The 57,671-nt window shown below is 40.1% G+C and carries 43 protein-coding genes (1 of these 43 cut by a window edge); 15 read left to right on the top strand and 28 right to left on the bottom strand.

Annotation, left to right across the window (positions count from 1 at the left end; all coding sequences use genetic code 11):
* Window positions 1-103: 103 nt before the first annotated feature.
* The 6 genes from AL038_RS01005 to AL038_RS00980 all read right to left on the bottom strand — a co-directional run bounded on the left by AL038_RS01005 (window position 104) and on the right by AL038_RS00980 (window position 5,617).
* Window positions 104-1,015 carry a DUF58 domain-containing protein gene (locus tag AL038_RS01005; protein ID WP_161575408.1) on the bottom strand — a complete coding sequence of 304 codons (912 nt, stop codon included), beginning with the start codon at window positions 1,013-1,015 and terminating at the stop codon, window positions 104-106.
* Between the two features lie 332 nt (window positions 1,016-1,347).
* Window positions 1,348-2,298, bottom strand: coding sequence for a methenyltetrahydromethanopterin cyclohydrolase (gene mch, locus AL038_RS01000; protein ID WP_062147707.1), 951 nt, complete (start codon window positions 2,296-2,298; stop codon window positions 1,348-1,350).
* Window positions 2,295-3,401, bottom strand: a complete 1,107-nt coding sequence (locus AL038_RS00995; RefSeq protein ID WP_062147703.1) for an ATP-grasp domain-containing protein — start codon at window positions 3,399-3,401, stop codon at window positions 2,295-2,297. Before AL038_RS00995 ends, mch begins: the two co-directional genes overlap by 4 nt.
* Entirely contained in the window at window positions 3,398-4,300 is a 903-nt protein-coding gene (locus tag AL038_RS00990; RefSeq protein WP_062147700.1) for an NAD(P)-dependent methylenetetrahydromethanopterin dehydrogenase, read from the bottom strand. Before AL038_RS00990 ends, AL038_RS00995 begins: the two co-directional genes overlap by 4 nt.
* A gap of 339 nt (window positions 4,301-4,639) precedes the next feature.
* Window positions 4,640-5,038, bottom strand: a complete 399-nt coding sequence (gene acpS / locus AL038_RS00985) for a holo-ACP synthase (RefSeq protein WP_062147697.1) — start codon at window positions 5,036-5,038, stop codon at window positions 4,640-4,642.
* Between the two features lie 33 nt (window positions 5,039-5,071).
* Complete coding sequence (locus AL038_RS00980) at window positions 5,072-5,617, bottom strand: hypothetical protein (RefSeq protein ID WP_062147694.1); 546 nt, start codon at window positions 5,615-5,617, stop codon at window positions 5,072-5,074.
* Between the two features lie 349 nt (window positions 5,618-5,966).
* On the opposite strand from AL038_RS00980, the gene AL038_RS00975 reads away from it, so the two are divergent.
* The 4 genes from AL038_RS00975 to moaB all read left to right on the top strand — a co-directional run bounded on the left by AL038_RS00975 (window position 5,967) and on the right by moaB (window position 12,915).
* Window positions 5,967-10,343, top strand: a complete 4,377-nt coding sequence (locus tag AL038_RS00975) for a hybrid sensor histidine kinase/response regulator (protein WP_062147692.1) — start codon at window positions 5,967-5,969, stop codon at window positions 10,341-10,343.
* Window positions 10,344-10,563: 220 nt separating this feature from the next.
* Window positions 10,564-11,103 carry a YfiR family protein gene (locus AL038_RS00970; RefSeq protein WP_062147689.1) on the top strand — a complete coding sequence of 180 codons (540 nt, stop codon included), beginning with the start codon at window positions 10,564-10,566 and terminating at the stop codon, window positions 11,101-11,103.
* Window positions 11,104-11,190: 87 nt separating this feature from the next.
* Window positions 11,191-12,270, top strand: coding sequence for a hypothetical protein (locus AL038_RS00965; protein WP_145917035.1), 1,080 nt, complete (start codon window positions 11,191-11,193; stop codon window positions 12,268-12,270).
* 123 nt (window positions 12,271-12,393) lie between these two features.
* On the top strand, window positions 12,394-12,915 hold the full coding sequence (gene moaB, locus AL038_RS00960; protein ID WP_062155285.1) for a molybdenum cofactor biosynthesis protein B: 522 nt from the start codon (window positions 12,394-12,396) through the stop codon (window positions 12,913-12,915).
* 14 nt (window positions 12,916-12,929) lie between these two features.
* Here the strand turns inward: moaB and AL038_RS00955 are convergent, their stop codons facing one another.
* Window positions 12,930-15,725, bottom strand: coding sequence for a HEAT repeat domain-containing protein (locus tag AL038_RS00955; RefSeq protein WP_062147683.1), 2,796 nt, complete (start codon window positions 15,723-15,725; stop codon window positions 12,930-12,932).
* Between the two features lie 147 nt (window positions 15,726-15,872).
* Here AL038_RS00955 and AL038_RS00950 point away from each other — a divergent pair, with 147 nt between their 5' ends.
* Window positions 15,873-16,862, top strand: a complete 990-nt coding sequence (locus tag AL038_RS00950; protein ID WP_062147680.1) for a DUF488 domain-containing protein — start codon at window positions 15,873-15,875, stop codon at window positions 16,860-16,862.
* Between the two features lie 265 nt (window positions 16,863-17,127).
* Here the strand turns inward: AL038_RS00950 and AL038_RS00945 are convergent, their stop codons facing one another.
* On the bottom strand, window positions 17,128-17,568 hold the full coding sequence (locus tag AL038_RS00945; protein WP_062147677.1) for an arsenate reductase ArsC: 441 nt from the start codon (window positions 17,566-17,568) through the stop codon (window positions 17,128-17,130).
* A complete protein-coding gene (gene arsB, locus AL038_RS00940) occupies window positions 17,565-18,641 on the bottom strand; it encodes an ACR3 family arsenite efflux transporter (protein WP_062147674.1) in 1,077 nt (358 codons plus the stop codon). The genes AL038_RS00945 and arsB overlap by 4 nt, the downstream gene beginning before the upstream one ends.
* Window positions 18,642-18,844: 203 nt before the next feature.
* Here arsB and hemH point away from each other — a divergent pair, with 203 nt between their 5' ends.
* Window positions 18,845-19,939, top strand: coding sequence for a ferrochelatase (gene hemH, locus AL038_RS00935; protein WP_062147671.1), 1,095 nt, complete (start codon window positions 18,845-18,847; stop codon window positions 19,937-19,939).
* An 85-nt stretch (window positions 19,940-20,024) separates the two neighbouring features.
* On the top strand, window positions 20,025-24,248 hold the full coding sequence (locus AL038_RS00930; RefSeq protein ID WP_161575406.1) for a glycosyltransferase: 4,224 nt from the start codon (window positions 20,025-20,027) through the stop codon (window positions 24,246-24,248).
* 72 nt (window positions 24,249-24,320) lie between these two features.
* Here the strand turns inward: AL038_RS00930 and rsfS are convergent, their stop codons facing one another.
* The 6 genes from rsfS to rpmH all read right to left on the bottom strand — a co-directional run bounded on the left by rsfS (window position 24,321) and on the right by rpmH (window position 28,775).
* Complete coding sequence (gene rsfS, locus AL038_RS00925) at window positions 24,321-24,701, bottom strand: ribosome silencing factor (protein ID WP_062147665.1); 381 nt, start codon at window positions 24,699-24,701, stop codon at window positions 24,321-24,323.
* 62 nt (window positions 24,702-24,763) lie between these two features.
* Entirely contained in the window at window positions 24,764-26,086 is a 1,323-nt protein-coding gene (locus AL038_RS00920) for a TolC family outer membrane protein (protein WP_062147662.1), read from the bottom strand.
* A 278-nt stretch (window positions 26,087-26,364) separates the two neighbouring features.
* Complete coding sequence (yidC, locus tag AL038_RS00915; protein WP_062147659.1) at window positions 26,365-28,059, bottom strand: membrane protein insertase YidC; 1,695 nt, start codon at window positions 28,057-28,059, stop codon at window positions 26,365-26,367.
* Window positions 28,052-28,288, bottom strand: coding sequence for a membrane protein insertion efficiency factor YidD (gene yidD / locus AL038_RS00910; RefSeq protein WP_062147657.1), 237 nt, complete (start codon window positions 28,286-28,288; stop codon window positions 28,052-28,054). Before yidD ends, yidC begins: the two co-directional genes overlap by 8 nt.
* A complete protein-coding gene (gene rnpA, locus AL038_RS00905) occupies window positions 28,273-28,641 on the bottom strand; it encodes a ribonuclease P protein component (RefSeq protein WP_062147655.1) in 369 nt (122 codons plus the stop codon). Before rnpA ends, yidD begins: the two co-directional genes overlap by 16 nt.
* A complete protein-coding gene (rpmH, locus tag AL038_RS00900; protein ID WP_062147653.1) occupies window positions 28,641-28,775 on the bottom strand; it encodes a 50S ribosomal protein L34 in 135 nt (44 codons plus the stop codon). Before rpmH ends, rnpA begins: the two co-directional genes overlap by 1 nt.
* Window positions 28,776-29,075: 300 nt before the next feature.
* Here rpmH and dnaA point away from each other — a divergent pair, with 300 nt between their 5' ends.
* The 8 genes from dnaA (at window position 29,076) to AL038_RS00860 (ending at window position 41,460) form a co-directional block, all read left to right on the top strand.
* Window positions 29,076-30,434, top strand: coding sequence for a chromosomal replication initiator protein DnaA (gene dnaA, locus AL038_RS00895; protein WP_062147651.1), 1,359 nt, complete (start codon window positions 29,076-29,078; stop codon window positions 30,432-30,434).
* Between the two features lie 130 nt (window positions 30,435-30,564).
* Window positions 30,565-31,698 carry a DNA polymerase III subunit beta gene (gene dnaN / locus AL038_RS00890; RefSeq protein ID WP_062147649.1) on the top strand — a complete coding sequence of 378 codons (1,134 nt, stop codon included), beginning with the start codon at window positions 30,565-30,567 and terminating at the stop codon, window positions 31,696-31,698.
* Window positions 31,699-32,309: 611 nt separating this feature from the next.
* Window positions 32,310-34,979 (top strand): pyruvate dehydrogenase (acetyl-transferring), homodimeric type, encoded by a 2,670-nt coding sequence (gene aceE / locus AL038_RS00885; protein WP_062147647.1) that lies wholly within the window; start codon window positions 32,310-32,312, stop codon window positions 34,977-34,979.
* Window positions 34,980-35,047: 68 nt separating this feature from the next.
* A complete protein-coding gene (aceF, locus tag AL038_RS00880; RefSeq protein ID WP_062147644.1) occupies window positions 35,048-36,421 on the top strand; it encodes a dihydrolipoyllysine-residue acetyltransferase in 1,374 nt (457 codons plus the stop codon).
* A complete protein-coding gene (locus AL038_RS00875; protein WP_083991377.1) occupies window positions 36,399-38,342 on the top strand; it encodes a P-loop NTPase fold protein in 1,944 nt (647 codons plus the stop codon). Before aceF ends, AL038_RS00875 begins: the two co-directional genes overlap by 23 nt.
* 265 nt (window positions 38,343-38,607) lie before the next feature.
* Complete coding sequence (locus AL038_RS00870) at window positions 38,608-39,240, top strand: TPM domain-containing protein (protein WP_062147639.1); 633 nt, start codon at window positions 38,608-38,610, stop codon at window positions 39,238-39,240.
* Window positions 39,237-40,841 (top strand): Tim44 domain-containing protein, encoded by a 1,605-nt coding sequence (locus tag AL038_RS00865; protein WP_062147635.1) that lies wholly within the window; start codon window positions 39,237-39,239, stop codon window positions 40,839-40,841. Before AL038_RS00870 ends, AL038_RS00865 begins: the two co-directional genes overlap by 4 nt.
* A 154-nt stretch (window positions 40,842-40,995) precedes the next feature.
* Window positions 40,996-41,460: a CopD family protein gene (locus tag AL038_RS00860; RefSeq protein WP_062147632.1), complete on the top strand. Its 465-nt coding sequence runs from the start codon at window positions 40,996-40,998 to the stop codon at window positions 41,458-41,460.
* Here the strand turns inward: AL038_RS00860 and AL038_RS00855 are convergent.
* From AL038_RS00855 to AL038_RS00795, 13 genes are all read right to left on the bottom strand, one after another.
* Window positions 41,453-42,244 (bottom strand): protein phosphatase 2C domain-containing protein, encoded by a 792-nt coding sequence (locus AL038_RS00855; protein WP_062147629.1) that lies wholly within the window; start codon window positions 42,242-42,244, stop codon window positions 41,453-41,455. The genes AL038_RS00860 and AL038_RS00855 overlap by 8 nt on opposite strands.
* A 195-nt stretch (window positions 42,245-42,439) precedes the next feature.
* Window positions 42,440-44,152, bottom strand: a complete 1,713-nt coding sequence (locus tag AL038_RS00850; RefSeq protein ID WP_062147626.1) for a M61 family metallopeptidase — start codon at window positions 44,150-44,152, stop codon at window positions 42,440-42,442.
* Window positions 44,153-44,237: 85 nt separating this feature from the next.
* Complete coding sequence (locus AL038_RS00845) at window positions 44,238-45,347, bottom strand: extracellular solute-binding protein (RefSeq protein ID WP_062147623.1); 1,110 nt, start codon at window positions 45,345-45,347, stop codon at window positions 44,238-44,240.
* Between the two features lie 83 nt (window positions 45,348-45,430).
* Complete coding sequence (gene hypB, locus AL038_RS00840) at window positions 45,431-46,309, bottom strand: hydrogenase nickel incorporation protein HypB (RefSeq protein WP_062147620.1); 879 nt, start codon at window positions 46,307-46,309, stop codon at window positions 45,431-45,433.
* 87 nt (window positions 46,310-46,396) lie between these two features.
* The gene (locus tag AL038_RS00835; RefSeq protein WP_062147617.1) at window positions 46,397-46,714 is read right to left on the bottom strand and encodes a hypothetical protein; all 318 of its coding nucleotides are present in this window, start codon (window positions 46,712-46,714) and stop codon (window positions 46,397-46,399) included.
* A 224-nt stretch (window positions 46,715-46,938) separates the two neighbouring features.
* Complete coding sequence (locus tag AL038_RS00830; protein WP_062147615.1) at window positions 46,939-48,126, bottom strand: WD40/YVTN/BNR-like repeat-containing protein; 1,188 nt, start codon at window positions 48,124-48,126, stop codon at window positions 46,939-46,941.
* Window positions 48,127-48,168: 42 nt separating this feature from the next.
* Entirely contained in the window at window positions 48,169-48,444 is a 276-nt protein-coding gene (locus AL038_RS00825; protein ID WP_145917034.1) for a hypothetical protein, read from the bottom strand.
* A 599-nt stretch (window positions 48,445-49,043) separates the two neighbouring features.
* Window positions 49,044-51,341 (bottom strand): nSTAND1 domain-containing NTPase, encoded by a 2,298-nt coding sequence (locus tag AL038_RS00820; RefSeq protein WP_062147612.1) that lies wholly within the window; start codon window positions 51,339-51,341, stop codon window positions 49,044-49,046.
* 57 nt (window positions 51,342-51,398) lie between these two features.
* The gene (locus AL038_RS00815) at window positions 51,399-53,084 is read right to left on the bottom strand and encodes a BatD family protein (protein ID WP_062147609.1); all 1,686 of its coding nucleotides are present in this window, start codon (window positions 53,082-53,084) and stop codon (window positions 51,399-51,401) included.
* A 195-nt stretch (window positions 53,085-53,279) separates the two neighbouring features.
* Window positions 53,280-54,398 (bottom strand): adenylate/guanylate cyclase domain-containing protein, encoded by a 1,119-nt coding sequence (locus tag AL038_RS00810; RefSeq protein WP_062147606.1) that lies wholly within the window; start codon window positions 54,396-54,398, stop codon window positions 53,280-53,282.
* 194 nt (window positions 54,399-54,592) lie between these two features.
* The gene (gene rsxG / locus AL038_RS00805) at window positions 54,593-55,219 is read right to left on the bottom strand and encodes an electron transport complex subunit RsxG (RefSeq protein ID WP_062147602.1); all 627 of its coding nucleotides are present in this window, start codon (window positions 55,217-55,219) and stop codon (window positions 54,593-54,595) included.
* 2 nt (window positions 55,220-55,221) lie between these two features.
* Entirely contained in the window at window positions 55,222-56,250 is a 1,029-nt protein-coding gene (rsxD, locus tag AL038_RS00800) for an electron transport complex subunit RsxD (RefSeq protein WP_062147599.1), read from the bottom strand.
* 388 nt (window positions 56,251-56,638) lie between these two features.
* A protein-coding gene (locus tag AL038_RS00795) for a tetratricopeptide repeat protein (protein WP_062147596.1) crosses the window boundary here: on the bottom strand, window positions 56,639-57,671 show its 3' end. The gene runs 1,379 nt beyond the window's last position; the window shows 1,033 of its 2,412 coding nt (coding positions 1,380-2,412); the start codon falls outside the window, past its right edge — the gene reads right to left on this strand; the stop codon is at window positions 56,639-56,641.

Here is a 57,671-nt window from a genome sequence, read left to right as displayed (position 1 = left end):
ATATATAAAGCATTTAATTTAGTTTTTTAAATTCGGATAATCCAATAATATCCATCTTATTTTATATAAACTGTTTGATAAAGTTTTTTTCAACTAAACCCTATTAAAAATGTGCTTGTTGTCGTCGTGCGCGTTGACGCAATCCGTTTAGAATCCCTGTGTAAACATCTTCATCTGTCCGTAAACTAAAAAAATCCATTTGTAATTGACGGGTTAATGTCTGTAATTCTGCCCGTTGTTGTTCCCAACTTTGACGATAAGCTAAACAGCCTATGGGATTATCTGTATCAATCAAGGCGTTTGTGCCATCGGCTGCTGTAAAATAAATCTTGCCAATAGCGGGCAGAGTATAATCGGCAACATCATCAATTGTAATTAATACAATCTCGTGTCGTTGATGTAGGGGACGTAATAATTGCGCGAGCATTGCTTTTTCTATTTGATGAAAATCACTGATAATGAATACTAAAGCCCCTGTCTGTGCATTGCGTTGTAACAAGTGTAATCCCTGTTGTAGGGCTGTATCCTTAGGTTTTACATCAGTCGTACTGTCACTTAACCCTTTTAACAAGTGCCAAAAAGCCCGTTGTGAATGATTAGGACGATATAAACGTGGTTCACCTTGTCCAATAATAAGCCCGCCCACTCTATCGCCATGCCCTTGCGCACTCCAGCCTAATAAAGCTGCCGCCCGCGCCGCTTGAATGTGTTTAAACGTGCCGCGTGTGCCAAACTGCATAACCGCACTCATATCTATACATAACAATACATTACGCTCGCGTTCTTCTCGATAGGTTTTTAAATACGGTTTACGTACCCGTGCGGTAACGCGCCAATCAATATGTCTGATTTCATCACCATAGTGATATTCACGTACTTCATCAAAATCCATTCCTTGCCCCCGAAAAACGGATGCATATAAACCACTTAAGGGAGTATGTGTTTTTTGTGCAGAGACTAAACCAACGCTATGTGCTTGATAGCGAAGTTGAACCAATTCATCAAAACGGGGCATGAGCATGGTTTTCTCCAGAGATTATCTGAATCAGGATTTTTAAGATAATTGGATAGAAAAATATTCATTTCTTGTCTCTATCATTCTGTCAATCCTGAAAATTCTGATTCAGACATTTTATCGACGCTAAATAAACAAGCAGCAAGGATATTTATTTAGCATGTTAGTGATAGGCAATGCCGACATTTGGCTTTCTTCTTTAAAAAAGAAGGAATCTTTGACACCTTTAAGTATTTTATCAATCGATGACTTTCAATTAATAAACTGTAAACAGAGGATATTTTATCTATTTCTGTTGATAAAAAGGCTTAGGATAAAGTTAAGTTATGCCTCTATTCCCCAAAAGAAACCGCTAAACCTTGGTTGTCTATTTGTCCCGCACGGAAGCTCCGACCACTATCTAAGGCGGTAACAATAACTTGAGCAGGGCTGAATAACATGGGGTCAATTTTAAAGAAATCATATTGATAGTCTTTAAAAATTTCTGCAAAGGGTTTGCCATAATCGCGGGATGCACTACTGGGCAATTGTTCGGCAAGTTGTTTTGCGTCGCTGTCGTCGCCTGTTACAAATAGTTGTACTTGTCCACCGAATAAAATGGCATCGTTAGTTCGTCCCATTGCTGTAACAAAATCTTTTGCGGGAGGAGGCAAGGGCGCGCTTCCCATGCCGTCTATAACACGTTCTAGGGGAAAGTGTAGGGTATGCACTTTGTGCATTGCGACTTCTAACACCCGTGCAACAATTTGCACGCATCCCGCTAAACTGCGGGTTGGTGTGAGAATCAGGGTTAAGGCTTCGGCGGAGGGTAAACGACAGTCTTGGACAATTTTGTCGATAATTGCTTGTGGGGGAATTTTATCAACTTCTAAAACAAGCGTTGTATTGGTGGCGTTATCTGTCAGTCCTAATTCAGCAAACAGCGGTTCTTTTTGGGCTAAAATGCGCCCTGCCCCTGAACCTAATGCGTAAAATTTTTCATGGCTTAAACTCCAGCCTGCGTATTGACTACCTAAACAAGCTAACACGGGATTACTGGTATTAACTTGTACTTGCCATGACCACGCACCTTGTCCTGTGTTGACGAGTTGCACATGCCCAAGTCCACCCATACAAATTTCAGCAATGCGTAGTCCTGCTTGAATACTGCCTGCGGTATTAATGCCTGCATCAATCACGGTGCAATGAGGTTTTTCCACTAATAGGCGCAATTTTTCTGCTTCTTTTAACAGTTGCGTTACCAGTGGTTGGGTTAGGGCATTAATACTTAATCTACTATTCATACTGCTATCTCCTGCCATCGTTTTAAGCATGTTTGTAATTGTTTTTCTCTTTTAATTACGGTGAGCTGACTTTGTTTACCTTGTGCGAACACCGTACAAATGGGTTCTCCCCGCTGAATGATACTATTGGGTCGTGGATGGTCAGCCGTCCACGCAGGCCATTCAGGATGGGCGGGAATTTTGAGGGTTCGTTGGGCATATAAAATAATTTTTGCCCGTAAATGATGAGGATGTAATAGTATTTCAGGTAAGACACCATCACAGGCTTGTAAGTGCCAATAGAATAAATCACCTTTTTGTTGATGTAATTCAAAGGTTGAGGGAGGACGGGGGTTAATTTCTAATACATGAAAACCCGTTGCATTAAGAAGAATATCCATCCCACATAATCCACGCAGCCCTGTTTCACGCACTAGTAAGGCAACAACCTCAGTCAATTCAGTTTGAAAAGGCATGTCATCAACACTCATCGCCCCTGCATATAAATAGGGCGCGCTGGCAAATTCTTCGTTAATCCATTGTTCGTTATAGCCAACGACGCGCGATTGTTTTCCATCGGCAAGAAATAAAACTGAGTGGGGTTTACCTTCCAAATAGCGTTGGTAATAACAGGGTTGCCCACCAATGCTAAAGGATTGTTTTAGTGGATGTACATGATATCCACCTGTTCCCCCAATGGTTTTAACTAACCAGCGGTTAGTTGTAATATCGGGCATTTCTAATTGGGTTTCTGGATGGGGAATATTTAAGCGTTTGAGTAATGAAAAAAAATAACGCGGGTCTTTTACTGCTTGAACAACATCGGGCGAATTACCGTATAAGTGCCGTCCCCTCGCTAGTTGAGCTAACAAATGCGGACAATGTTCAAATCCTGCACCATAGACTAATGGGGTATGCGGTGGACATAACTCTTGTGCTTGGGTTAATAAATCCACCGCATCAAAACCGTCTGATTCTGTTTTTACGCGCCGACTGGCAAGAGTGATGCGTTGTGTATCTACATCATCATATAAATCCAGTACGTAAACAGGCAATCCAGTTTTGTGTGCGGCTGTTGCTAAAGAGCGGGCAGAAACCGCTGCTATAAGCACAGGGGTGTTCATGATTTTTCTGCGAATTGACAGGCTAGCTCAAATGCACTGGGTAATTCCAGATAAACGGGTTTATCTGTTGCTAACATATTTTTTAAGAGATTATGTTGCACTTGATACTTGACGTTACCAATGGCTAACGCGCCGATAGCCTTCGCGTGGAGTGGTGTATTTAAGGCTTTACCATTGTCCATCACACCTACCCCTGCAATCCCTTCAGGGGGTACGGCGTTGACATCGGCAGCCACTAATAATTTGTCGGCGGTTAATAAATCTTCAGCCGTTAAAACTTGCACGCCTGCTTTTGCAGTGCTGAATGCAACAGTGGTTTGTTGTAATAACTCAAGGCGTTTTTTCGGGGTGCTACCGTCGGCAGGTAACAGTTTGATTGCATAACGTTCACTATAGGCATCTACTAATTTGCAGGCAGCTTCCATCCCCCGATGGCTTACGATACGAACGTCAGCACCACAGCGGGCGGCAATAACCCCCGCACATAAGCCCACAGGACCTGTGCCACCAAAAATTGCAACTTGTTCCCCTTGTAGGGTTTTTTGATAGCTTTTTAGGGCTTTAATCACTAAGGCGACTAAACCTGCGGCAGTGGTTGCTGAACCGCTAGGGTCTAGCATGACAGAGGCTTCAAAGGGGGGAACCATTGCTTGTTTGGCTTGTTTTAGCATGTCATCCGCAACGGCAATATCACGCCCTCCAATAAAAATACCTGTGCGTTTTACGCCTTTTGGGCCTCTGGAAAAAATTGCATCTTGTACCAAACCTGCAATTTCACTCACTTCTACTGATGTGTAGGGAATAATATGTTCAAATCCCGCATCGATTGCCATGTTGACATCAAAAGGGCTAACATTTTTTTCAGGGGTAAAGATGTGTAGGATAGTGGCTTTTTCCATGTTGTTATGCCTCCGTTATTCTCTTCTGTTCCAATGGTGATAAGGTGAAAGCCTATGTCATAGGTGGCTTTTCTATTTATGAGGTGTGTATCTACACATAATCATTATATCTATGACGTGAAGTACACCCGTATTCTAGTACACTTGCCCAAAAAGCGAAAACGCGATACTAGGCACAGTATTTGTCTAAGTGAGCGAGTCATTAATCTGTTTTTAAAACAAAAATAACCGCAAAATAAAAAGGCGAATAGGTCTTGTCTATTCGCCTGCACCAAATATAAATTTTTTTAATACTATTATCGTTGACTATTATTATTAACTATAATCTGCCATGTGTCCTTACGACAAGCGTTCCAAGATGACAACTGCGGCAGCAATTCCCACAGAATGTGAAAGACTGACATGTGTTTGCGTAACCCCCAATTGTTCAGCAATTTGTTTTGCTGTTCCATATAAGGTGATGTATGGCGCGCCACTATCATGATTTAATACTTCTATTTCTTGAAAGGTAACATGTTGTTTTAACCCCGCGCCAATCGCCTTCATCAAGGCTTCTTTAACTGCAAACTTGCCTGCGTAATGTTCAGTAGGGTCGCGGTATTTTTGACAACTTATGATTTCTTCCGCAGTAAAGAGCCGTTGTGTAAAACGGTCTTTAAAGTCATTAATCCCTTCACGGATACGCACTTGGTCGGCAATATCAATGCCTATACCTATAATCATGGTTAAATCATCCATGCCATACTACGCCAGTGTAGATAAATAAATGCGTTAAGATGCACCCATCTTTGTTGTATTCGTCAGCATATCCGCTTGGCGTGTACATCCTTGCGTTTGCATCCACTTTGCTTTATCTGTGTTACTTGCGGTTGCTAAGTTTGATGGTAAGCGATGTGTATTAACAATTCTTCCTATATCATTAACTTGAATCATATAGGAAAGGTTTTCACTTAGCGGTAATTTTTTTTGTGGCCATGTGAGCATGGTCTGGTTTGTAGGCCAACGGAGCATGACCTCCGATTGTGAGGCAGTATCGTATTGTTGAATAGTCACTTTTAAGGGTTCACTGGCATCAGAACGCCATAAACTGACGTTTTCTTGTGAAATGTAACAAAAATCACCTGATTCATAAACATTAATTGCCCATACGGTTGGTGGTAATTCTGAATTACTACGCGGACGTGGACGCAGTTGCAATTTAGGTGCGGTTTCATCTTGTGCGTTGTTAGGATGGAGTTTGCCCGTTTGTTCCTCAGCATATCCTACGGGTATCAAACTAACTAAAGTAAATAAAACAAGTATGTTAGAAAAGTACATAGTCAATTTCCATTTATGATTTAAATTGAAACGTAGCTATTATTATTTGGTATAAATTTATTATTTTCAACAAATGGGTGTTTATTTGATACTACTAAAATTTTATAATAATTATGTGTATATATGAAATATATTTTATGGTATTTCATACGATAATTACCTATCCTTGTCAGTTGAAACGCAAAAATCATTCAAGTCAGAATTTTCAAAATTATCCGTGTTCACAACCATAAAAATTAACTTATTGATAACTTAACCCAGCATGATAATAAATTTATTTTTACCAATTTAAATCAAGTTAGTATGGTTATTTATTTTCTTACCTTCTTAAAAACACAACCTAATATTTATGTATAAACAATGCTGCTGGTTAATTTGTTGGTGCTTATGGTCTTTTTCCGTCGTTGCGGAAGAACCAGCTATCAAATTTAGAAACCTATCCCTAAAAGAAGGATTATCACAAAATAAGGTTTCTACCATTTTGCAGGACAAGCGCGGCTTTTTATGGTTTGGTACACAAGATGGTTTGGATCGTTATGATGGGTATGGTTTTACCAGCTACCGTCATAATCCGCTTAATACAACATCACTCAGTCATAATGAAATTAATACACTGTATGAAGATAAAGCGGGAACTTTATGGATAGGAACTGCCAATGGGTTAAATCGATTTGACCGTCAGCAAGAACAATTCATACGTTATTTCCACGATGCAACCAATCCCGCTAGTTTGAGTGACAATAACGTGTGGTCTATCGTTGAAGACCATACAGGCTTACTGTGGGTAAGTACACAACAAGGCGGATTGAATTGTTTAGATAAAAAAACCAATCAATTTACGCATTACACCCATGATTCGACAAATCCATCTAGTTTAAGTAGCAATAATACCTGGCAAGTTTTTGAAGACAGTTACCAAACCTTATGGATAGGCACTGATGGAGATGGATTGAATCGGTTTGATAGAAAAACAAAGCAGTTTATTCATTATTTAACAAATAACAATCAAGCAACCAACAGTGTAACGTCTCTGTTTGAAGACAGCCAACGGCGTTTATGGGTAGGCACCGCAGGGGGATTATTACGTTATGAGCGTGAAAAAGACAGTTTTTATACTTACACGGCTGATGCAACCGATAAAACCCGTTTAAGTCACCCTGTTATTTGGGCAATTGGGGAAGATAGACAAAAAAACTTATGGGTAGGCACTGATGGCGGTGGATTAAATCGGCTAAACTGGGAAACGCAAACATTTACCCGTTATACCAATGAATTAGAAGATAAATATAGTTTAACTAATAATCGCATTCTCTCTATTTATCGGGATAATGCGGGGACTTTATGGGTAGGGACAGATGGGGGAGGGGTTAATTATTATGATGCCCGTAATGATGCCATCTTCTCACATTATTTTGTTGATACTAATAATGAGAAAAATAGTTTAAGTAACAATAATGTACTGGCGTTATATGTAGATAGTCATAATGAATTATGGGTAGGCACAGACGGCGGGGGGCTTAACCGTTATGATGCAACACGAAAAAAAGTAACTGTTTATAAATACGAACCTGAAAATAAAAATAGCTTAATAAATAATACAGTTAGAGCAATTTATGAAGACAAAACAGGGGTTTTATGGGTAGGAACTGATGCGGGTGGATTACATCAATTTATTCCTAAAACAGAACAGTTTATACGTATTCAAAAGCCTAATTTAGTTGAAAATGTGCCTAATGCAGAAATGATTCGCACCCTATATGAGGACAGCCAAGGCACGTTTTGGGTTGGAACACGACAAGGACTATTTACCTTTGACCGCAAAACACACATTTTTTCAGCACCTTATTTTAGTAATCCCTCTAATCCTGCAAATACGGTCTTAAGCCTTTTAGAAGATCACACGGGTGCATTATGGGTTGGAACGCAAGGCATGGGATTAAAAAAATATCAACTAGACACGAAAAAATGGACAATATACCAGTCAAACTATAATGATAAAAACAGCTTGAGCAATGACATTGTTTCTAACATCCTAGAAACAAACACAGGCACGTTATGGATAGCAACGTTAGGCGGTGGACTTAATCAATTTAATCCACAAACAGAAAAATTTACGCGTTATCAAGAAAGTGAAGGTTTAGCAAACGATACGATTCATTGCTTACTTGAGGATAAACAAAATAATCTTTGGTTAGCCAGCAACAAAGGATTAATGAAGTTTACACCTGAACCGCACTTGATTATGACCTACGATGTGATGGATGGTTTACAAAGCAATCAGTTTAATCCTGCTTGTTTTAAAAGTCGGCAAAATGACATGTTTTTTGGCGGTATCAATGGTTTTAACATTTTTTCACCTGACAACTTTACAGAAAACCTTGCACCTCCCGTTGTTATGATTACAGACTTTAAAATTTTTAATAAATCTATGTCCGATTTACCCAATCCCCCACTTACCCAATCCATTTTAGAAACCAATACAATTACACTGGATTACACACAAACTTTTTTCTCCTTTGAGTTTACAGCCCTCAATTTTATTCGTACAGAAAAAAATGTTTATAAATACCGTTTAGAAGGTTTTGACCATGAATGGAATTATATAGGCAATAAACGCAGTGCGCACTATACCAATGTACCTGTTGGAACTTATGTTTTCCATGTTTTAGCCTCTAACAATAAAAATACGTGGAATGAAAATGAAACAGGTGCAATCATTACCATTCACATTTTGCCCCCACCGTGGAAAACATGGTGGGCTTATTTGGTTTATGGTTTAACCTTATTTTTATTATGTATTTATTATCTACATCGCCAACGCCGTACTTTACAACAAAAACAATCAGAAATAGATAGAATTACCCGCTTTTTAGAAGTGATACCCGTTGGTGTCAGCATGGTGGATAAACAGGGTAAATTAATCTATCACAATCATTGTGCGAGAATTCTTTTAGCGCGTGAACCACTAAATGGCGTTACATTAGAAGGCTTGCAAGCGCATTACGGTCTCTATTTAGCGGGTACACAACAGCACTATCCTTATGAACAATTACCATTAGTCAAAGCCTTGCAGGGCGAAACCAGTAACATAGATGATATGGAGATTCGTTATAATGGCAAAACGGTTGCGTTAGAAGTATGGGGTAATCCCATTTTTGACGAACAAGGACAACTCCTTTATGCCCTCAACACTATCCAAGATATTACCAAGCGTAAGGATGCGGAATCGCTGTTAAAAAGTTACAATCAAACCCTAGAAAAAGAAGTTGAAGAACGCACAAAAGCCTTGCGCGATAGTGAAGCGCAATTACGCCACGCAAAAGAAGCCGCTGAAGCAGCAAACCAAGCAAAAAGTTTATTTTTAGCAACCATGAGCCATGAACTGCGCACCCCATTAAATGGCATTTTAGGGTTTGCCCAAATATTAGAACGCGATTCCAGTCTATTGTCAGAACAACAAGCCCATGCGCGGACTATTTATCGTAATGGTGAATATTTACTCACCCTTATTGAAGATATTCTCGACTTAGCCAAAATTGAAGCAGGCAAATTAGAAATTACCCCCATAGATTTTAACTTACCTGATTTACTCAGCGACATTGTCAATGTATCCGCGATGCGGGCAACTATGAAAGAAGTACAATTTAACTACACCGCACTTTCTACCCTACCGCACGTTGTGCATGGCGACCCGAAACGCATCCGACAAATACTACTTAATTTGCTAAACAACGCCATTAAATTTACTGAACAAGGGCAAGTAGATTTTTATGTCAACTATCAACACAAAAAAGCCCGTTTTACAGTGAGAGATACTGGTGTAGGTATTGACAATACCTATCTAAACATCATTTTTGACACGTTTGAACAAGTGGGCGACCGCTTAAAGAAAAAAGAAGGAACAGGGCTAGGTCTAGCCATTAGTAAACGGCTGGTTGAAATGATGGACGGCATTTTACACGTTGAAAGTCAACTGGGTAAGGGAAGCTCTTTCTGGTTTGAAATTGAAATACCCAGTATTATAAAGGCTGAAACAACTGACCAAAAAACCGCACAAATTAAATCGATAAAAGGACAAAATCCCATTATTTTAGTGGTGGATGATTTACGGGAGAATCGACAAGTCGTCAGCCACCTACTCAAAAATATTGGTTGCATCGTGCTAGAAGCAGAAAATGGCACACAAGCCCTAACATTGGCAAAAAATTATCACCCTGTCGCAATCATTACCGATTTACACATGCCAGAAATGGATGGCTTTACCCTAATACACCATATTAAACAAAATAGTAGCCTAGCCAATACCTGCATCATTGCCAGCTCTGCCAGTGTGTTTGAAATTCGTCAACAACAAAGTTTACTCAACGGTTGCCATGCTTTTCTCCCTAAGCCTGTACGTGCAGAACAACTGTTTTTCATCCTCCAGCAACATTTAAACCTAGAATGGGTTTATGGCACATCTTATGCCACTACGGTAATATCCACAGCAGATGTTAATCAACAACTCACCTCGCCACCCATCTCTGATTTAGAAGCCCTGATAGACCTTGTATTTTCAGGAGATGTTATAGGTATTATTGAATATATTCAACGTTTAAAAACATCTGAAACAGACTTAAGCCTGTTTATCAACCATGTTTATACCTTAGCAGATAAATTGGAAATTAATGAGTTGAAAACTTTTCTGAAAAAACAGATAGAAATGCAACAGACAGCAAAAAGATAAAGACCAAAATTTAATTTCTCCCTAAACCAGAGATAGATAAAATCAAATATTTACAACTGGTTGAGAAAAAACCCCATTTAGTACTATCACGTATTATTTAGTGACACACGCATTAGGTGATTTACAATATCTTCTCCAAAAATATTATTAATTTACCTATAAAGTGCTTTAAACTGTCAATACAAAACCATAAAACGACACCAGAATAAGGATTAAACAAATGCCAACACGTTTTTCTTATCAATTTGTATTAGTTAGCATGATATGGTTATGCTGCTATGCAGGCGTTGCTTATCCTGACGAACTAAATGATGAGTATGCCATTAAAACAGCCTTCATTTACAATGTGATACGCATGGTAGAATGGCCCGACGACCGTGAGGGCAACACAACACCTATTAGTATCTGTCTAATAGGCGAAAATTACTTTGGCGACTCACTAAATGCTTTAGAACGGAAAACAGTACGTGACCGACCGTTAGTGCTAAAAAAAAATATACAACTAAATACTGTTAAAAACTGTCATTTACTTTTCATTTCTGCATCAGAACGTAACAACCTTGCAACGATTTTTAGAACAGTTGCGCGTCTGTCTGTTTTAACCGTTGGTGATGTCGATTCATTTGCGGAAATGGGCGGAATTGTGAACTTATGGCGTGATGAAGAGCGAATTAAAGTAGAAGTGAATCTCAGTGCCGCAGAAAAAGTTAATTTAAAAATCAGCTCACGCCTTCTACAATTAGCCCGTGTTATTCAATAATTACTATCTTGCATTGAATACAGTTATTAATTTTTATATAAAACTGATGGTTAGCGATATATCTTTTTCACATTCTCATAAAAATCCATGCGCTGTCCTAACTGCAATCATACCCAAAAATACAAAGAAGGCTTGACCTGTAGCAAATGCCATTATCACTTTGTTCTTACAAGCAAAGTAGATGGAATTTCTGACTATGCGATGAAACAAATTATTCAGCGACTTTCAAGCGATGGGCAGTTTGTTTTCACCAAAGGACAGCTATTCGCAGAGATTGCACGACATTTTCGTTCAAAATCTAACAATACAGGATGTTTTATTGCTGGGTTACTGATTGCCGCATTCATTACAGCTATTTTATTATCAGATAAACTGGGTGGTTGGGCCTTTTTACTACCTGCTTGTCTCATTGTTATTACCAGCCTTTACGCATGGCTCGCCCGCAAAAAAATACGGGCTAAACGCGGTTTTACAATCACTAATCAGAAAATTACGGTCATTATCGATAAATACCAAACACAGCACCCGTTAACCGATTTAATGGCGGACGGTAAAGCCTTTTTACGACCAACCGTCAGTGAAAAAGAATCCAATATTGCTGAACAAACACTAAATGATGCAGAAGGCGTTCATTACGCGCCTGAGCATATTTTAGTGGTAGAACGTAATGATATGGTTGATATGCTCATTCGTAACCATTTCCATCTCCAGTGTAAAACAGCGGTCATCAGCCAATCAGGCTATCCTGCACATGTTTTTTCTGCGTGCAAACACTTTGTAAAAAAACAAGCGGATTTACCTATTTATCTTGTACATGACGCATCACTATATAGTTTTCAACTCATAGAAAAGCTAAAAAAAGAGCCACAATGGCAATTTGCCCATGACCGCTTGCAAGATTTAGGGTTTTCTCGCGATTTGGTAACAACGGCAAAAGGCGAACTGGGTTGGATGACAACCATTGCGAATAAATCCGTTGTTTTTACTAAAGAAGCTGAAAAAATGCTCCGCGAAGGAATGCGAATTCCACTCGATTCAGCCCCACCACGCGTATTAAATAATCTATTAGGAACAGCCGTTTTAACAGGTGCAATGCTACTTTTACCTGCATTATGGAATGAAAGCACAGCGGGAGATGGTGGAACAGAAAGCGATGATTTTGGTTAAAATTCAGTGGTGTTAAAAAAACGGATAATACCGCTTTAAGCCATGTTATCCGTGTTATTTTTGTCTTTACATTCTGAAAACTCAGTAAATCCTGATTCAGAAAAACACAAGGGGGATTATGCTATGTCAACAACACGAGAATTTAAGCCGATTAACATTGCGATATTGACTATTTCCGATACACGCACTGAAACAGATGATACGTCAGGACATTTATTAGTAGAAAAACTGACTGCGGCAGGACATCAATTAGCCGATAAAGCCATTGTTAAAGATGATATTTATCATATTCGAGCGATTGTATCACGCTGGATTGCAGATACAAATGTTCACGCTATTATCAGCACAGGCGGTACAGGTGTTACAGGACGCGATGGCACACCAGAAGCAATTAAACCCTTATTAGATAAAGAACTAGACGGTTTTGGCGAAATTTTCCGCATGATTTCTTACGAAGAAATTAAAACATCAACGATACAATCGCGTGCAATCGCAGGGGTTGCTAATGGAACGTATATTTTTTGCGTTCCCGGTTCATCAGGGGCTTGTCGCACGGCATGGGATAAATTGATTCAAGACCAATTAGATTATCGTCACCGTCCTTGCAACCTAGTAGAACTCATGCCACGTTTGTTAGAGAAATAGCATGATACTTACAATTAATGTTCACTTATTACAACACACTGTTGTAGCTCTAATTTATCCAATGTCCACAGAGCCGTTTCATGAATAATTTCCTCCTGACACGGAATAATATTTTTAACTGCGTCATAAAACGAAATATCAGACATTTGTCCTATACGAAATAAAACACAAGCACGCGTCCACACCGTGCCTTGTTCTCTAGGACGTTCTAATAAAGCTAACAAACGCTGTTCACGGCTTAACACAGCTTGTGGGAAATAACTTTGTAAATGTTGCAATTGTTGGCTTAATGGCACATCGTCTAACAGCGGAAACAACAAGGTTTTTAATTCCTGTGCTAATAAATTGTCTAAGGCTTCCAATGCGTAAGCACGTCGTTCTTTTAACACCGCTTTTGGCAAACTTAATAATAATTCCGCTTTTGCCCGTTGAATAGAACGTTTGGGATAGATAAAAGATAATAAGGCAAAAATCTGCAATAAATTTTCTTTTATATCTTGTTGTAAGGCACGGATTAATAAATCATCAGCAGGCGCATTACCAATATCACGAATACTTGCAAGCATATATGCAATGTCTGCAGTCGCGGTTTGTATTAACGCTATCGTCTGCATTTTTTCAGCGTGGCTTTCCGCTTGATACCCACAAATAACTAATGATTCAAATGCTTGCTGCCGCACTTCTTGAATAGGAAACGCAGTTTGTTGTTGGAGAAAAGCCTGCATGTGTTCGCCACCAACCCGCCCACAAACGCGCAATAAACGAATACGAGCAAAATGATTAAGCGTATTAGAGTGAAATATATCAGTAATACAAGGGAGTGCATCCTCACCAAATTGAGTTAAAACGACAGTAACCGAATTTCGTAAATTATAATAAGCAAGGTTGTCGATTAACAAAGGAATTAATTTAGGCGTTTTTAACTTGCTGGTTGCAATAATCGCTTGTTGACGCACTTTTAAATCATTGTCTTGTAATAAGACTTGTAGCGGGCGGTAAAAAGTAGTAATACCAATATCGCCTAATACTTCAGCGGCGAATTTTCTATCAATAACATCAGGAGAGTTTAATAAACAATTCAATATTTCGCCTGCGGCTAAAATACCGTCTAATCCACTACTGCGTAATAATCCAACCATTGCACCTTTTTTAATAGCTAAATCATCTGCCTGTAAATAATTAATAACAAATTCAACCGCTTCAGACTCTTGTAATGCACATAAGGCTCGTAAGCCTGCCCCCTTTGCAATAGCATCCGTTTCCTTAATAATACATTGTTTTACTTCAATTATTGCACGAGTGATTAAATGCTTTTCAATTTTTTGCAACACACTAATTCGTACCATACTACTAGGATGTTTTAATAAATTGATGAGTGTATCAACTAACGATTGATGTTCAAGCTCTTCTAACAAAGCTAAACAATACACGACCTCTGTCGGGTGTGAACTGGCTAACCCGCGTTGTAAAACAGCAATACTTGACCCATCATGTAACGCTAACGCACCTCTGTCTAACTTATGCTTTACTAAAGCATTTAACAACACATGGGTATATTCCTGACGCAATAATGCAGCGGTTGCAATCCACCCCAGTAAAATAAAAAGGGTAATATAAACAATTTGTAACCCAGTTAAGTGCAATACATTATTTAACACCAATAAAATAACCCCCGCTAATCCGACAGCTAATGGTTCAATAATGGACTCGCGCAACCCTTGAATATATAAACGCTCACTGGGTAAAAAAGGTTGATATAAAATGCGAAAAGTTGGGGTTTCTAGGGAAATACGTAAAACAACATCGGCCATTGTGGTTGCAACAACAACCCAAAAAAAGCCATTTGGTAACATGTGTAATTGTGCAAATACACTAGCAATGCCTAATCCGACTAAAACCACGCTAGGTAATGCCATTAAACCTAAACCAACACCATAACGGGTTAATAACTTACCCGATAAAATAGTCGTAAATAACAGATTAATAACACCTTGAACAGCGAAATAAGTTCCAAAAAAAGCTGCAATTGCCGTTTCACTGCGATATACCATTTCTACCGTGTCATAAAAAATAAAATCCGTAAAATTCGCGCCAATGGTAGAAACAATTGAGAGAATAAAAAATAGTTTTAAATAATGGTCTTGCCATAACTTACTAAGTGGCTTGCGTTCAATGTCTGTTTCTTCTTCAGGATTAAGCTGAAACTGATGTGCATAATGGCGGAGTGTGTAAAGCATAAATACCAACGACAATACGATACAAACGGCTGATAATAAAATTAAATGTACCGTTGACATGAAAGAGACTAATTGTGTCACCGTGATACCACCTAATACATCACCCGCGACTTCTCCGCCAATAATCAATCCAAATAACCGCTTGCCCTGTCTAACATTAAATAAAAATCCAATTAATGCCCAAAAAACTAAATTAATTAAGGTAAAATGCACGCCCCGCCATACCATTAACAACATGCCTAATGACTTTGCAGCTGTCAGCATAAAAAAAACATAAAACCCTAAAATGGCTACCAGTAAAAACAACATCATACTGATTAACAAGCGGGTTGAAGAAAGATAAGATTCTAAGCGCGCATAAATGATACCGACAAAAACAATAACAAAAGCAGATAAAATATAAACATAAGGTAATTGTTGCGTGCCGAAATTGGCTAAAAATGACGCATTGGCTATCGTGTCAAAAAAAACAATCGACACATCATTAAAGAAAGACTGCACCAGTAACAATAGTAATAAAGTGCCTTCTCCCGCGCGAACATTGAAGAAGGTTGCTAAAAACTTCTGTAACATGATGACGTGCCTTGCGTGCAAAAAATAAGATAAGATTTTTAAAATACTACGCAAGTTTTCTGCCAGTCTATGATAAAATGAATTATTACAAATAGTTAGCTATCCTCTAGCATTTTTTCCGCCCATAATTTTTTTATTAAGATACTTATGACACAACGCATTGAACAAATAAATACACCCTTAAGCCCTAATGAATTTCAAGAATTTGCACAACATGAAGCGATTGTTAAAGAAGGCTTACAAACCTTTTACGATATTGGCGAAGCCTTATTGACGATTCGGGATAAACGTTTATACCGTGCTGAATTCAACAGTTTTGAAGAGTATTGTCAAGAAAAATGGGGCTTTGTTAGACGACAAGCAGACAGGCTGATTCAAGCCTTCGAAGTGACAGAAAATTTACGTCCTGTCGGTTTAACTGTTCCACATAATGAAGCGCAAGCCCGTCCGTTGGCTAAGTTAGAACCCGAAAAACAACGCCAAGCGTGGCAGAAAGCGGTAGAAATGTCACCCGATGGAAAACCAACGTCTAAACAAGTAAAACAAGCCGTTAATGCGATTATTAAACAAGAAGAATCTCAAGAAACTGTTGAATTACCACAATATACACCATCAACACCCACCAAAAAAGAAGCCACAAACCTCTCGATTAACGCGCAATTTCACGCCAAATTAATGTGGAATTATCAACGCATGGGACTACAAAATTATCAACATTTCACCATGGGCTATGCACAACGAACATGGGAACAAGTCAGCGAGTTGTTACGACTAGCCAACGTCAGCGTTTTGGTTGATATTCGTCGCAACGCCATTAGTAGCGACTTTGCTTTTAATAAAGAAAGCCTTAGCACCAACTGTGCTGAATTAGGCATTACTTATTTACAACTGCCCGAGTTAGGCATTGATAGTGAAGAATCCAAAGGAATAAAAACCGTACCCACAGATAAAGTTTTATACGATAGTTATATCGACAGTTTGGGAAATAAAGGCATTATTAGCATTATCGAGCGAAACGTACCGTTACATCATGCGCGCGTCGTCTTTATGGATATTGCAGTTTCACCCATTGATACCTTACGAAATCGTATCGCGCTTGCATTAGAAGAGATTCATCTACAAATTTTTGACTTATAAAGATAAAGCATGAATAGGATTGATTTTCTAGTCTTAAGTAAGACTAATTCAGACAAGCCTTAAATATCAATATTGTCTGAATCAAAATTGACGGAATTGACAGAACTTAAAAGCATTCATTTTTCGTCTTTAATAATCTGCTTAATTCAGTGAGTTATGATTCAGATAAGTCTTTTAAAATAAATCCCCTTTTATCAAAGAGGAGTGAGCCATTTACCACTACCGAAAAACAGATAGCCCCCGTTTAGAACAGCAATATCCGTATTTATGCGGACACAGATTTTAAACCTGTTGCAATAAAGGCTTGTACTTGTCTTTTAATTGCATCACGGATTTCACGTATTTGCTGCAATTTTTCTGCGTCTGTTCCTGTAAAACGCGAAGGGTCGGGGAAATTCCAATGAATTCTCTGGGTTTTTGCAGGAAAAATAGGGCAACGCTCGGCACTGGTTTCGTCACAAACCGTGATAGCATAATCAAAACAGTTACCTGCTGTTATCACGGCATCAACGGTTTGCGTGGTTTTCTGGCTTAAATCAATACCCACTTCTTGCATGGCTTGTATAACCAAAGGATTTAATTGCCCCGCTTCAATACCCGCACTTTCCGCATGATAGGCGGGTAACGCGAGATGATTAAACCATGCCTCCGCCATTTGGCTACGCGCACTATTATGAATGCAAACAAAAACAACCCGTAAACTCATGATGTAATGCTCCGCGTGTACCAATCGGCATTTTTATTGACCAAATAAACAACAAAAAGCATAACAGGTACTTCTACCAAGACTCCAACCACAGTTGCCAGTGCCGCACCTGATTGTAATCCAAATAAACTAATCGCCACAGCAACGGCCAATTCAAAGAAATTAGATGAACCTATCAAGGTAACAGGCGCGGTAATATTTAAAGGGACACGCCATAACCAAGCCCAATAATAGGCAATACCTGCAACCCCTACACTTTGAATTGTTAAAGGAATTGCAATCAAGAAGATAATAAACGGCTCTGATAAAATGGTTTGCCCTTGAAAACCAAACAATAATACAACGGTTAAGAGTAAACCAATAATAGTCAGTGGTTTGAGCTTCTCAGTCAATTGATTAATTTGTTGTTCATCACCTTGTTGCATAAGGCGAACGCGGGTGAAATAACCTGCAATAAGTGGAATAACAACATACAACAGTATGGATAATAACAAGGTTTCCCATGGAACAATAATATCACTCATACCAAGTAAAAAAGCGACGATTGGCGCGTAGGCAAAAACCATAATTAAATCATTTAAAGAAACCTGTACCAATGTATAAGTCGCATCGCCACGGGTTAATTGACTCCAGACAAAAACCATTGCAGTACAAGGGGCTGCACCTAGTAGTATCATTCCAGCAATATATTCTTTAGCATTTTCAGGGCTTACCCAATATTTAAATAAAATGTTAAAAAAGAACATGCCTAATAAAGCCATCGTAAAAGGCTTAATAAGCCAATTAGTAATAGAGGTAATAATCAAGCCTTTAGGGCGTTCACCAATATGTTTGAGTGCGTTAAAGTCCACATTAACCATCATGGGGTAAATCATAATCCATATCAGCACCGCAACCACTAAATTGATATGGCTCAGTTCTATATAACTAATTAGCCTGAAAAGCGCAGGAAACACATTGCCCAAAAAAATGCCGATAATAATGCAAAGCGCAACCCATAGGGTTAAATAACGTCCGAAAATGCCTAACGGGTCAGAATTTGCTTGTTGAATCGCTGTAGAGTGTGGATTCATAATGAATCAGCTTGCCATTTGTAAAAAGAAGGTTTGTGCATTATATATTCGCTTTAGCAGATAATATAGGTAATCATTAAATTTTTTCTCGATTATATAAAAACTATTTAAATCAAAACTCGTAAAATCTCTTGCATTCGCTGCATTTAAAGACAAACTTAAGTTTTACCACTTTTATAACCAACCATATATTCAACATAACAATGAAAAGCTACTTAAATACAACCAATTATAATCACAATACGATTCCAACGACAGGCGTTTTACTAATGAACTTAGGCACGCCCGATGCGCCGACAGCCCCCGCATTGCGTCGTTATTTAGCCGAGTTTCTTGCCGACCCGCGTATTACTGAGTTACCACGCTGGTTGTGGTGGTTTATTTTACATGGGATTATTTTACGTACCCGTCCTGCAAAATCGGCTAAAAAATATCAACAAATTTGGACAGATGCAGGCTCTCCTTTGCTTGCTACCAGCTATATTCAAGTTGATAAATTACAAGCGATTTTAGCGGAAAAATTTCAATCTCCCGTTGTCGTTGCGATGGGAATGCGTTATGGAAACCCCTCTATTGCCGCAGGATTAGAACAATTGCGTCAAGCACAGGCACAACGTATTCTTTGCTTACCGCTTTATCCACAATATTCATCTGCATCAACAGGTTCTACGTTTGATGCGCTTGGCGATGCACTAAAAACATGGCGTTGGATACCCGATATTCATTTTATTACGCATTATCATGATTTCCCTCCTTATATTCACGCACTCGCAAACAGCATTCAAACCCATTGGGCAACACATGGACAGCCCGATAAATTATTATTTTCTTTTCATGGGATTCCAAAACGTTTTTTCTTATCAGGCGACCCGTATCATTGCGAATGCTATAAAACAGCGCGTTTAGTGGCGGAACAATTGGGATTGACGGAAGCGCAATGGCAAGTTGTGTTTCAGTCCCGTTTTGGGCGCGAGGAATGGCTAAAACCATACACCGACGAAACCTTAATTCATTTAGCAAAAACAGGTGTTAAACGGGTTGCGGTTATCTGTGCAGGTTTTTCCGTAGATTGTTTAGAAACATTAGAAGAAATTGATATAGAAAATCGGGCATTATTTTTACAAAATGGCGGTGAAACCTTTCATTACATTCCCGCCTTAAATGCGGATGATTTACACATTCAAGCCCTAGCTGCGTTAGTTATTAAATATACACAAGGTTTTGAAGATAAATCACTCATTACATTACAAAATGAGGCAGAACAGCGCGTAAAATTAGCCGAGAAAAGACAATCCTAAATGAGCGGATTAGGCACTGCCCACATCCCTTGCTTTCACGTACAATGCACAGCATTTCATGTTATTGATTGAGGAGTTATTACTCGTGCAACTGATTGTTTTAGGTATGCACCGTGCGGGTACGTCTAGCGTCGCGCGTTTGCTAAATATGATGGGGGCTTATTTCGCCCCCGAGAAAAGCAGCTCCCCCACTAAATCCGCGTTACCCGCCACCGAAGATAATCCTAAAGGCTATTGGGAGCGGTGGGATGTCGTGCATACCAACGAAGAGATTATGCAGGCAATGGGCTTGGAATGGGACAGAATCAGCACTTTTAGTGCCGAACAGGTTACGCCTGACATTGTGAGCCGTTTTAAACCTGCAGTGCAAGAAATTATTGCAGGGTTAGACAGTTATCGTCCATGGATGATAAAAGACCCACGTTTAGCCATCACCTTGCCCGTTTGGTTGCCATTGTTAGAAGTTCCCGTATTTTTGTTTGTACATCGCAGTCCGATTCAAGTTGCGCAATCCTTACAAAAACGGGATGGCATCAGCATTCCCGCTGGGCTTGCTTTATGGGAAAAATACACATTACATGCGTTACAAGCAACACAAGGTTTACCACGACTCATTGTTTCTTATGAGCATTTAATGCGTGAACCTGTCGCAACAGTTCAAGCCTTGTATGCACAATTAAGCAACTTAGGTGTTCAAGGCTTACATTTACCCACAGACCGCGAAGTATTGGCATTTATTGACCCACAATTATATCGCCAACAAGGAGATAGTACGCTACAACGCGGGTATGTGAATTATTGTCAATGGCAACTACTGCAATGGTTTGAAGATAACAGTATTTTTGTCAAACCCATTCCTTTGTTATCACATGGGGCAAGCGATGAATTACAAGCCTATGAAACACAGCAGGAAAATGCAGAAGCACAAGCGATTCAGCAACAAATAGCCATTGCCAAGCATGTAGCCAGTTTGCAAGATAGCCAAGACACCGTGCAGTGTTTAGAACAGCGTATATATACGTTAGAACAAGAAATTACGCGGTTAAACCAGATAATTTCTCAGCAACAACAAGGGTTACAAACGTTAAAACAAGCGATAACAGAGAAAGATAACTACATTCAGCAACAAGCTGAGTTTATTGCTAAATTACAAACGCGTGACATCGTCCAACAAGAAGAAAAACAAACAGCGCATACCCAACATCAAACAGAATTAAACCACTTGCAACAATGTCTGAACGACTTGCACGAGCGTTACCAAAGCCAGTTAATGCAGGTAAAACAACTACTTGATAAGTTACAAGTGAATTATCGCACGCTACAACAGCGTTATAAACAACAAGACCAAACCATCGGCGAATTAACAGCAAATAATCGTCGTCAAACGCATCATCTGGAACGTTTAAATCACTGGGTAAATTCATTAGGCGTTAATATTCAAGCAACTTTTAACTCGCTGACGTGGAAAATTGGCAATACAGCAACGAATATGTTGCTAACACTTATGCTAAAAAAACAAGGACTCACGGCAAAAGATAGCATTCAGCGGGTGTTAATGGAAATTGCCGACTGGCGGTCACGGTTTCAAACACAAAATGCAGTATTGAGTTTTCAAGAAACGGTGGACAATCCGCGTGATTATGCCCGTTGGTTTTCTACTTATGATGAATTAACGCCCACCTTAATTGAACAGGCAAAACAGTTTGTTGCGCAATGGATTAACCCGCCGTTAATTTCTATTGTGATGCCAACCTACAACCCGCCCGAAGCCTTTTTACGGGATGCGATTGAATCCGTACAAGCACAGATTTATCCGCATTGGGAATTGTGTATTGCCGATGATGCTTCACCTAACGCCTCTGTACGCGAGGTATTGGCCGAATATGCCGCACAGGATGCGCGTATTAAAGTCGTTTATCGGACTGAAAATGGACATATTTCTGCGGCAAGCAATAGCGCGTTAGCCCTCGCAACGGGCGAATTCATCGCATTTATGGACCATGATGATACCTTAGCCGAACACGCGCTATTTTGGATGGCAAAAGATATTTTAGAAAATCCGTCAGCGATGTTGTGGTATTCCGATGAGGATAAAATTAATACGGCAAATGAACGCTATGACGTACATTTTAAACCTGATTGGAATCCTGATTTATTTTTATGTTACAACTTTGTTAATCACTTAGCGGTCTATCGCGCCAGTTTAATTCACCAAGTTGGTGGGTTACGCACGGGTTACGATGGCGCGCAAGATTATGATTTAGTTTTACGTTTATTACCGTTGCTGAACACAGCACAAATTCGCCATATTCCGCATGTGTTGTACCATTGGCGAGCGATTGAAGGCAGCACCGCCGTGAGTAGTAATGAGAAACCCTACGCACAAGTTGCTGCGCAAAAAGCCATTCAAGAATATTTAGATACTCAAGGTATTAATGCAACCGTGTTAGACGCGCCTGAATTAAAAGGTGCGAATCGAGTGAAATATGTATTACCTGAAAAATTACCTTTAGTTAGTTTATTAATTCCTACTTTTAATGGGTTAGCTGTATTAAAAGTTTGTATCGACAGTATTTTGGCAAAAACAGATTATCCTGCGTATGAAATTATTATTGTTGATAATAATAGTAACGATGCGGATACATTAGATTATTTACAAATGCTGGCGGATAGTGGTAAAGCACGGATTATTCGGTATCCAAAAGCGTTTAATTATTCAGCAATTAATAATTTAGCGGCTGAATATGCAAATGGAACGTTGATTGGTTTGTTAAATAATGATTTAGAAGTTATTTCTCCCGATTGGTTAAGCGAAATGGTAGGACAAGCCCTGCGCCCTGAAGTAGGTGTCGTGGGCGCACGTTTATGGTATCCAAACAATACCTTGCAACATGGTGGGGTGATTGTTGCGTTGGGTGGCGTTGCAGGACATTCGCATAAGTATTTTCCGAAAAATGATGCGGGTTATTTTGGACGGGCTGTTTTACAACAAAACTTTTCTGCTGTCACTGGCGCATGTATGATTATGCGGAAAGAAGTCTATTTTGCAGTCAATGGGTTAGATGCAGTCAATCTACGCGTTGCCTTTAATGATGTAGATTTTTGCCTGCGTGTGCGGGAAAAATTAGGGTTGTGGAACGTGTGGACACCTTATGCAGAGCTGTATCACCATGAATCAATTAGTCGTGGTAAGGAAGATACACCAGAAAAAATTCAACGCTTTCAAAGCGAAATGGATTACATGAAACAGCAGTGGGAACACAGTTATTTAGGAGAACCGCCAAATGACCCTGCATATAACCCGAATTTAACCGTTGTGAGTGAGGATTTTGCATTAGCTTGGCCACCGCGCGTTTTGGGTTTGTTGCCAACAATTTTGCATAGTCGAGATAAATCGTATTTAAAACAGTCGCTATCAATAACAGATACCACTGTAGAAGCGGTTATGCCAACGCTAGGAACAGAAACGTTACCTTCTGAATCTTCTGATAATCTATTTATGTTACCACCGCCGCCTACCTTGGAAGCTTTGTTGACAGAGGATATTTTCACCGTCAGCACATCAACAGCCATGCGTGTAGGCAGAAAACCACCCCAACGTCCGCCCATCGGTTCTTTACTCCATCGTAACGCAGGTTATCAACAGTTGCAGGGCTATGGTTTAGAAATTGGGGCATTACATTTGCCTGCTCTGTTGCCTGAATCGTGCGAGATTGCCTATGCGGATGTGATAAGTCGTGAACAAGCGGGGCAGATTTTTACGGAATTAAATCCTGCTGAATTGGTTGATGTTGATTATGTGTTGGATGTAGATAATGATGGATTGGGACTATTTGCACCTAAAACTTTTGATTTTGTGATATGTGCGAATGTGTTGGAAGATACGGCAAATCCCATTAAGGCCTTGCGTGGTTTATTCCGCATTGTGAAAACAGGGGGATATGTCGTTTTGGCGGTGCCTGATAAACGTTATTCAATTGATAAAAATCGGGATTTAAGTACATTTAGCCAATTGTTACAGGCATATCAAAATAATGTGTGTGTGGTTAGCGATGCACAATATTTAGACTTTTTTGTGCATATTCATCAAGAGGTTTTTAATAATGTGCGGCGAGAAGAGGAGTTGCAATCACATCTTGCGCATGTGCGCCGACGGCGGGAAAACGTACAAGTGTGGGATTGTCCGCATTTTGCAGCGTTTTTACGGCAAACCCTAGATATTTTAAATATTCAAGCAACTCTGGTTTATGAGAGTACCGCAGAGCAGAATTCGTTGGAATATTTCGCCGTGTGGCAAAAACAAAGTTGATGTATTGTGTTAAGGGCGAATGGATTCGCCCATATTTTGTAGCGTCGTGAGAAATCGCGGCTCTGTGTGTTTTTATACTGCTGAACGATGTGGCATTAATCGTTGCATATAAGGGCTGTTTGCGGCGGCTTCGGATTCTGTCCAGAGTTTTTCAATTTGATAGAAATCGCGAACCGTAGGTTGCATCACATGCACAACCACATCGCCTAAATCAATCAATGCCCATTCTCCAACGTCTAAGCCTTCTTGTCCTAATGGGCGCATTCCGTTGGCTTTTGCCTTTTCCACGACATTATTGGCTAATGCACTGACTTGACGGCTAGATTGCCCCGTCGCAACGACCATGTAGTCGGTAACATTACTTAACTGACGCACATCTAATACTTTTAAATCATGTGCTTTTAAATCTTCTAAGGCTGTTTGTACAATCGTCAGCAGTTGTGCAGATTCCATATTACTCCATCAATAGGCAGATAACTGCCCCTGTCAATAAATTGCGCATTATAACGCTCTAATCAATCTTTCTGTATTGCCGCTTCGGTTGGACGCGGAATACTTAAAGTTTGTAATAACATGCCTGAACTTTCTAATACATTAAACAGGCTTAATAATTCAGTGTATTGTCCCGCTGTGAGGGTTGAACGCGCACTGAATAATTCATTTTCTGAATCTAACACGTCTAAGAGGCTGCGTTGTCCTAGTTTAAATTGCTCACGGTATGAGGATAAAACTAAGCTTGTTGCATCAACATGTTGTTGAATATATTGCAAGCGTTCCCGAATGGTTATCATGCTGTTCCAAGCGAGTTTAGCATTTTCTTCTACAATGCGTTGATTACGGCGTAGTGTTTCTTTTGCGACATCGATGCGTTTTGCAGTTTCGGCGCGTTTAGCACTGTCAGCACCGCCTTTGTAGAGGTTGTAACGCATTTTTAACATAGCACTTAAATCATCATTGTCGCCTTCAACCCCATCTAAATTTTCGTTTTTACTCGCGCCTAATTCTACATAAACATGCGGCATGTAATTTGCGCCAGATTGTTGGTAAGCGGCTTCAGCAGCGGCTAAGTCTGCTTGGGCTGAGAGTATGGAAGGGTGATTTTGTAAGGCAAGATCGATTAAGGCTTCTATACTTCTTGGGATTGCTTGGCGAACTGCATCTGTATTAACTTTCTCTAAGTTTTTGGGCAACTCATCTGTTACACGTTTATAGCTGGCTTCTGCGTCGCGTAAATTCCCTTGTGCATTAATGAGATTAGAGTTAGCAAGGGCTAGACGGCTTTCCGTTTGTTGCAAATCGGCTTTACCCCTTGCGCCACTTTCTACTACTTCGCGCACTTGGTCTAACGTTTTTTGATGCGTTACTAAATTGTCTTTTGCTAATTCGAGTAGTTCTTTCCGACGAAAAACGTCGATATAGACTTCAGTCGTGCGTAATGCAATGATTTCTGAAACATCTGCAACACGATGCGCAGCGGATTCAACTTGCGCACTTTGATTTTCTACGGCATAGCGTGTGCTAAATCCATCAAATAAGGTTTGTGACACAGTTAAACTTAATTCACTGCGATTTAGGCTTCTATCGCCGCCTGTTTGTGCTTGAGTGGTTGGATTGTCACTTTTTTCTCGTCCATAACCACCATTTAATTCGATAGAAGGTAAATAGTTTGCGCGAGCTTGGCGTAGCGCTTGGTCAACTGCAAGCCGTGTGTTTGTGGTAATCAGTACATCAGGGTTATTGTTTAAAGTGCGTTTAATCACTTCTGGCAAGGTATCTGCTTGGGCGGGTTGTAGAAAAATACCCACTAGTAATAACGCACCAATTTGTTTTTTACTCATCGAACTGTCCTCAATCATGACGGTTTACAGTAATATCGTTAGAAACATAAGCCTTTCATTTTTTCCCTGATTCTAGCATTAATTTTCTTTTTCTTCTGTGTGAGACTGCATTTAACGGTGCTAATTTTTATCTTTGAATTCTATTCATTCTGCAAATTTGGTTTGTGACACTATCACTTATACACTTTAACTTTATCTATATTTGCTAATAGGGTGACATTTGACAGGGTAAAAAAAAGGGTGAATCACTCACCCTTTTTTTATGGATTTAATGAGACTTAATCCAGTTTTACTTCACCAACTACTTTTTTCGTAATAACCCATTGTTGGGCAATAGATAAGCTGTTGTTTACAACCCAATATAATACTAAACCTGAAGGGAAAAAGGCAAAAAATACCGTAAATACTAAGGGTAATGCCATCATCACTTTTTGCTGCATTGGGTCTATAGGCGCAGGGTTAAGTTTTTGCTGTAATAACATGGTTGCGCCCATGATAAGAGGCAACACAAAGAAGGGGTCAGGACGCGATAAGTCGTTTAACCATAAAATAAAATCGGCTTGACGCAATTCTACACTTTCTAGTAACACCCAATATAAAGCAATAAACACGGGGATTTGTACCAAAATCGGCAAACAACCGCCCAAAGGGTTAATTTTTTCCTTTTTATACAAGTCCATGAGGGCTTGATTCATCTTTGCCCGATCATCGCCGTAACGTTCTTTAATTGACATTAAACGGGGTTGGACACGACGCATGTTTGCCATTGATTTGTAACTGGTTGCAGACAAATGGAAAAAGGCAAGTTTAATCATTAAAGTTAAAATGATAATTGCCCAGCCCCAGTTACCAAAGAAGCTGTGTAATAAGGAAAGTAACCAGAATAGGGGTTGTGAAATAAACCAGAACCAGCCGTAATCAACGGTGAGTTCCAATCCGGGTGCGAGCGCGCCTAAGTGGTCTTGAATTTTAGGGCCTGCATAAAATTGGAGATTAAATTCGTGTTCTGTTTTAGGGGCAATGGTTTCTAGTTGTCCATAAAACCCTAATACATACCGCTGTCCTTGTTTGATAACGTTGGTATAGTAGTTAAATAGTTGTTCTTTATCTGGAACCCACGCGCTGACAAAATAGTGTTGAATCATTGCCGCCCAGCCATTTGCCCAGCTTGGACGTTTTTCTTGATTCAGTTTGTCATCGTTGATGTTGGCGAAAGTTAATTTTTCATACCGACTGTTAGGGCTTGCTATTGCTCCCCCCATGTAAGTATGAATAAAACTGGATTGCCCTGCTTCTGCAACTTGGGTACGTTGGAATTGCGCGTATTGCCGTACTTGCCATGGTGCATCGCTATTATTTTTTACATGGTGTTTTACTTGTACGACATAACTGCCACGTGTAAAGGTATAGATTTTCTCAACTTGAATCCCTTGCGCATTGTGCCATGTTAAAACAACGTTTAAGGTTTGTTCGCCATCAGCTAAATGGTATTGCGTTTCTGTGCTTTGATAAACGGTTTGATGCGAAGGTGCATAGTCTGCGGGCAATAAACCAGACTGTGCAACAAACAGATTAGGCAGTGTATCGTTAAGTAGTTGAAAAGGTTTATTAGCTTCTTCTAAACTGACAGGATATTTAGGTAATGCAATTTGCCGAATATCCCCCCCAACGCTATTAATCTCTAGTTTTAAAACATCAGTTTCTACCGTAATGGCTGTTTGACGGGGCAATATGCTCTGGGTTGAAGGCACATCTGGCAAAGCAGTTGCGGTTGCTTGATGACTCTTATCTAAGATGCTGGGTGGCAATTCGTTAGCAGTATTTGTAACGGGATTACCATTCGCCGATAAAGGATTCATTGCAACAGGTGCAGTGCTTACAGGTTTTGGTCCGTAATCGAGTTGCCATTGTTGATAAATCAGTAACAAAATGAATAGCAGGGTAAAAATCAGGATGAGTCTGATATTATCCATGTTGATCAGGTTTCCTTCGCTCAGGCACAGGGTCATAACCACCCTCATGCCAAGGGTTACAACGGAACAAGCGTCTAATAGCTAACCATAAACCCTGTAGCACGCCGTGTTCACGGATGGCAATTTGGGCATATTCAGAACAGCTTGGGTGAAATCGACAATGTTGCCCTAGATAGGGGCTAATGAAAAGACGATAGCCTTGAATCAAGAGAATCAAGACTTTTTGCATTGTGCGGCTAACACCCGCCAATGCTTTGTTAATGAACATAACAGAGTGGAGTTATCAATGTCGGCTAAGTTTTGTCGGGCTAATACTACACAATCCAATCCCGCCAACGTGTGTTGATGAAGACGAAAACTATCACGTACAAGACGTTTAACGCGGTTACGCATAACCGCCAATTTAATCTGCTTTTTAGCAATTGCTAAACCCAGCCGAGCTTGTGGAAAGCCATTGGCACGGGCAAGCACTGTGAGATAGCGATCACCCGACTTATAGGACTTTTCAAAAACTTTTTTAAAATCGGCTGATTTTAGCAGACGTTGCTGACGGCTAAACGCATAATGCAGCACCTCGTCCATTAAGCACTCAGACGATGCCGTCCTTTTGCACGACGTGCTTTAATGATGAGTCTGCCGCTACGGGTTTGCATCCGCGCACGGAATCCGTGACGACGTTTACGAACAATAAGACTGGGTTGGAATGTTCTTTTCATGGGATTTCCCCTCTAGTAATCGAGTAGTTAAACAGACAATTGTATTTTTTCTGAAAAAACCTTGTCAATAGACGAAGGTCAAAAAAAAAAATTTGCTCAAGCATTTACCGATATATCATATTGATGTAAAAGCTAAATTTTAAACAACATTTCTTTATGAAAAAATATTTTTTTATAATAAAATCAATACCATTTTCAATAAATAGCAGGTTATTTAACAACTAGATTATACAGGGTAAGCAGTATAAACTCATTACCCCATTTTGTTTGTTTCTTAAATTTTATTTTTGGAGGTTTAAATTGGTATCCACAAAACTGTGGAGTGAGTGTCTAAAAACATTAGAGCGTGAGTTGTCAGGGCAAGACTTTAATGTTTGGATACGTCCATTACAAGCACTCGAAGACGCTCAAACTCTACGACTCCTTGCGCCTAATCGCTTTGTTATGGATTATGTAAAGCAACACTATAGTCAGCGTATCACGGATTTGTTAGTTCGTCTGCGTCCTAATGGTACGCCTCAACTCGCCCTGCAAGTCGGTAATAGTCGTGTTTCTGTCAGTAGTCCACCCCCCGCGCAAACGTTGAAAGTTATCAACACGACAGCGACAGTAGCTAGCACCGCGACAATAAGTCCTATTGTTAATCATCTCAATCCTAAATTACTCTTTAATCATTTTGTTGCAGGTAAATCAAATCAAATTGCCTTGTCCTCAGCCCAACAAGCGGCAACTGAACCAAGTCTTTATAATCCATTATTTATTTATGGTGGTGTTGGCTTAGGTAAAACCCATCTGATTCATGCTGTTGGTAATCAAATTTTACAAAAACAACCCTATTCGCGTGTTTTATACGTTCCTTCTGAACGATTCGTGAGTGAGATGGTGAAAGCCTTACATGAAAAAAAAATGAATGAATTTAAACGGCACTATCGATCAGTTGACACTTTATTAATTGATGATGTGCAGTTTTTTATGAATAAAGCCCAATCGCAAGAAGAGTTATTTCATACATTCAATTATTTATTTGATAATCAAAAACAAATTATTTTTACCTGTGATCGTCCGCCACAAAATCTACAAGGAATTGAAGAACGCTTAAAATCACGTTTTAGCTGTGGTCTAGCCGTTGCCGTAGAACAACCCGATTTAGAAACTCGAGTTGCCATTATTCATGCAAAAGCCCGTCTTGCCCAAACAGTGTTACCTGAAGAAGTGGCTTATTTTATTGCATATCATATTCAATCTAATGTGAGAGAATTAGAAGGTGCATTACACCGCATCATTGCGACCGCACGCTTTACTAACGCAGTTATTACCTTAGAGAATGTACAAGAAACATTAAAAGACCTGCTTAGTCATGCACAATCAGCGTTAATTACCTTAGCGATTATTCAAAAAACGGTTGCAGACTATTTTAGAGTACCTGTTTCAACCATGCGTTCACGTCAACGAACACGTCAAATTGCTAGACCACGTCAAATTGCGATGAGCTTAGCAAAAGAACTCACTCAACATAGCCTGCCTGAAATCGGTGACGCATTTGGTGGACGTGACCATAGCACCGTGCTTTATAGCTGTCGTACAGTCGCAAAACTCAAAACAGCCGACCAACAAATACAGCAAGACTATAGTCACTTATTAAAAAGACTTTCACACTAAAACAGATGGCATTTACGGCTTGCTGAAGCGCAAGATAATTCCCCTATTTAGAATTCCAAATGAAACGCTTATAATAAGTATCACTTATTTCCTTTAAGATTTAGTTGCTTAGCCTCAGCAGGAACGATTCATGAAATTAACCATAGTTCGTAAAGATTTAATAAACCCCTTAAAAATGGTCAATGGTGCTGTTGAGCCTCGTCAAACATTGCCTATTTTAGGCAATACCCTTGTTGAGGTAAAAGAGCAAACACTATACCTCACTGCAACTGATGCAGAAATTGAAATTTCCTGCTGTATCCCTTTAGATGCAGAAAACGAGATTGTAGAAGGGCGCACCACCATTCCTGCCCGTAAATTTCTTGATATTTGCCGTTCTTTAAACGATAGCACTCAAATTGAAATCCAAACCGATGCAGAAAGTCGTGTATCAATCAAATCAGGACGCAGTCGTTTTACATTATCAACGTTAAATGCAGAAGAATTTCCTACCCTTTCCGCCGATAAACAATCAGAAACAACGTTACGTTTTACATTCTCCGTTGCGCAACGCACACTCCGCGATTTACTAGCGCAAACCCAATTTTCTATGGCGCAACAAGATGTTCGCTACTATTTAAATGGTTTATTATTTGATTTAATGCCCGGTGAATTAGCGGTAGTCGCAACCGATGGACACCGTTTAGCGATGGCAAAAGAAACATTTACCTTAGAAGGGGTTGAGCCGACGCAAGTTATCATTCCGCGCAAAGCTGTCAACGAATTAGCACGAATGCTCAATGATAATGCTGACGCGCAAATTACCGTTTCTGTCTATGATAACTACATAAAATTTTCTTTTGCCGACCGTATCGTATTGAGCAGTAAGTTAATTGATGGGCGTTTTCCTGATTATCGCGGCGTGATTCCTGCCTATCCTGATAAATTTATAACAACTTCTTGCGATGTTTTAAAACAATCCCTATCACGCGCGTCCATTTTATCCAATGAAAAATATAAAGGTGTGCGCCTTAGTTTTAATCCACAACGGCTCATTATTACAGCCCGCAACCCCGAACAAGAAGAAGCAGAAGAAGAACTAGAAGTTGACTATGACGGTGAAGCCTTTGAAATTGGCTTTAATGTTACGTATTTACTAGACGTTTTAAACGCCATTATGACCAAAGAAGTTGAATTATGCTTTGGTGATATAAATGCCAGTTGCCTGATTAAACCGAAAGAGATTGAACACACCAAATACGTTATCATGCCAATGCGTTTATAAACTTGCTTGTTTTTATTAAAAAATCGTAACAGTAAATTCTCCACTGTGCAAAAGGTAGTGCTAAAAACAACAAATATCAGAATGTCTAAGTTAAGATTTCCAGAATTAGCAGGTACAAAAATAAGGTTAATAATTCTGGAAATTCTATCTTGTCTATTTAGCACTTCCAACACCTACCATTCTTACACCCCAGCTTAATATCCCCATCCTTAAATCATACAAACAGACAAAAATAAAGCTGTCTGAATCGTTTGGTATTCCTTATGTTGTTATGCAGCACAAGATTATTGGTTAGTTTATTCTGTTCTTACACGATAAATCGTATAATAGATAAATAATCAAGACATCCCAGCATGTCTATAGCAATAATGAATCCCACAACATACCAAAGGAATTCACACGCTACATTGTCGTTTTGACGTATTGGTAGGATTAACATAACCACTTGTTTATCCTACCGACACAACGCCTTATTTCCGCCTTTAGGCAAGGTTAGGAAATCGGGGATTTGGTCACTCAAAAGGTGTGCATCCCCCCTATCCCTCATCCTGTGCATTACATGCCCGCGATGAGTTTATTTTATTACCCAAATAATTAAGGAAGGACTTGTTATGGCAGAGTACCACGACATAGACCCACAAGAAACACAAGAATGGTTAGATGCATTAGAAGCCGTATTAGCCCGTGAAGGCTCTGAACGTGCGCACTTCTTACTCGAATCTTTAATCGAGAAAGCCCGCCGCTCAGGTACTTATTTACCCTTCAGCGCAAATACAGCCTATGTCAACACCATCCCCCGCCATTTGGAGGAACACAGTCCCGGAGATGCCGCCTTAGAATGGAATATCCGTTCTCTGATTCGCTGGAACGCCCTTGCTATGGTCGTCCGTGCTAATCGTAAAACAACAGAATTAGGCGGACACATCGCAAGTTTTGCATCCTCTGCGACTTTATATGATGTTGGTTTTAATCACTTTTTCCACGCACCGACCAGTCAACACGGTGGTGATTTAGTTTATATTCAAGGACACACCGCACCCGGTGTTTACGCCCGTGCCTTCTTAGAAGGACGCTTAACCGAAGAAAACCTAGAGTTTTTCCGCCAAGAAATTACCTCCGAGCATGGTCTATCTTCCTATCCGCACCCTTGGTTAATGCCCGATTTCTGGCAATTTCCTACTGTCTCCATGGGCTTAAGTCCCCTAATGGCGATTTATCAAGCCCGTTTCATGAAATACCTACATGACCGTGGCTTAAGCAATAATGAAGGGCGCAAAGTCTGGGCATTTATGGGCGATGGCGAAATGGACGAGCCCGAATCTTTAGGCGCGATTTCCCTCGCAGGACGAGAAAAACTCGACAACCTCGTTTTTGTCGTCAATTGCAACTTACAACGCCTAGATGGTCCTGTACGCGGTAACGGCAAAATTATTCAAGAGTTAGAAGCGGATTTCCGTGGCTCAGGTTGGAACGTCATTAAAGTCATTTGGGGGTCTTATTGGGACCCACTTTTTGCAATGGACACCGATGGTTTACTCGTCAAATTGATGGAAGAAACCGTCGACGGCGAATATCAGAATTACAAAGCCAAAGGCGGTGCTTATACCCGCGAACATTTTTTCGGTAAATATCCAAAACTCAAAGAAATGGTTGCCAATATGAGCGACGACGATATATGGCGACTCAATCGCGGTGGTCACGACCCGCACAAAGTCTATGCCGCTTATGCAGCCGCGACCAAACACACAGGACAACCCACCGTTATTCTTGCTAAAACCATTAAAGGCTACGGCATGGGCGGTGCAGGCGAAGCCCAAAATATCACCCACCAACAGAAAAAAATGGGGACGGAAGAGCTTAAAGAATTCCGTGACCGTTTCAATATTCCCATTCCTGACGACAAAATTGCTGACGCGCCTTTCTACCGCCCCGCCGAAGACAGCCCCGAAATGCAATACCTCAAAGCCCGACGCGAAGCCCTTGGCGGTTATCTCCCCGCCCGTCGACGCAATGCAGCCCCGCTCGAAGTGCCAGAACTCAACGCCTTTGAAAGCGTCTTACAAGGCAGTGGCGAGCGCGAACAATCCACAACGATGGCATTTGTCCGCCTGCTCACCATCCTCACCCGCGATAAAAATCTGGGTAAATACATTGTGCCTATCGTCCCCGATGAATCGCGCACATTCGGTATGGAAGGCATGTTCCGCCAACTCGGCATTTACTCCTCCGAAGGGCAAAAATACAGCCCCCAAGATGCCGACCAAATCATGTTTTATCGTGAAGATAAACAAGGGCAAATTCTACAAGAAGGTATCAACGAAGCAGGCGCGTTCTCCTCATGGATAGCCGCAGGTACTGCCTACAGCAATCATGGCATTAACATGATTCCCTTCTATATCTTCTATTCCATGTTCGGCTTCCAACGCATTGGCGACCTCGCATGGGCAGCGGGTGACATCCAAGCCCGTGGCTTCCTCGTTGGCGGTACATCAGGACGCACCACCCTTGCAGGCGAAGGCCTACAACACCAAGACGGACACAGTCACCTGATGGCAGAAACCATCCCCAACTGCGTCACCTACGACCCTACTTATGGCTATGAACTCGCTGTTATCGTCCAAGACGGTTTACGGCGCATGTACAAAGACCAAGAAAACATTTTCTACTACATCACCACCTTAAACGAAAACTACCCACAACCCGCCATGCCTGCCAACCTCGACACCACTGGCATCCTCAAAGGCATGTATCTACTTAAAGAAAGCGACGTTAAGAAAAAAGGCACGAAAAAAGTCCAACTCATGGGATGTGGCTCAATCCTGCGCGAAGTCATCGCAGGCGCGGAACTCCTCGCCCAAGACTTCGGCATACACGCCGATATCTGGAGCGTCCCCAGTGTCACCGAACTCCGTCGAGAGGGACTAGACACACAACGCTGGAATCTCCTCCACCCCGACCAAAAACCCAAACAAGCCTATATCAGCCAATGCCTAGAAGGACGTGCAGGCCCTGTTGTTATCGCCACCGACTACATGAAACTGTTCAGCGACCAACTCCGCCCCTTCATTACCCAACCCTACTACGTACTTGGCACCGACGGCTTTGGACGTAGCGACCGACGCACCGCCCTCCGCGCCTTCTTCGAAGTCGACCGCTACTACGTCGCTATCACCGCCTTAAAAGGACTCGCCGACATGGGCGATATACCCGTCAACAAGGTCACGGAAGCCATGCAAAAATATGGCATCAATCCCGACAAGCCCAATCCAACGACGGTATAACCCCCAACTCGCACTTGTTCCCCATAACGGGAACAAGTTGCCGTCCTACCACTTTTGAGGAACAAAACATGGCAATTAAAGAAATACTAGTCCCCGATATTGGCGACTTTAAAGACGTACAAGTCATTGAGATTCTTGTCAACGTTGGCGATACCATCAACAAAGAACAATCCCTTGTGACCCTAGAAAGCGACAAAGCCACGATGGAAGTTCCTTCTTCCGACTCAGGCATTGTCAAAGAACTAAAAATCAAACTCGGCGACCGCCTATCCGAAGGCTCTGCCGTCCTTATCCTTGAAACCAGCGCGGGTGCGGAAACCCCCGCCACAGCAGTAGAAACAGCCCCCATTGCCTCACAATCCGACATGCCCCGCCCGCCTGTCGTCAATGTTCCTGCTGTTCCCGACATGCCTGTTGCACGCAATGGCATCAACGACCCCCGTCGCCCCCATGCCCTGCCTGCCACGCCTGACAAACCCATAGCTCCTCTCAACATTCCCGATGTTGACAAAAGCTACGCCAGCCCATCCGTGCGCAAATTTGCCCGCGAACTTGGTGTTGATTTAAACAAAGTACAAGGCAGTGGACGCGGTGGACGCATCCTACACGAAGACATACAAGCCTTCGTTAAAGGCGTGATTAATCAACCGCCAACCGTTATTGTCCAACAAGCCACAGCCCCTGCAACTGCACCCACAGGCGGTATGGGCATCCCCGAAATTCCTGCCATCGACTTCAGCAAATTTGGCGAAATAGAAACCCGCCCACTCAGTCGCATCAAGAAAATTTCAGGCAACGCCCTACACCGCGCATGGCTTAACGTCCCACAAGTCACCCAATTTGATGATGCAGACATCACCAATTTAGAAGCCTTCCGTAAAAGTTTGAGTGCTGAAGGCGAAAAACGCGGGGCGAAAGTCACCTTTTTAACCTTCTTAATTAAAGCCTGCGTCAACGCGCTGAAAACCTACCCTGATTTCAACGCCTCACTAGACCCCAGCAAAGAAAATCTGATATTAAAACAATACTATAATATCGGTGTTGCGGTGGACACCCCAAACGGCTTAGTTGTACCTGTGGTGAAAAATGCGGATAGAAAGGGTTTATTTGAAATTGCGGCAGATTTAGGCGAGTTAAGCAAAAAAGCCCGTGATGGCAAATTATCGCCAAATGAAATGCAAGGCGCGACCTTCACCATTTCCTCACTCGGTGGTCTTGGTGGCACAGCCTTCACCCCGATTGTAAACGCCCCAGAAGTTGCAATTTTAGGCGTTTCCAAATCTGCCATGAAACCTGTCTATCAAAACGGCGAATTCGTCGCCCGCCTGATGTTGCCTTTATCGTTATCCTATGACCATCGTGTTATTGATGGCGCAGCAGCCGCACGGTTTACGACAACGCTATGTTATTTATTAGCGGATGAAAGGAATTTGTTGCTGTAGTTTAGGTTCAGGTTGGCTGGGTGCTGATTTGGTATCCAGCCAATTAATAAATATTTTAAGAGGATATATGATGGAAAATGACCCAAATTTTTATATAAAAGAATATTTAGATAGTTATCTAAAGTCAGATAACCCGCAATTTGCTGTAATGCTTAATGGAAAATGGGGAAGTGGTAAAACATGGTTTATTGAAAAATATATTGAAGAAAAGAAAAAAGAAGAAAAGAAAACAAATAAATATTTATATGTTAGTTTATATGGGATAAGTACAATTTCTGAAATATCAGATACTTTCTTTAAAGAGTTGCACCCATTACTTGCATCAAAAACAGCAAAGTTTGGAGGGGCTCTTTTTCGAGGATTAATAAAGACTTCTATACAGCTTGATATTAGTGGCGATGATAAAAAAGATATGTCTATCAACTCAGAATTACCTAAAATTATTGAGTTTTTGGGCGATGTTAAAAGCTATACGCTTATATTTGATGATTTAGAACGGTGTAAAATTCAATTAGATGTTGTTTTAGGCTATATCAATAGCCTCGTTGAACATCAGGGATGTAAAGCAATTATTATTGCAAATGAAGAGGAAATTAAGGCGGGAACGGACGATAAAGTTCAACACGCATATAAAAGAATAAAGGAAAAGTTAATCGGGCGTTCTTTTACCACAGAACCAATATTAGAAGATGCTATTAATACTTTTATATTAGAAATAAAAAAAGAAAAATTAAAAGATTTTTTTCAGAATCAAGCGAGAGAGGTTATTACAGGGGTATTTCGTCAATCGAAATACGATAATTTGAGATTGATTAAACAATCACTTTGGGAATTTGAACGATTATATGGAGAGATTGAAACAACTAATAACCTTTTTTCAGAAAATACGTCCTTTCTAAAGAAATTATTATTTATCTATTTAGTACTCTCTTTTGAAATAAAACAAGGTTCTTTATCTATGGTCTTTTTTGAATATTTAGAAAAGGTATTAATAAAAGAACTAGAGGAAGAAAAAACACTATTAGAAAAAAAATATCCATATGTATCTATTTATAATTTAATCTTTTCTGCAAAGGTTTGGAACGTATTTTTTACAAAAGGTTTTATTTCTAAAAAAGATATTTCTGAAACGCTAGAGAAACAGAGTGAGTTTAGTGATTCTAAAACACCTGCATGGGTAAAGTTATGGAATTTTTATAAGTTAACAGATGAGGAGTTTCCGACAATATTAGAGCAAGTTGAAAATGATTTAAAAAATAGAGTTTACACAAAACCACAGATAATTCTGCATATCTACTGCATTTTTTTAAGGCTATATAAAGAAGGTTTATACTCACAATCTTCAAACGAGATTGTAAAAAAATATAAGCATTATTTCTCTGAAGCAAACATAACCCTTGAAGAAATCAGTGATTATAATGAATCTTCAGTTGAAGGTTGGGACGGACGTGGATATTCCTCAAGAGAAACCGAGGAGTTTAGAGAAATGTTTAATTATTTAAAAGAACAAATTAGTGAAGTTAGAGATAAAGAAGCTAAACAATATGTTCAAAGATTGAACCTATTGAATATGATGAAGGAAAATGCAGATGAATTTATAAAAATATTATACCCAATATCAAAACCTTATAATAAAAACTATAATATGCCAGTTCTTAAGTATTTAAATGTAGAAAAATTTTTAGAGACTTGGTTAAATTTAAAGCCAGAGTTAAGAGAGCTAATATCTCAGGCATTAGTTAAAAGATATAACTATTTTGGAAAACGCTTTATAAATGATGAACAAAATTTTTTAAACGAACTTAAAAAAGAAATAGATAAAGAAAAAGGATACAAAAAAGGAAAAGTCAGTTATTTACACTTGAAATCTTTGGAAGAACAGATTGAAACAATACCTGAGCCTGATAACAAGCAGGTCTAGTGCACGTCAACATAACCCAAAAAAATTCATTTCAAAATAAAGTAGTTATGGTGCAAAAAAACGCACCTAACCCCCACCCAATCCAAATCAGATATAAAACGGATTTATTTCAACGATAACTAATACAATTAGTTGTCATAATGTGATTATAATTTCTGAAAAAATTCATAAAATCCCCCTTTCATTCCCGTCAATAAACTAAAATAATAAGTATTAAAAATACACTAAAAAAATCAATATACTATTACAGACGACATTTAACACTATGCTAACTAAATACTTTAATCACGACGCATTTAAAACCCGTTTGTGGGATACCATCGCGCAAATAGAACAGCGTTCTCTAGTTGAGGTCGTTGTTATTATTAAGCCACGTTCTGAAGTTTATACCGATATTAATTTGTGGTGTGGTACGCTAACTAGCTTTATTGTTTATACTTTTTTTATGTTCTCACCTTGGTTTTTTGGGGATTATTTGATTTATACAGGCACAATTGCTGCTTTTACGATAGGTTCACTTTTTAGCATGTTTATTCCCGCCCTACACCGCGCTTGTTTACCACGCAAACGGATGCGGCGTAGCGTTGAAATCATGGCGCGGGCATTGTTCCAAAAAGCAGGGATTTATAATACGCATAATCGTACAGGGACTTTTATCTATCTCTCGTTATTTGAACGGATGGTGCATATTTTGCCCGATAACGCCGCTTATACAGCAATTCCTTTTGATGAGTGGGAAAAATTTAACACGCAACTAGAAACGATTTTTACCGCGCCTAATCCTGCTGACGCGCTGTTACAGGTTTTAGAGGCGCATCAGGCTTTATTTAGTCAGTATTTACCCCCCATAGAAAATGATATTAATGAATTACCTGATGATTTAGAGGTAAATATATGAAACGTTGGTTACTAATAACGCTTGTTTCTCTTGTATTTTTAACCCTACTTGCACCCATTAATATTATTTCTCTGCCCAATGTAAACAGGATTAGTTTGCCCGTATTAGGCATCAGTAATGCTGAAGCGCGTCCGGGGGGGGGCTCTTCTTTTCGGTCATCAGGGAGTCGGCGTTCTTCTTCAAGCAGTCGTTCTTCAGGTCGTTCATCTGGTTTTTCATGGGGTAGTAATAGTAGTAGTAGCGGGGGATATATTGATACAGATTTAGATGTTACGGAGTTGTTAGTAATTATCTTTATCATATTGATTATTATAATAATACATTATTACTCTCAGCAGCGGGATGAAAAACGCTCACAACGAGTTGTGAGTTCTAAAGCCACCCGCGAGAATTTATCTAAAAAACAAGTCAGTATCGATAAACGCTTAGACGCTTTACGCCAGCGTGATTTGGGATTTTCTCGAGTTCTATTTTTAGACTTTGTACATTCGCTTTATCATAAATATTATAGTTATCGGGGAACTAGCGACATGCAGTTGCTAACACCTTATTTTTCTAAAGGTATTTTGAGCGAAGCGAATCAGCCACAGTATAAAAATCAACAGGTAAGTGAAATTGTGGTGGGGAGTTTGAATATTATAGATGTTGGAGAATGGACAGAAAACGAGGGGATTAAAGTTGAAATTGAGGCAAATTACACGATTAATTATGTTGATAAAAAACAAATCTATCGACATCTTGTTAAGGAAACGTGGTTTTTAGTCCGACGTAAAGGTGTTCAGTCATCCCCGCCTGAAAAAATGCGGAGCATCACTTGTCCGCAGTGTGGCGCGCCTGCGCATTTTAACGAGGGTGGTCAATGCGAATATTGTGAAACGGTTATCCATCGTGGAACAATGCAATGGATGTTAGATCGACGCATGATTTTGGAAAATGAGCAGTTTAAAGCAGCGTTATTAGGTACTTATGCGGAAGAAGAAGGTACAGAGCTTGCGACTATCCGACAAGCTGATTTAGCTGAACAACAAAATGCGTTTGTTCATGCACGTAATCTGAGTAGTTGGGATGATTATTGGCGGGATTTTCAAACGAATATTGTTAAAACCTTTTTCTTAGCCATTTATGCCGCATGGACGGCTCAAAATTGGAAAGAAACCCGACATTTATTGTCTGACCGTTTGTATGAAACCAATGATTTTTGGATTCAGCAATACAAAGCACAGGGGTTGGTAAATCGGCTGGAAAAAATAACGATTCAAAAAGTTATTCTCGTTAAAATTGAGTGTGATTATTACTACGAGGCAATTACTGTGCGGATTTACGCCAGTTGTTATGATTATGTGACGGATAAAAAAGGGAGTGTGATTGGGAGGTCAAAGAATACTCAGCGCAAGTTTACGGAGTATTGGACATTTATCCGTCGTGCGGGGATTGTAAAACCAGAGGGTGAATTTGATTTGCATAGTTGTCCTAGTTGTGGCGCGCCATTGGATAAAATGAGTATGGCGGCAGAATGTGGTTATTGTGGTTCAAAAGTCAGTACGGGGGATTTTTCGTGGGTATTATCGCTGATTACGCAGGATGAAGTTTATCAGAATTAGTCACGGATTATTAAAATAGCAGGGGTTATCAGTGGTTACTTGATTTGTCCGTGTCAGGATTTAACGCTACAATCGCGTTGTTTTTTCATCTTTTCATTTTGATAGTTCTGAAAATCCTGATGTTGACAAGTTTTTTATAAAAATAGGAAACATTATGTTATTTAATTTGTTAAAAACACTCCATGTGTTAGCGATGGTTATTTGGGTGGGCGGGATGTTTTTTGCGTATATGGCACTGCGCCCAGTTGCAGCGCAGTGGCTTGAATTGCCATTGCGTTTGCAAGTATGGACACAGGTTTTTAAGAAATTTTTCCCTTGGGTTTGGCTGGCGACAGTGACGTTGTTAATCACAGGATTATTAATGATTTATTTGTATGGCGGAATGGCTCATGTACAGTGGCATGTGCATTTAATGTTGCTAACAGGGCTTATTATGATGACGATTTTTATTCACTTGTTTTTTATAAGCTATCGTCATTTACAAGATGCTGTTGCGATGCAAAACTGGCAAATAGGGGCTACACGTTTAGGGCAAATTCGCCGTTTAATTGGCATTAATTTAGTCTTAGGATTAGTCACGATTGTGGTTGCAACATTAGGAAAAACCTTATTTATGTAGCATCTACAAATGCGGCAAGGGTTAAATCGTCTGCCGCATAAACGCCTTGTTTTGCCAATTGTTCTAAGGCGCGTTTTACCCGACGTTTTACAAAATCCCCTTCTATTTGTTTAAACGCTAACAGTTGTTCAGCAATATCAGCAACAGAAATTCGTATGCCATCCGCAAAATTGTAGCATTGTCCAATCCCATCAGAAGCAATAGCAACCGTTTGATAATCTGTTAAGGAAAAATCAAAAATGAGTTGTTTATTGTAGGGGACAATGGCTTTTTGTGGTGCGCGCGAGTCATTAATAATCAGCGGATGGCTATCATGGCTTGCATATTCTTGCTGACGTGTTGGTGTTAGCCAATAGGATAAGTAATAGGGCGCGTTGTGGGTGAATTCGATTTCAATATAGTTGACATTGCCCTGTCTATCTTTAAGCAAAATCACGCCATCACCATAAACATAAACGCGAATTTTTTGTGCTAGTTGCAAGGCAATTAAGGTTGTTGCATCTAAAACAGATAAGGGCATGGCTAGTTTATGCACAATAGCTGCGGCATTGTGAATCAGTCTTTGCCCAAAAAGTTGATAGTTATCGATTAAGTTATCAAGTTGTGTTTCTATTAAGGCTTTTGCTACAAGGGACAATACCCGCGCACCAACGTCGCTATGTGCGGAGGAGGAGCATCCATCACAGACTATCAGAAAAGGATAGGGGGTATCACCTTGTATTGCATAATCTTCACAGATTGTATGCGTTTTACCGATGGTAAAAAAAGAATCGTAATGCAACATAAATGCGGTGTTCTCAGGGGAACGAGTTGAAAAAGACTTTCAAACCGAACATATCCCGTTTGGATAATTAAGTGAGTCCATGAAATGGTGTTATACAACCGATTGAAAAAATTGTATATATCATATTAACTTTTTGTCAAAAATCGTTCGGAAATGAGTTGGCATCTCATTCCCGACTTTTGTTGGGTCTTAGGTTTATAACAAAGCCGCTAATGCTTTATCACGGTCTATAATCAGCAATTTGTCCAGCGTATCAGGTTTTACCCCGGTATTAACATCAATATCCAATACGCGCTCAGAACGAGCGATTAAAAATTGGTAGTTTTGATAAGGGATTAAAATATCTAGTTTTTGCATGTCTTCTAGCGTGACTCGTTGATGATTGACGGCAATGATTTCGTCGCCTGCGTTTAAACCTGATTGATAAGCAGGCGCATCTAAGCGTAAGCTTTTAATAATTATTTTATCAACACGGGGTTCAAACTCTATGCCTAACCACACGGTACTTTCTGGTTTCCAGACAAATTGTATGCCGATTTTTTGATAGAAATCAGCAAAATTAATTTCGTCAGTGTTGGTAATCCAGTGATGAAATTGCGCAGCAAGATTTGCATTACTTAACTGGGTAATCATCGCTAATATGTCAGAAAGACTCACGCCTGTGCTTGGATTCTCTTGATAGGCTTGCCATAATAAATGCAATAAGTCGTCAATTTTCTTACCAAATGCTAATAGTTGAATGTGCAACAGCGCGAAAACCAGTCCGCCTTTTAGATAATAACTAATTGAGCTATTTGCTGTATTTTCATCAGGTCTATACAGTTTTATCCACGCATTGAACGAGCTATCTTCTAAAGAGTGAAAACGTCGACCTTCTGTTGCATAGTAACGCGCGAAATCTTCGCGGATTTTTTCCAGATATTCCTCAATTGTGCATAAACCCGCCCGTAATACAAATAAATCATCCATAAAACTGGTTAAACCTTCAGCTAACCAGAGCATACGGGTGTAATTTTCTTGGCAGTAGTCAAATTGCGCGAGTTCTGTTGGGCGTATGCGTTTTATATTCCACGTGTGAAAATACTCATGCGCAACCAATCCCAACCATCTAATATATTCTTTACGATTCGCTAATTTACGCCCATCAAATTGCAATGCAGCGGAGTTACTATGTTCTATTCCACCATACAATCGCGGTATAAAATGGGCTATAAACGCATAATGCGTGTAAGGCATAGAATTCATGGTGTGACTGATTAATTCTACGAGGGATTGAATATCTTGGCGTAAGTCGTAAACATGAGGGAAAATATCGCCATAAAATCCAATATGATGGGCTTTATTATTAACGTAAAACGTATCAGTCTCATGATTACCTATTTCTATAGGACAATCTAATAATTGGTCGTAATCTGTCGCAATATAGCAGTGTGGATATTTGGATAAGGCTTCTAATCCTGTGGTAACATTTTGCCATTCTTCGGGAAATTGTAGGCGAATAATTGGGTTACATAAGGCAACATCTTTAATGCCTAATAAATAAGCAGGGGCATGTAAAAACGCATGTGTGCTATCAACATGACAGGTTCGCACGCTAAATTCGTGACAATATACCTCATAGACAATTTGAAAATCTAAGATTGCTTGTGTCGCAACAGGGCTATTTGTCCAGTCAATTTCCCATGTTCCTTTAGCAATTTGTTGACAAGATAAAGGAATATTATCGAGGGTGCTTGCAGAAAGTGTCCGAATATGGCGGGCATATTCACGCATTAAATAAGAACCGGGACTCCATGAGGGGAGAAAAACTTGTAGCCGTTGTTGCTCGCTGTCTCGTTGCGCCTTGAGGGTTACTTGAACAAGGTGAGTGTGAGGGGCGGTAATGCTGACGAGATAATGAACTTGCATAATTGATAATCTATCGTAGCGGGTTGCAAAAAATAAAGCCTCGTAAAGTTTTTACGAGGCTTTTGTATAACAACATAAAAATGGGTTATTTACCCGTTTTTACCGTCGTCCACACTCGGGTTAAGACACGTTCAACTTTTTGCGGCAGAATCTTTAACATGAATAGTTTTTTCTTCACCTCATCCGCAGGATAAACCCCTTTATTATTCTTTACTTCGTCTATAACGGTTTCTAAAGAAGCAGGATTTGGGTTTGCGTAGTGAACAAAGTTGGTAACACTGGCAATGACTTCAGGACGTAAAACGAAGTCGATAAATTTGTAAGCCGCCGCTACGTTTTTCGCATCTTTCGGAATGGCTATCATGTCAAACCACATAATAGTGCCTTCTTTTGGCACGCTATAAGCGACTGTTACACCTTTATTCGCTTCTTTAGCACGGTCAGCCGCTTGTAATACGTCACCTGACCAACCAATTGCAACGCAAATGTCGCCATTTGCTAACGCATTGATATATTCGGAAGAGTGAAAATTAGTAATGAAAGGACGCAGCTTCAACATAAACGGTTTTACAATGTCGGTGTAGTCCGTTTCAACTTCACTTAACGGGTTTTTACCCAGATAATTCAGGATAATAGGAAATATTTCTGTGGGAGTATCTAACATATACACGCCACATTTAGACAGTTTTTCCAAATTTTCGGGTTTAAGGACTAAATCCCAACTGTCAACAGGGGCATTTTCACCCAAAGCGGCTTTAACCTTTTCGGGGTTGTAACCGATGCCTGTTGTTCCCCACAAGTAGGGAATTGCATATTTATTTTCTGGGTCAACAGCTTCTAACCCCTTTAGTAAAACAGGGTCTAGGTTTTTATAGTTGGTTAATTTGCTTTTATCTAAAGGTTGATAAACGCCCGCTTGAATTTGTCTGCCCAAGTAGGGGGCGGCAGAAGGCACAACGATATCAAAACCCGTTTTGCCCGTCATTAGCTTGGCTTCTAACACCTCATTACTGTCGAACACATCATAGACAACTTTAATGCCAGTCTCTTTTTCGAAATTAGCAACAGTATCTTCAGCAATGTAGTCAGACCAGTTATAAATATGCAGAACATTTTCTTCCGCACGCACCGCACCGCTTGCAAGGGTGCAAACAACTGCAATACCTAACAAACTTTGTTGAAACTGCTTGAACATTATGATAATCCTCGTCAAGAAAAGGGAATAAAGTGACAGTATAGCCTGTGATTAGAACGATAAAAAGCACACGTTAATTTAAATCATTCATGTGCAGAATGCACATGTGTTGTGCCATCTGCATGAGTATGGTGATGATGCTCATGAGAATGCGCATGTATTCTCGCCCCATCAGCTTGTATTGCAGGGCGAGCGGTTCTACCCGTTTTTAGGCGTTCGCGTTGAACGTGCAGTTCGTGGCGTAACCATGCTATCCATGCTTGCATCCCTAATCCTTTTTTGGCTGATAGGGGTAAAAAAGGCGCGTAATTAGCCAATTGGCGCAAATTACGTTCTGCTTTTTGCGGGTCAAAATCATCTAAAAAAGGTAATAAATCGACTTTCGTCAACAGCATGGCATCAGATGCACGAAACATCACGGGATATTTTAGGGGTTTATCGTCGCCTTCTGTGACGGATAACAGGGTTACATTGCGATGGTGTCCTAAATCAAAACTGGCGGGACAAACTAAATTTCCTACGTTTTCAATAAAAAGAATATCTAAATTATCCAAATCTAATTGATGAACCGCTTGATGTACGAGATGTGCATCTAAATGGCAAGCCGTTCCTGTGACGATTTGCACGGCGGGAACACCCTTTTGGCGGATGCGTTCGGCATCATTTTCGGTTTCTAAATCGCCTTCAATCACGGCAATGCGCAGACTGTCTTTTAAGGCTTCTATCGTATTTTCTAATAATGCAGTTTTGCCCGAACCGGGGGAAGACATTAAATTGATAACTAATACCGCATGTTCATCAAAATATTCACGATTATGTAAGGCTTGATGGTCATTTTCTGCGAGTAGATTTTGTAAAACCGTAACGGCAATTCTACCCTCTTCTGTTTTAGCCAGTTTTCCATCCCCTTGTATTAAATGTTCATTGCCTGCCGTTACATTGCATCCACATGTATTACACATAATTTCCTCTTCTTCAATGGCCTTAATCGATACGCACGTTGACGTTATAGTATAGCTTGCGACTGATTGACGTAAGAATGATTTTACTTAACGAAGTAGATGTGATGAGGATGTATTTTCATTAATGATAGGATTTTGATACAAAAATAGAAATTGTTCGAATGAAAAGTGCGGTGCAAGTTGTTTACTGACAAAGCTACTAAAACTTAACAGTAGGAAAAGCAAGCAAAAAAGGATAAGCCAACCTTGTAAAAAGGTTCTCAGATTAGCGGGTGAGTTGGTTGTTTCACGTTTTGCTGTAAAAAAATCAGTGTATGACAAGCTTATTTTGTGTTTACTCAACTGTTGAAAATACCGTAAGGTACGCAACCAACGTTTATTTTTATATAAAAGATGAGTATTCATTAAGGTCGCCTACGGTGGGGTAATGATGATTTAACTGTATAAAGTTTCTTAGTGTCAATTATGCCATACTTTTTTTAACCTGCATTATTTAGCGGTTTTTTATCTTTTTTCTTTGTTAATTTTGAGAATTTTAATTTAGACCGTTGCAGATGTGTTTTATAAAAAAACAGGATATATCGTATTATTAACGAGATATCCTGTTTTAATAACAAGCTCGAATAGATTTAACGTGCTTGAACGCCTGATACATCAAAGAGTAAATCTGATTCACGTCCCGTCAACTCGATGTCTAGTACGCTGCTATCGTTATCAATACGAAGACAAGGAATATCAACGACATTTTGGGTTGAGTTGTAGGTAGCAACGCAATCACTGTCAGTAATAACACGATACAATCCGCTATCTTGTACTCCCACAAAAAGAATTTCAGGATGATGCGGGTTGATAACCAGTGCGCGAATATTAGGTTCTGAGAAAACGCCCACGGATAATTCTGTCCAAGTTTTCCCTCCATTCGCGCTACGGTATAAACCTGTTCGTGCGCCTAAATAGACAATTTCTGGATTATGGGGGTCAATTACAATATTGTCGGTTGCAATATTATGAATAACTTCCCATGTCTCCCCCCCATCAATACTTTTGCGAACACGAGCACTAATAGGGGATTCGTAACTGTAAATGTATGGCTCACTAACATAAAGTGTATTTGGATGATGTGGATTAATGGCAATGGGTAATTTTGTATAAGATGGGTAGGAATATAATCCCGTTTTTAATACCCAAGTTTGTCCTTGGTCAATGCTCTTATAAAGTCCATCAGCAAGAGGACCACCGCTAAATAAGGTACTAGTGGTACTCTGATAAAGCGTATTGGGATTCTGCGGGTCAACGGCGAGAAATGATGGAGCAAACACGGAGGATGTGGGACTTTCCCAGTTATCACCACCATCAATGCTTTTAAAAAACGAAGCACTAAAAGAGTAGGCAAAAAGATAAATAATATCAGTGTTATAAGGATTGATTCTTAACTGAATCCGTTCGCTTTTACTCTCGAGCTTTTTTATCCAAGAGATGCCATTGTCCTCAGATTTAAAGACACGTGCTGTGAATGTTGAATCATCCACGGTTGTTAGGTAAATAATAGCCGTATTTTGCGGGTTAATAACGATATCATTAATAGTCCCTTCAACGGTTTCTGTTTCTACCTGTTCCCACTGTTCTCCCCCATCTTTACTCTGATAAAGCAAGTCAGCATCGGTGAAATAGAGCATATTTGGATTATGCGGAGAAATGGCAATTGTGTCGTTTTCACCAAATCCACTGCGACCCCCAGCGATACGTTCCCATTTTGTAGCATAAACAGTATTGGAAAAAAGCGATAAGTAAATAAATGCGATATAAAGGCTTTTCATTGGAACATCCTTATGACTAACTTAGCCATTTATCAAGCTATTCTAATCGGATAATTGATTTCTTTTGAGTACCGTTATAAGAACCGCATTTAAGAAATCATCAGAAGAGAAGTGATAGGCTTCTGCTATGGTATGTGGCGTAAATTCTTTTCCTTCAAAGGAATAGGAAACAGGATTTTCTCTGTTTAAAGTCAAGTGGTGCATGGGTGTTTTTGTTCCATAGACATTCCCTTTTGGTGCTTTTGACAAAAAGAAAAGACTAGTCTGTTCTTTTGCATCACTTAAACCGTATTCAGTGGTTGTCTGGGGTTGAAACACGCGATAAACATTGGCTCGCTATCACGAACCATGATGCTGGTAGAAGTGTGGATGACTTACAATGGAGGTCAGCATGATTCAAACCCAGTACATGCCTAAGTTCATGCGTTAAAAGATGTCTGCGTTTATCTTGCGCAGGGGACATAGAACCATCGCCATTTGTAAAGCAGATACTTGAAAAATTACGGATGCGGGTGAGTTAATGTATTCATTTGTTACATGGATGAAATTACTATCACTGTAGGATGAATCTGCTAAATCAAGGACACCCATCACGGCATTATATTACGTGCTTCCATATCCCGTATATCTCCATGTATATGTAGGCGAAACTGCTAGACAATCTTTGGAAAAGATGCTCGCCAATAGTAGTATAAACAGTGTATTTTTTAACATCTTTGATTTCCTTGTTATATATAAAGCACTTAAAGCGCTATGCTTAACATAGTACAAAAAAATAATCCAAGCAAGTCTTTTTGAAAGATATTTACTTAAATGTCATATAAAAATAGATGATTATACTGTCTAGTTGTATAGCGTATCAGGTCTCTATTTTATTTATAAAATTTTTCTGATTTCAACTTTTTTGAACATAAAAACTAAAACAGAAACCCTTCACGGGTTTTAGGCGGGGCTAAGTGGGGTTTATCTTGCATCGATTCCGTGTCTGATGTTGACGCAATCGTCGCAGGTTTTATCGGTGGGCGGGTTTTTGCGACGGGACGCGGGTTTTTTTGCTGTGTCGTAGTGCTTTCTTTGGGTTTATTCGTCGTAGCAACGGCTTTATATTCCGTGTAATGAACAGGCGTTCCAAATAAGCCGTCATCTTCTACATCATGTTCTGTATTACGATTATTTTCCTTAGACGCGACCACACGCGGTTTTTGTCGAGCGGGTTTAATGGGTTTGGCAGGTTCTGCGTGAACGATAATATATGGTTTTTCAGCGGACATGGCTTTTATCGGGTCTATTTTTTGTCCTGATTCTATAATAACAATGGGCATTGTGTAGGGGGAAAATTCCTTTTCTACACTGCTTGCGGGTGGTGATGGTAATTCCAACGCGACACTATGAATAGGTTGCAATTTTTCTTGCAATTGTGCATCACTTAACCATCGGTCAGTCGTTGCATCCACAACAGGGGTATTGTCTGCTAATTGTAGTGGTGCAGGTGATGCGTAAATATTGTCAGGGAAAAACACATAATTATGTAATGCTTTCGCTTTTTGTTCGGCAATAATCGCTTTGTCACGTTCTGCCTGTGCTAATTCCACATTTTCCCACGCAATATTTAGTTGATATTCAACTTCTTCAATGGTTTTACCTTTCTCATACACCCCCAATAAACCCGCTGTGGATAATAGAACCAATCCTGAAAAAAACCAGCGTTTTAGTCGTTGGAAAATCCGTTGTTGACGGTCAGACTCGACAAAAAACGCATATTGAATCGTACTTAAATCTTCTCCCGAGCGGGCGTAATATTGTCGTAGTAAGGCTAAATCTGTCGCCCGCCATAATAAGCGGCTACTCCGTTTCTCTCTATCCCATTGTTTTGCCGCATCAGCTAAACGGTGTTGAAAAAAAGCATCGCGTTGCAATGCCGTAATCCAACGGGCAAGGCGTGACCAGTGCGTCAATAAAACGGCGTGTGTCAGTTCAACAAAGGTTTGTCCATGGCTCTTACTTATCGTTAATAAGCGCGTTTCTGTTTGCGAAAAACTATTTAGTACCGCTTCTACTGTTTCAGCCGTATCAACGGTGTTTATTAAAGTTTCCTGCGTTACACGGCGTGGATGCGCGCCTTGTTCGTCAATATGCAGTAACTTTAGAAAAATCGCTCGTGCAGTGGATTTTTCCCGCGAGGATAAGGCATGGTATAACCGTTCTGCCTCTATAGATAAGGCTTGCGGGACATCATTGAGCATTTTTAACGCTTGGGTTTCGCTCATTCCTTGTTGTTTATAGTGCCATAAACGTTGTAGGGTAAATTGTAATAAGGGCAAGGATTCTGCATTGCTGCGGGTTTGTTGAATAAATTGCTCGATTGTTGTTTCTGCTAAGGGATAGTTGCTATCACTCGACGGCGCGCAAATCGCTTGACGCAATTGCGATTTTGTTAGCATCGGCACTAGAATCGATTGTGTAGCTAAGGCTTGATATAACAATGGATGGTGTTGTGTGGTAGCGAGAAAATCTGTTCGTAAAGTCAATATTAGGGTAAATGCCGTTTTAGCGTCGGACGCGGCAAATAGTAAATTATCGATGAATAATTCGCGTTCAGCATCATCCTGACAATGGGTATAAAGCTCTTCAAATTGTTCAATTAATAAGAAAACAGGGGCGTTTGTAGATTCGGGAAATGTTTGTAATAACTTACTTAAGCCGAGTTTATGTTGTAATTGTTGGGTGAATATTAATGTTTTATCTAAATTATCATTGGTTATCCTTTGATGTAATTGGGATAAGCCAAACGCAAGACTTTTGAGCGGGTGCGCGCTGGGTTTGATAACAGCCAGCCACAACCGCCGAAAGGGGGCATAGCGTTGATTAACCCATTGTGGTAATAAGCCTGCTTGTACCAGTGACGATTTTCCAACACCACTTGGACCTATAATGGGTAGCAGACGCAAGGTTAATGGATTTGCTTGTTCCCCATAAAAACTTAATAGGCGTTCCCAGAGTTTATCTAGTAAGGTTTCGCGCCCAAAAAATTGGGCAGTGTGTTGTGCATGAAAGGCGGATAAACCGCGAAAAGGATTGATTTCTTTATGGCTTTGGGTTTTTCTGTCGGCGAGTGAACTGTATTGCTGGAAAATAGTCACTTGTCCATATCGCCCGTTTAAGCGCAAGGTATCTTGTGCAAGATAAGTTGTTTGAATATAAGCAGTATTACACATGGTGGCATGTCCTAAAATGCGTTTTTTTTAGGATTGCAGAAACAATGCCAGTGTGGATTAAGGGCTGGGATTTAGTGTATTTAAGGTTATAATTCTTTGTTTTTTCTGTTTTTTATAACGTAGCTGATGTAAACCAATTAACCATTGTTGGCGTAAGGTTGGTATATCAATGGGTTGTTTGCCATAAATGGCGGATTCTAGGGTTTTACAAACGATTATTAGTAATTCATGACCAACATAATTTTTCTGTAATGTTTGGGTAATCCGTGAAAACGTTGCAGGGGGGGCAACTTGCCAAGTAATTTGTGCATAGTGTTGAACTTGTTGTTGAAATGTAAAAATGTCTTCAATAGTTTGCCACTGTTTACGCCAGTAACGTGCAGATAATTTTTGCGGGGAGTGTGTCCAACGGTAATAAATTCCCCAACTGAGTAATAAACCACATAGAGCAATAATAGATTCGTAAATATAAGCGGTTATATGAAAGTGTTGTGTAACGGCTGGCGTATTTTCAGGCTGTATGATGGGCGTATTATCTATAACTTGCAGGGTTTGACTTGGTAATTCAGTTAGTTGAAACGTTTTATTTTCGGTATCCCACCATTGAATTTTTAATTGTGGTAACGGTAATTCGCCTGCTTTTAAAGGGGTAATACTGAATTGTTGGGTGATTTTATTAACGGGGGTTTTACCGTCGGTTGTGGCTAATGTGCGTTGTCTTTCTGGGCTTGGGCTACGAATGCGAAAATCTTGGGTGTTGGTCAATAGGTCTTTGAGGTTGGGTAAGGCTTGCCCGCCCATGCCCTCAGCCGTCAAGGTGATGGTGAACAGTAACGGTACACCGATAGGCGTTGTTGGTTGAATATTGTTTGTCCATGTCTGTGTTAAGGTGAGTTTTTTTAGGGGTAGCCACAGGGCGGGTGCGTTAGGCGGTGGTGTTTGCACATTTAATTCAATCGGGCGGCTGTTGATTTCTACGGGTAAATAATTAATTGTTGAAAAATTTGTGTTATGGCTGAGTATGTTATGTTGTTCATCGGGGCGTAGCCCTGTCATTTTGCTGGCTTCAAGCGTTAATGCACCTGTGCGTAATGGGGTGAGTAAATAAACCACTTCTCCGATGATAACTTCTTGATTATTTATTACTTCTCTGTGATTTTGAATCACCTTTCCCATAGGATTGCCTAGATGTTCCATAATCACACCATCGCTGGGTGGAGTCGGCTGTAAATCGCGCAATTCGCCTTGATAATAAAGGCGTAATGTGTAGTAAATCGGTTCGTATAAATAGGGATTGGGATTAGAAATTTTTGTTTCTAGGATAAATTGCGGAGCGGCTTGTTTGGCTTCATCCAGAATAATGAGGGGTAGCGGTGGACTGTAAACAACGCCAACGGTTGTTGGTAACGAGAAGGCAGGTAGGGTAAATGTGCCTGCTTGTTGTGCTTCTAGTGTGTATTGCCAAATAATTTGGCGACGCATTTCGCCGTTGATATTAATCGGTGGGGGGACGATGCGTTGGCTGTCTTTAACACTAAAGGAATGCGGTAATATACGCATATCAGGGGATTGACTGCTGCGAATATCGCTTTCGCTGGCATCCAGTAGCGTAATGCGTAAACGAAATAACTGTCCAATAACAAGGCGATTCGGTTCAGAAACCACGTGTAATTGTGTTGCTGCTGATAACGGAAAAGCCAAACAGCATAATGTCCAAATGCAAAACAATTGGGTGGTTTTCATGCAAACCCCTTAGGCTTTTTGCCACAGCATCAATAAAGATAGGTAGTGATAAAGAACGCAGGATGAACAAGATTCTCTTTTCTCAATCCGCCTTTTTTCCAAGAGGAAAGCGAATTTATTGCTACCATATCTTAAGAATGAACAAGAAATAGAACCGCTTAAAGCGATGCCATCCCTATTAGCGTTGCAAGTTTCTTAAACCTGATGCAAATCATCCAAAGAATATGACGCGCCCACCCATTGTTCAACCTGATAAACCACCATTTCCTGACTTTTGCCTTTAAATTTTAGCGGTGGTAGGGCATTGGCTAAGACATCGGTTTGTACTAATTCGTAACAGTCTGAGCCAATGAGGACTTCATTCGGGCGTGCATAACTGCAAATACGTGAGGCAACGTTAATCGTATCTCCAACAGCACTGTATTGATGATGCCATTGCGCACCTATATTGCCTACTAGCGCGTCCCCCGTATTGATACCTACGCCAAACGTGAGTAGTGGCGTGTTTGGTGGGAGTTTAGCACGCATTTCTTTTGCCATTGTCTGAATCATCATGCCCGCTCTTACGGCGCGTTGTGCATGGTCTGCTTGTTCATCAGGGGCGTTAAAAATGGCCATTACCCCATCACCCATATAATTAACCACTACGCCTCCCGCTGACATAATGGCTTTACTTACCATTTCTAAACAAATACTTAATATTTCAATTGTTTCTGCGGGTGTTAAGCGTTCACTAATGGTTGTATAGTTACGTAAATCAGCAAATAAGACCGATACACAGCGCACGCCCCCGCCAAGCTCTGGTAAAATTCTTTTTTCCATCAGTGCTTTACCAACTTCTGGCGGTACATAGCGTTGCAAAATATATTGCAGGCGTTGATTCGTATCGTCTAATGATTGTTTTAATAAATCCAATTCATTGCGTTGTTGGGTCAGTGTTTGCTGGACGTGTGACCATGAACTGGTATCAATTAGGGTAATAACAAATTGTGGCGGGGAATGACTTTCTTGATAAGGTAATATGCTGAGATTTAAATAATAAGTATCCCCTGTTGTAATATTGACCCGATTAAGATTTTCAAGACAAAACTTGGGCATAATGCCTTGTAAAATATCTTGTAAAAGGTCTTCACAGCCATATAATTCAGGAATTAATTCTGTTGCAGTATATTGTTTAATATCTGATAGTTGCGCAGGTTGTAGCTGCAATAAACGGTCGTCGCCAACATATTCTAAAATATTTAATTCTGCATCAACGCGCAGGTAGGCAACTTTTTGCTCACATAAGATAAGGTCGGTAATGGTTAGAGGCATGGTCAATTCCCTAAAAGGCGTTTTTTCAGTACACGGTATCATGAAAAAAGCGGGTTATACCATAGGGTGTGTCATCCATCTTGAAAACGGTTTAAATCCGTGTTTTCAGCATTATCCAAATTTAAAGCTGGGAAAAATCATGCTTTTATCTCTGGAGGTTTTGACTCAGACCATAAAGCTTCTGTGTCGGTCGTTTATAAAAACAATCGCTCTCGTTGCTCCCAATAATACTGTAAGGCATGATGAACCGCTTTAACAACGGCACGCGGGGTAATCGTTGCACCACTAAATTGGTCGAATACACCCCCATCACGTTTTACTTTCCAATCGTTTTCTAAAGGATTAATTAATGATTTTCCTGCAAAACTTAATATCCAATTAGAATGGCGTTCTTCTATTCCGTCCCCTAATCCCGGTGTTTCTTGGTGCGAAACAACACGCACACCTAGCAATGTTCCATCGTAAGCAATGGCAACTAATAGATAAATTTTACCGCTATAACCATCGGGTGCAACAACATTGAGAATAATCGCAACGGGCAAACCTTGATAACGCGCTCGATAAACGGTCACAGGTTCAGCAATGCCTAAGGCTTGTGCATCCGTTACCTGTAATGAATCACTTAATAAATCATTGTCATGCAAATTATCAGGGACTAAAACGGCTAAATGATGCGTTAATACAGCACGTTCATTCGCAGCTATTTGTGCTTTTGTTACTGTATAGCTAACGGCAACTAATGCACTGCCAATAATGCCAAAAAATGTAAGTATCAACATGGCTTTAACAGGACTTGAAAACTTATCAAGAAAGCTAAACATCCTTATTTCTCTCCAAATACCGTTGGTCGTGTTAAATAATCCAGTGCGGGGACAGTCATATTCATCAACAACACGGCAAAAGCAACACCATCAGGATACCCGCCCCACGTGCGAATAATATAAATCAAGCATCCAATGCCAACGCCATAAATAAACCGTCCTTGATTTGATGTCGCCGCACTCACGGGGTCAGTTGCTATAAAAAACGCGCACAACATGCTTGCACCGCTGAATAAATGAAACAATGGTGAGGGATAATGTTCTGGACTAATGAAGAAAAATACACTTGCAAGGGTAAATAGTCCGCCTAATACACCCAATGAAATTTGCCAGCCAATAATTTTTTTATACATTAACCAGCAACCACCAAGTAGTACGCTAAAACTAACCCATTCCCAACCCTTTGCACCAAAAAGTCCAAATAAAGGATTATTTTTAACCTCGCTAACAGGATGTAACTGTCCTAGCCCTATACGCATACTGTCCAAGGGTGTTGCACCCGTAATGGCATCCACAGTGAAACCGCTTATACTTTGCCCATAAAAAATAATACTAAAACTATCAGCAAGGGTTGGATAATGCTCTGTAAGTGCGTAAACAGAAGGCCAGCGACTCATATCCGCAGGGAAGGAAATCAGCAATAGGGCATAACCAACCATTGCGGGATTAAAAGGATTATTCCCCAACCCCCCATAAACATGCTTGGCGAAAATTAACCCAAATGCCACGCCTAAAACCGTCATCCACCACACTGTAAACGGTGGCAATGCAAAGGCGAGTAACCACGCCATCACCAGCGCGCTATTATCCTGCAAAAATGGACGTAGGGGACAAGCACGTAACCAAAGCATCAGGCTTTCAACCCATAATGCGGTTAGACTTGCGATGAGAATATTAACAACCACCCCCCACCCAAAAAACCAGACATAAACACTAATCGCAGGGAGTAAGGCATATAAAACATAACGCATAACTTGCGCAACACTGGTCGGCGCATGTACATACGGAGCTGATTGGAGAATAAAAGCCATAGTTTTGTCTATTCGTAAAATGCGTGCGTCAATTAAACGGTGGGTAAATGCTAAAAAGAAATCAATTTAGGGTGCGTGTCGCGCCTAAATTATCGCTGAAAAGCAGATAAGAAAGACGGATACCGCTGCTCAAAACGGTGGTATTCGTGCTGCAAATTATTTTTAATTCTGTAAATTCTGATTCGAACAGGCTTTAGCAAACAGTGTGTTGACCGATTTAAATACTGGTTATGGCGTGTTATCAAATAGAGGCGTTAAAGGTTCAAGCTAAAAGAATCAAAGAAGAAGCGAAATAAATTCCTAATTAGTCGGATTTAAACGATTTCTCTGGAGCGGAATCACAGGTTATATACCTTACTGTTTTAAAAAACTTTTCTAGTGAAAAAGGTTATTTGCTACAAAAGTTTTTTAAGTACCTATTTAATCCTAATTTTAATGCTTCTTCTTGGGCAAGCTCTAAGGCTTCTTGCCATGCGTGACAGGCTGCTTGTGGTTGGGCTGAGAAGCCTCTTATTATGCCTAAAAATTGAAGACGTTTTGCTTGTGTATTCCCAAAAATTGCGCGATTAGCCGCTACAAAAGGACGTAGAATATCCGTAGATTCTTGCGAAAAATCAGCGGTTTTTGTGAAATTAAAATCAGCTTTATATAAATTAGCAAGATTATTGAGCGTCATCGCGACATCAGGGAGATAGACCGCAGGTTGTTTGTCGGCTAAGTCACGATAAATCTTTAAGGCTTCTTGGTAATACTGTTCTGCCTCTGCCCGACGGCTTGTATCACTTTGTAACAAATTAGCAAGGTTATTGAGTGCAATCGCGACATAAGAGAGATAGACAGCAGGTTGTTTGTTGGCTAAGTCACGATAAATGTTTAAGGCTTCTTGGTAATACTGTTCTGCCTCTACCCGACGGTTTGTATCACTTGCTACTAATGCAGCAAGGTTATTGAGCGTATCCGCGACGAAAGAGATATAGACAGCAGGTTGTTTATCGGCTAAGTCACGTCTAATTTTTAAAGCTTCTTGGCAATACTGTTCTGCCTCTGTCCGACGGCTTGTATCATCTGCTACTAAATTAGCAAGGTTATTGAGCGTTTGAGCGACATCGGGGAGATAGACAGCAGGTTGTTTGTCGGCTAAGTCACGTCTAATTTTTAAGGCTTCTTGGTAATACTGTTCTGCCTCTGCCCAACGACTTGTATCATCTGCTACTAAATTAGCAAGGTTATTGAGCGTATCCGCGACGAAAGAGATATAGACAGCAGGTTGTTTATCGGCTAAGTCACGTCTAATTTTTAAGGCTTCTTGGTAATACTGTTCTGCCTCTGCCCGACGGTTTGTATCACCATTTACTAAATTAGCAAGGTTATTGAGCGTAGTCGCGACATAAGGGAGATAGACAGCAGGTTGTTTGTCGGCT

Source organism: Beggiatoa leptomitoformis (genome assembly GCF_001305575.3).
GTDB lineage: Bacteria > Pseudomonadota > Gammaproteobacteria > Beggiatoales > Beggiatoaceae > Beggiatoa > Beggiatoa leptomitoformis.
The sequence above is the reverse complement of the archived record's forward strand: the minus strand, read 5'-3'. Positions and strand labels throughout refer to the sequence as shown.

What these genes read in the sequence shown, in the direction of transcription:
- rsxG (WP_062147602.1), bottom strand. Translation starts at nt 55,219, where the DNA reads ATGTTTAGCTTTCTTGATAAGTTTTCAAGTCCTGTTAAAGCCATGTTG.
- moaB (WP_062155285.1), top strand. Translation starts at nt 12,394, where the DNA reads ATGTCAACAACACGAGAATTTAAGCCGATTAACATTGCGATATTGACT.
- AL038_RS00975 (WP_062147692.1), top strand. Translation starts at nt 5,967, where the DNA reads ATGTATAAACAATGCTGCTGGTTAATTTGTTGGTGCTTATGGTCTTTT.
- AL038_RS00820 (WP_062147612.1), bottom strand. Translation starts at nt 51,341, where the DNA reads ATGTGTAATACTGCTTATATTCAAACAACTTATCTTGCACAAGATACC.
- arsB (WP_062147674.1), bottom strand. Translation starts at nt 18,641, where the DNA reads ATGAATCCACACTCTACAGCGATTCAACAAGCAAATTCTGACCCGTTA.
- AL038_RS00945 (WP_062147677.1), bottom strand. Translation starts at nt 17,568, where the DNA reads ATGAGTTTACGGGTTGTTTTTGTTTGCATTCATAATAGTGCGCGTAGC.
- dnaN (WP_062147649.1), top strand. Translation starts at nt 30,565, where the DNA reads ATGAAATTAACCATAGTTCGTAAAGATTTAATAAACCCCTTAAAAATG.
- hypB (WP_062147620.1), bottom strand. Translation starts at nt 46,309, where the DNA reads ATGTGTAATACATGTGGATGCAATGTAACGGCAGGCAATGAACATTTA.
- AL038_RS00870 (WP_062147639.1), top strand. Translation starts at nt 38,608, where the DNA reads ATGCTAACTAAATACTTTAATCACGACGCATTTAAAACCCGTTTGTGG.
- AL038_RS00990 (WP_062147700.1), bottom strand. Translation starts at nt 4,300, where the DNA reads ATGGAAAAAGCCACTATCCTACACATCTTTACCCCTGAAAAAAATGTT.
- AL038_RS00845 (WP_062147623.1), bottom strand. Translation starts at nt 45,347, where the DNA reads ATGTTCAAGCAGTTTCAACAAAGTTTGTTAGGTATTGCAGTTGTTTGC.
- yidC (WP_062147659.1), bottom strand. Translation starts at nt 28,059, where the DNA reads ATGGATAATATCAGACTCATCCTGATTTTTACCCTGCTATTCATTTTG.
- AL038_RS00830 (WP_062147615.1), bottom strand. Translation starts at nt 48,126, where the DNA reads ATGAAAAGCCTTTATATCGCATTTATTTACTTATCGCTTTTTTCCAAT.
- AL038_RS00815 (WP_062147609.1), bottom strand. Translation starts at nt 53,084, where the DNA reads ATGAAAACCACCCAATTGTTTTGCATTTGGACATTATGCTGTTTGGCT.
- AL038_RS00865 (WP_062147635.1), top strand. Translation starts at nt 39,237, where the DNA reads ATGAAACGTTGGTTACTAATAACGCTTGTTTCTCTTGTATTTTTAACC.
- AL038_RS00950 (WP_062147680.1), top strand. Translation starts at nt 15,873, where the DNA reads ATGACACAACGCATTGAACAAATAAATACACCCTTAAGCCCTAATGAA.
- AL038_RS00835 (WP_062147617.1), bottom strand. Translation starts at nt 46,714, where the DNA reads ATGAATACTCATCTTTTATATAAAAATAAACGTTGGTTGCGTACCTTA.
- rnpA (WP_062147655.1), bottom strand. Translation starts at nt 28,641, where the DNA reads ATGGACGAGGTGCTGCATTATGCGTTTAGCCGTCAGCAACGTCTGCTA.
- AL038_RS00855 (WP_062147629.1), bottom strand. Translation starts at nt 42,244, where the DNA reads ATGTTGCATTACGATTCTTTTTTTACCATCGGTAAAACGCATACAATC.
- rsfS (WP_062147665.1), bottom strand. Translation starts at nt 24,701, where the DNA reads ATGGAATCTGCACAACTGCTGACGATTGTACAAACAGCCTTAGAAGAT.
- aceE (WP_062147647.1), top strand. Translation starts at nt 32,310, where the DNA reads ATGGCAGAGTACCACGACATAGACCCACAAGAAACACAAGAATGGTTA.
- yidD (WP_062147657.1), bottom strand. Translation starts at nt 28,288, where the DNA reads ATGCAAAAAGTCTTGATTCTCTTGATTCAAGGCTATCGTCTTTTCATT.
- AL038_RS00875 (WP_083991377.1), top strand. Translation starts at nt 36,399, where the DNA reads ATGAAAGGAATTTGTTGCTGTAGTTTAGGTTCAGGTTGGCTGGGTGCT.
- aceF (WP_062147644.1), top strand. Translation starts at nt 35,048, where the DNA reads ATGGCAATTAAAGAAATACTAGTCCCCGATATTGGCGACTTTAAAGAC.
- AL038_RS00860 (WP_062147632.1), top strand. Translation starts at nt 40,996, where the DNA reads ATGTTATTTAATTTGTTAAAAACACTCCATGTGTTAGCGATGGTTATT.
- AL038_RS00970 (WP_062147689.1), top strand. Translation starts at nt 10,564, where the DNA reads ATGCCAACACGTTTTTCTTATCAATTTGTATTAGTTAGCATGATATGG.
- AL038_RS00965 (WP_145917035.1), top strand. Translation starts at nt 11,191, where the DNA reads ATGCGCTGTCCTAACTGCAATCATACCCAAAAATACAAAGAAGGCTTG.
- rsxD (WP_062147599.1), bottom strand. Translation starts at nt 56,250, where the DNA reads ATGGCTTTTATTCTCCAATCAGCTCCGTATGTACATGCGCCGACCAGT.
- mch (WP_062147707.1), bottom strand. Translation starts at nt 2,298, where the DNA reads ATGAATAGTAGATTAAGTATTAATGCCCTAACCCAACCACTGGTAACG.
- AL038_RS00955 (WP_062147683.1), bottom strand. Translation starts at nt 15,725, where the DNA reads ATGTTACAGAAGTTTTTAGCAACCTTCTTCAATGTTCGCGCGGGAGAA.
- AL038_RS00920 (WP_062147662.1), bottom strand. Translation starts at nt 26,086, where the DNA reads ATGAGTAAAAAACAAATTGGTGCGTTATTACTAGTGGGTATTTTTCTA.
- AL038_RS00980 (WP_062147694.1), bottom strand. Translation starts at nt 5,617, where the DNA reads ATGTACTTTTCTAACATACTTGTTTTATTTACTTTAGTTAGTTTGATA.
- rpmH (WP_062147653.1), bottom strand. Translation starts at nt 28,775, where the DNA reads ATGAAAAGAACATTCCAACCCAGTCTTATTGTTCGTAAACGTCGTCAC.
- AL038_RS00810 (WP_062147606.1), bottom strand. Translation starts at nt 54,398, where the DNA reads ATGCCTCTAACCATTACCGACCTTATCTTATGTGAGCAAAAAGTTGCC.
- AL038_RS01005 (WP_161575408.1), bottom strand. Translation starts at nt 1,015, where the DNA reads ATGCCCCGTTTTGATGAATTGGTTCAACTTCGCTATCAAGCACATAGC.
- AL038_RS00850 (WP_062147626.1), bottom strand. Translation starts at nt 44,152, where the DNA reads ATGCAAGTTCATTATCTCGTCAGCATTACCGCCCCTCACACTCACCTT.
- hemH (WP_062147671.1), top strand. Translation starts at nt 18,845, where the DNA reads ATGAAAAGCTACTTAAATACAACCAATTATAATCACAATACGATTCCA.
- AL038_RS00995 (WP_062147703.1), bottom strand. Translation starts at nt 3,401, where the DNA reads ATGAACACCCCTGTGCTTATAGCAGCGGTTTCTGCCCGCTCTTTAGCA.
- acpS (WP_062147697.1), bottom strand. Translation starts at nt 5,038, where the DNA reads ATGGATGATTTAACCATGATTATAGGTATAGGCATTGATATTGCCGAC.